At 67.1% G+C, this 57,208-nt stretch carries 50 protein-coding genes and 1 tRNA gene (2 of these 51 cut by a window edge); 32 read left to right on the top strand and 19 right to left on the bottom strand.

Features of this window, described 5'->3' with window-relative positions; all coding sequences use genetic code 11:
- From DEH84_RS10460 to DEH84_RS10450, 3 genes are all read right to left on the bottom strand, one after another.
- Positions 1-32, bottom strand: partial view of an arginyltransferase gene (locus DEH84_RS10460; protein ID WP_109036800.1) — the 5' portion only. Its footprint begins 748 nt before the window's first position; the window shows 32 of its 780 coding nt (coding positions 1-32); it begins with the start codon at positions 30-32; its stop codon lies off the left edge, out of view.
- Positions 29-763, bottom strand: coding sequence for a leucyl/phenylalanyl-tRNA--protein transferase (gene aat / locus DEH84_RS10455; protein ID WP_109036799.1), 735 nt, complete (start codon positions 761-763; stop codon positions 29-31). The genes DEH84_RS10460 and aat overlap by 4 nt, the downstream gene beginning before the upstream one ends.
- Before the next feature lie 204 nt (positions 764-967).
- Complete coding sequence (locus DEH84_RS10450) at positions 968-1,525, bottom strand: phasin family protein (RefSeq protein ID WP_109036798.1); 558 nt, start codon at positions 1,523-1,525, stop codon at positions 968-970.
- A gap of 262 nt (positions 1,526-1,787) precedes the next feature.
- On the opposite strand from DEH84_RS10450, the gene ppa reads away from it, so the two are divergent.
- Positions 1,788-2,321 carry an inorganic diphosphatase gene (gene ppa / locus DEH84_RS10445; protein WP_109036797.1) on the top strand — a complete coding sequence of 178 codons (534 nt, stop codon included), beginning with the start codon at positions 1,788-1,790 and terminating at the stop codon, positions 2,319-2,321.
- An 88-nt stretch (positions 2,322-2,409) separates the two neighbouring features.
- On the opposite strand, the gene aptA is transcribed toward ppa, so the two are convergent.
- On the bottom strand, positions 2,410-3,720 hold the full coding sequence (gene aptA / locus DEH84_RS10440; protein WP_109036796.1) for an omega-aminotransferase AptA: 1,311 nt from the start codon (positions 3,718-3,720) through the stop codon (positions 2,410-2,412).
- A gap of 319 nt (positions 3,721-4,039) precedes the next feature.
- Here aptA and aceA point away from each other — a divergent pair, with 319 nt between their 5' ends.
- The 11 genes from aceA to DEH84_RS10385 all read left to right on the top strand — a co-directional run bounded on the left by aceA (position 4,040) and on the right by DEH84_RS10385 (position 15,203).
- A complete protein-coding gene (gene aceA / locus DEH84_RS10435) occupies positions 4,040-5,356 on the top strand; it encodes an isocitrate lyase (RefSeq protein ID WP_109036795.1) in 1,317 nt (438 codons plus the stop codon).
- A 340-nt stretch (positions 5,357-5,696) separates the two neighbouring features.
- Positions 5,697-7,616: a threonine--tRNA ligase gene (thrS, locus tag DEH84_RS10430; protein ID WP_109036794.1), complete on the top strand. Its 1,920-nt coding sequence runs from the start codon at positions 5,697-5,699 to the stop codon at positions 7,614-7,616.
- Positions 7,617-7,968: 352 nt separating this feature from the next.
- Entirely contained in the window at positions 7,969-8,517 is a 549-nt protein-coding gene (gene infC, locus DEH84_RS10425; RefSeq protein ID WP_109038329.1) for a translation initiation factor IF-3, read from the top strand.
- Between the two features lie 209 nt (positions 8,518-8,726).
- On the top strand, positions 8,727-8,930 hold the full coding sequence (rpmI, locus tag DEH84_RS10420) for a 50S ribosomal protein L35 (protein WP_028601240.1): 204 nt from the start codon (positions 8,727-8,729) through the stop codon (positions 8,928-8,930).
- A gap of 62 nt (positions 8,931-8,992) precedes the next feature.
- The gene (gene rplT / locus DEH84_RS10415; protein ID WP_058089095.1) at positions 8,993-9,352 is read left to right on the top strand and encodes a 50S ribosomal protein L20; all 360 of its coding nucleotides are present in this window, start codon (positions 8,993-8,995) and stop codon (positions 9,350-9,352) included.
- A gap of 112 nt (positions 9,353-9,464) precedes the next feature.
- A complete protein-coding gene (gene pheS, locus DEH84_RS10410; RefSeq protein WP_109036793.1) occupies positions 9,465-10,514 on the top strand; it encodes a phenylalanine--tRNA ligase subunit alpha in 1,050 nt (349 codons plus the stop codon).
- Positions 10,515-10,614: 100 nt separating this feature from the next.
- Positions 10,615-11,640: an NADPH-dependent aldehyde reductase Ahr gene (gene ahr / locus DEH84_RS10405; RefSeq protein ID WP_109036792.1), complete on the top strand. Its 1,026-nt coding sequence runs from the start codon at positions 10,615-10,617 to the stop codon at positions 11,638-11,640.
- Between the two features lie 42 nt (positions 11,641-11,682).
- Positions 11,683-14,112, top strand: a complete 2,430-nt coding sequence (gene pheT, locus DEH84_RS10400) for a phenylalanine--tRNA ligase subunit beta (RefSeq protein WP_109036791.1) — start codon at positions 11,683-11,685, stop codon at positions 14,110-14,112.
- Positions 14,113-14,134: 22 nt separating this feature from the next.
- Complete coding sequence (locus DEH84_RS10395) at positions 14,135-14,494, top strand: integration host factor subunit alpha (protein WP_109036790.1); 360 nt, start codon at positions 14,135-14,137, stop codon at positions 14,492-14,494.
- A 44-nt stretch (positions 14,495-14,538) separates the two neighbouring features.
- Complete coding sequence (locus tag DEH84_RS19450) at positions 14,539-15,051, top strand: MerR family transcriptional regulator (RefSeq protein ID WP_425428950.1); 513 nt, start codon at positions 14,539-14,541, stop codon at positions 15,049-15,051.
- 75 nt (positions 15,052-15,126) lie between these two features.
- Positions 15,127-15,203: transfer RNA gene (locus DEH84_RS10385), tRNA-Pro, on the top strand.
- 91 nt (positions 15,204-15,294) lie between these two features.
- On the opposite strand, the gene DEH84_RS10380 is transcribed toward DEH84_RS10385, so the two are convergent.
- Positions 15,295-16,110 carry a MerR family transcriptional regulator gene (locus tag DEH84_RS10380; RefSeq protein WP_109036789.1) on the bottom strand — a complete coding sequence of 272 codons (816 nt, stop codon included), beginning with the start codon at positions 16,108-16,110 and terminating at the stop codon, positions 15,295-15,297.
- A gap of 137 nt (positions 16,111-16,247) precedes the next feature.
- On the opposite strand from DEH84_RS10380, the gene DEH84_RS10375 reads away from it, so the two are divergent.
- Complete coding sequence (locus tag DEH84_RS10375; RefSeq protein ID WP_109038328.1) at positions 16,248-16,835, top strand: chalcone isomerase family protein; 588 nt, start codon at positions 16,248-16,250, stop codon at positions 16,833-16,835.
- A 105-nt stretch (positions 16,836-16,940) separates the two neighbouring features.
- Here the strand turns inward: DEH84_RS10375 and ubiE are convergent, their stop codons facing one another.
- From ubiE to DEH84_RS10360, 3 genes are read right to left on the bottom strand one after another with little or no spacing between them, the layout of a single operon-like run.
- Positions 16,941-17,672, bottom strand: coding sequence for a bifunctional demethylmenaquinone methyltransferase/2-methoxy-6-polyprenyl-1,4-benzoquinol methylase UbiE (gene ubiE, locus DEH84_RS10370; RefSeq protein ID WP_109036788.1), 732 nt, complete (start codon positions 17,670-17,672; stop codon positions 16,941-16,943).
- A 9-nt stretch (positions 17,673-17,681) separates the two neighbouring features.
- Positions 17,682-18,968, bottom strand: coding sequence for a BaiN/RdsA family NAD(P)/FAD-dependent oxidoreductase (locus tag DEH84_RS10365; protein ID WP_109036787.1), 1,287 nt, complete (start codon positions 18,966-18,968; stop codon positions 17,682-17,684).
- A complete protein-coding gene (locus DEH84_RS10360; protein ID WP_109036786.1) occupies positions 18,944-20,140 on the bottom strand; it encodes a GGDEF domain-containing protein in 1,197 nt (398 codons plus the stop codon). Before DEH84_RS10360 ends, DEH84_RS10365 begins: the two co-directional genes overlap by 25 nt.
- Positions 20,141-20,377: 237 nt before the next feature.
- Here DEH84_RS10360 and DEH84_RS10355 point away from each other — a divergent pair, with 237 nt between their 5' ends.
- From DEH84_RS10355 to DEH84_RS10305, 11 genes are all read left to right on the top strand, one after another.
- A complete protein-coding gene (locus tag DEH84_RS10355; protein WP_109036785.1) occupies positions 20,378-21,190 on the top strand; it encodes a TIGR00266 family protein in 813 nt (270 codons plus the stop codon).
- A 167-nt stretch (positions 21,191-21,357) separates the two neighbouring features.
- The gene (locus DEH84_RS10350) at positions 21,358-22,332 is read left to right on the top strand and encodes a YncE family protein (RefSeq protein ID WP_179950634.1); all 975 of its coding nucleotides are present in this window, start codon (positions 21,358-21,360) and stop codon (positions 22,330-22,332) included.
- A gap of 37 nt (positions 22,333-22,369) precedes the next feature.
- Positions 22,370-23,182 (top strand): polysaccharide deacetylase family protein, encoded by an 813-nt coding sequence (locus tag DEH84_RS10345; protein ID WP_109036783.1) that lies wholly within the window; start codon positions 22,370-22,372, stop codon positions 23,180-23,182.
- Between the two features lie 55 nt (positions 23,183-23,237).
- Positions 23,238-24,227: a sterol desaturase family protein gene (locus tag DEH84_RS10340; RefSeq protein ID WP_425429011.1), complete on the top strand. Its 990-nt coding sequence runs from the start codon at positions 23,238-23,240 to the stop codon at positions 24,225-24,227.
- 71 nt (positions 24,228-24,298) lie between these two features.
- Positions 24,299-25,093, top strand: coding sequence for a competence/damage-inducible protein A (locus tag DEH84_RS10335; RefSeq protein ID WP_109036781.1), 795 nt, complete (start codon positions 24,299-24,301; stop codon positions 25,091-25,093).
- A 297-nt stretch (positions 25,094-25,390) separates the two neighbouring features.
- Positions 25,391-26,809, top strand: coding sequence for a type I glutamate--ammonia ligase (glnA, locus tag DEH84_RS10330; RefSeq protein WP_109036780.1), 1,419 nt, complete (start codon positions 25,391-25,393; stop codon positions 26,807-26,809).
- Positions 26,810-27,002: 193 nt separating this feature from the next.
- Positions 27,003-27,578: a hypothetical protein gene (locus tag DEH84_RS10325; RefSeq protein WP_245932557.1), complete on the top strand. Its 576-nt coding sequence runs from the start codon at positions 27,003-27,005 to the stop codon at positions 27,576-27,578.
- 92 nt (positions 27,579-27,670) lie between these two features.
- A complete protein-coding gene (glnL, locus tag DEH84_RS10320) occupies positions 27,671-28,693 on the top strand; it encodes a nitrogen regulation protein NR(II) (protein WP_245932772.1) in 1,023 nt (340 codons plus the stop codon).
- 49 nt (positions 28,694-28,742) lie between these two features.
- Positions 28,743-30,431: a nitrogen regulation protein NR(I) gene (ntrC, locus tag DEH84_RS10315; protein WP_109036778.1), complete on the top strand. Its 1,689-nt coding sequence runs from the start codon at positions 28,743-28,745 to the stop codon at positions 30,429-30,431.
- A gap of 54 nt (positions 30,432-30,485) precedes the next feature.
- Entirely contained in the window at positions 30,486-30,980 is a 495-nt protein-coding gene (locus DEH84_RS10310; RefSeq protein ID WP_170119674.1) for a hypothetical protein, read from the top strand.
- Positions 30,981-31,052: 72 nt separating this feature from the next.
- Complete coding sequence (locus DEH84_RS10305) at positions 31,053-31,679, top strand: hypothetical protein (protein WP_109036777.1); 627 nt, start codon at positions 31,053-31,055, stop codon at positions 31,677-31,679.
- Here DEH84_RS10305 and ftsH read toward each other — a convergent pair.
- The 4 genes from ftsH to DEH84_RS10285 are packed head-to-tail and all read right to left on the bottom strand — an operon-like array spanning position 31,624 to position 38,563.
- Positions 31,624-33,498: an ATP-dependent zinc metalloprotease FtsH gene (ftsH, locus tag DEH84_RS10300; protein ID WP_109038325.1), complete on the bottom strand. Its 1,875-nt coding sequence runs from the start codon at positions 33,496-33,498 to the stop codon at positions 31,624-31,626. The two genes, DEH84_RS10305 and ftsH, sit on opposite strands and share 56 nt — an antisense overlap.
- A 17-nt stretch (positions 33,499-33,515) precedes the next feature.
- Entirely contained in the window at positions 33,516-34,643 is a 1,128-nt protein-coding gene (locus tag DEH84_RS10295; RefSeq protein ID WP_109036776.1) for an ABC transporter permease, read from the bottom strand.
- Positions 34,640-37,417, bottom strand: coding sequence for a ribosome-associated ATPase/putative transporter RbbA (gene rbbA / locus DEH84_RS10290; RefSeq protein ID WP_109036775.1), 2,778 nt, complete (start codon positions 37,415-37,417; stop codon positions 34,640-34,642). Before rbbA ends, DEH84_RS10295 begins: the two co-directional genes overlap by 4 nt.
- A gap of 18 nt (positions 37,418-37,435) precedes the next feature.
- On the bottom strand, positions 37,436-38,563 hold the full coding sequence (locus tag DEH84_RS10285; protein ID WP_109036774.1) for an HlyD family secretion protein: 1,128 nt from the start codon (positions 38,561-38,563) through the stop codon (positions 37,436-37,438).
- A gap of 165 nt (positions 38,564-38,728) precedes the next feature.
- Between DEH84_RS10285 and DEH84_RS10280 the strand changes: the two genes are divergently transcribed.
- Positions 38,729-41,572 carry a M16 family metallopeptidase gene (locus DEH84_RS10280; protein ID WP_245932556.1) on the top strand — a complete coding sequence of 948 codons (2,844 nt, stop codon included), beginning with the start codon at positions 38,729-38,731 and terminating at the stop codon, positions 41,570-41,572.
- 76 nt (positions 41,573-41,648) lie between these two features.
- Here the strand turns inward: DEH84_RS10280 and DEH84_RS10275 are convergent, their stop codons facing one another.
- The 5 genes from DEH84_RS10275 to DEH84_RS10255 form a co-directional block, all read right to left on the bottom strand.
- Positions 41,649-41,981: an H-NS histone family protein gene (locus tag DEH84_RS10275; protein ID WP_109036772.1), complete on the bottom strand. Its 333-nt coding sequence runs from the start codon at positions 41,979-41,981 to the stop codon at positions 41,649-41,651.
- Positions 41,982-42,175: 194 nt separating this feature from the next.
- Complete coding sequence (gene mltB / locus DEH84_RS10270) at positions 42,176-43,162, bottom strand: lytic murein transglycosylase B (protein ID WP_245932555.1); 987 nt, start codon at positions 43,160-43,162, stop codon at positions 42,176-42,178.
- 272 nt (positions 43,163-43,434) lie between these two features.
- Positions 43,435-45,567 (bottom strand): transglutaminase TgpA family protein, encoded by a 2,133-nt coding sequence (locus tag DEH84_RS10265; RefSeq protein ID WP_109036771.1) that lies wholly within the window; start codon positions 45,565-45,567, stop codon positions 43,435-43,437.
- On the bottom strand, positions 45,564-46,583 hold the full coding sequence (locus tag DEH84_RS10260) for a DUF58 domain-containing protein (protein WP_109036770.1): 1,020 nt from the start codon (positions 46,581-46,583) through the stop codon (positions 45,564-45,566). Before DEH84_RS10260 ends, DEH84_RS10265 begins: the two co-directional genes overlap by 4 nt.
- The gene (locus tag DEH84_RS10255) at positions 46,580-47,503 is read right to left on the bottom strand and encodes an AAA family ATPase (protein ID WP_109038323.1); all 924 of its coding nucleotides are present in this window, start codon (positions 47,501-47,503) and stop codon (positions 46,580-46,582) included. Before DEH84_RS10255 ends, DEH84_RS10260 begins: the two co-directional genes overlap by 4 nt.
- 100 nt (positions 47,504-47,603) lie before the next feature.
- Here DEH84_RS10255 and DEH84_RS10250 point away from each other — a divergent pair, with 100 nt between their 5' ends.
- The 5 genes from DEH84_RS10250 (at position 47,604) to pbpG (ending at position 53,945) form a co-directional block, all read left to right on the top strand.
- Positions 47,604-48,542: a histone deacetylase family protein gene (locus DEH84_RS10250; protein WP_109036769.1), complete on the top strand. Its 939-nt coding sequence runs from the start codon at positions 47,604-47,606 to the stop codon at positions 48,540-48,542.
- Between the two features lie 31 nt (positions 48,543-48,573).
- A complete protein-coding gene (locus DEH84_RS10245; protein WP_342755617.1) occupies positions 48,574-49,896 on the top strand; it encodes a mechanosensitive ion channel family protein in 1,323 nt (440 codons plus the stop codon).
- A 167-nt stretch (positions 49,897-50,063) separates the two neighbouring features.
- Positions 50,064-50,819 (top strand): CDP-diacylglycerol--serine O-phosphatidyltransferase, encoded by a 756-nt coding sequence (gene pssA, locus DEH84_RS10240; protein WP_245932769.1) that lies wholly within the window; start codon positions 50,064-50,066, stop codon positions 50,817-50,819.
- 161 nt (positions 50,820-50,980) lie between these two features.
- The gene (locus DEH84_RS10235; protein WP_109036767.1) at positions 50,981-52,522 is read left to right on the top strand and encodes a 2-isopropylmalate synthase; all 1,542 of its coding nucleotides are present in this window, start codon (positions 50,981-50,983) and stop codon (positions 52,520-52,522) included.
- 361 nt (positions 52,523-52,883) lie between these two features.
- Positions 52,884-53,945: a D-alanyl-D-alanine endopeptidase gene (gene pbpG, locus DEH84_RS10230; RefSeq protein ID WP_425429010.1), complete on the top strand. Its 1,062-nt coding sequence runs from the start codon at positions 52,884-52,886 to the stop codon at positions 53,943-53,945.
- 76 nt (positions 53,946-54,021) lie between these two features.
- Here pbpG and DEH84_RS10225 read toward each other — a convergent pair whose 3' ends face one another.
- Positions 54,022-54,765, bottom strand: coding sequence for an IclR family transcriptional regulator (locus DEH84_RS10225; RefSeq protein WP_109036766.1), 744 nt, complete (start codon positions 54,763-54,765; stop codon positions 54,022-54,024).
- 123 nt (positions 54,766-54,888) lie between these two features.
- Here DEH84_RS10225 and DEH84_RS10220 point away from each other — a divergent pair, with 123 nt between their 5' ends.
- Entirely contained in the window at positions 54,889-56,058 is a 1,170-nt protein-coding gene (locus tag DEH84_RS10220; protein ID WP_109038320.1) for a TIGR03790 family protein, read from the top strand.
- A gap of 17 nt (positions 56,059-56,075) precedes the next feature.
- On the opposite strand, the gene DEH84_RS10215 is transcribed toward DEH84_RS10220, so the two are convergent.
- Complete coding sequence (locus DEH84_RS10215; RefSeq protein WP_109036765.1) at positions 56,076-56,939, bottom strand: phytoene/squalene synthase family protein; 864 nt, start codon at positions 56,937-56,939, stop codon at positions 56,076-56,078.
- Positions 56,940-57,130: 191 nt separating this feature from the next.
- On the opposite strand from DEH84_RS10215, the gene DEH84_RS10210 reads away from it, so the two are divergent.
- On the top strand, positions 57,131-57,208 hold the 5' end (the start) of the coding sequence (locus DEH84_RS10210; protein WP_109038319.1) for an efflux RND transporter periplasmic adaptor subunit. Its footprint extends 1,086 nt past the window's final position; the window shows 78 of its 1,164 coding nt (coding positions 1-78); its start codon is at positions 57,131-57,133; its stop codon lies beyond the right edge, outside the window.

Here is a 57,208-nt window from a genome sequence, read left to right as displayed (position 1 = left end):
GACGCCAGGGGCAGGTCTTTGAGATGGGTCACAGGCCGTCCAGTTCTGACCAGAGCGAATCATCATAGGCCCAGGCTTGCGGCGGCGGTTGATCGATCACGGCCTGCAAATGGGCTTCAAATGCGGGACGGGGCAAAGGCCGTGCCCCCAGTGATGCGAGGTGCGCGGTCTGCTGCTGGCAGTCGATCAGCGTGATGCCATTCGCCCGGCAGAAGCACACCAGCGCTGCCAGCGCGATCTTGGAGGCGTCACTGCGCCAGGCGAACATCGACTCGCCGTAAAACATGCGGCCGATGCTGACGCCGTACAGGCCACCAACCAACTCGCCCTCCCACCAGGTCTCGAACGAATGGACGAAGCCTCTCCGATGCCAGCCCGCGTAGGTCTGCTGGATGGCGGGCACGATCCAGGTCCCGTCCTGACCGTCTCGCGGTGTGCCTGCGCAGGCCTGGATCACCCGGTCGAATGCCGTGTCGACCCGGATGACGCTCTCGGGCGTGTCCCGGAAGCGGCGGATCGTCTTGCGCAGCGAGCGCGACAGCTTGAACTCCGCTGGCGACAAGACCATGCGCGGGTCGGTCGACCACCAGAGCACCGGCTGGCCGGGGCTGAACCACGGAAAGATGCCCCGACGGTACGCCGCTTCCAGGCGCGCAACACTCAACTCGTTGCCTGCGGCCAGCAGGCCGGGCGCGTCAGAATCCGGTCCCAGCGCGAGGCGGGTGTCCGGAAAGGGCGTGTCGGGTTCGAGCCAGGGGATCATGCCCAGATCATAAAAAAAGCCCGATGGCGTGCCATCGGGCTTAAGGTACCTTAGAAAAGGTTCGAGAGGTACCGAGGAGACAACCTTTCAGGGAGTACCGCTTGTCCAGGGCGGTCACTCTCGGACTCAGCGTACGCGACGAAGTTCACTGGCCAGGGCGGACGACCCTGCAAAGTTTTGTAAGCCAGGTGAACCATGCGGCCATCAGGCGGCCTTGCGCGGGGTCTTGCTGGCGGCGGCCTGGGTGGCCTTCACGGCGGTCGAGGTCATGGCCTGGAAGTTGGCTTCAGCGACGTCAGCGGCTTGCTTGGCGGCCTTCTGCACGGTGTCGAAGGCGTTGTTGGCGGCGGCCACGGCCGACTTCACCAGCACGACGGCGTTTTCGGTGCCGGCGGGCGCGTTCTTCACAGCGTTGTCGACCACCGAGGTGAACTTCTGCTGAGCTTCGGCAACCTGGGCTTCGGCCAGCTTGCTGACTTCGGCGCTGGTGGCCGAAGCGATGTCGTACAGGTGGCGGCCGTAGGCAGCCGCCTTTTCAGCCGAGGGCTGCAGCAGGCTGGCGTGCAGGGCGAACAGCTCCTGGGGATCCTTGGCTGCCATCACGGCCTTGGCGTGCTCGGCGGCTTCTTCCATCGAGGTCTTGGCGACCTGCAGGTTCAGTTCAACAACCTTTTCCACGCCGGCGAAAGCCTTCTGGCTCAGGTCGAACAGGGTGGCGAGGTTGGCCTTCTGGGCGGCGAGCAGTTGTTCAGCGGTCAGCATATGGATCTCCATTGAGTGGTTGAGGTGTTGCACCAAGATCAGCCTGGACTGCTTTGCTGCGTTGCAACATGAGTCGAAGTATAGGCAGCCTGGCGGCGTTTGCAAGTGTTTTTTGTGCGCTGCAGCAAGCGGTGTAATCAACTGTCAAATTCTTGACGATCCCGCTGTGTCAGATCGGCTCACCACACGGGGCTGGGTTGCGGCGGGCGCTTCGCCTACACTTGCGCGTCGCCCGAATGTCCAACCTTGTGATCAGACCATCATGAGCCTGCTGAATGTCCCCGCCGGTGCCAAGGCACCCGACGTCTTCAACGTCATCATCGAGATCCCGGCCAACGCGGATCCGATCAAGTATGAAATCGACCACGAAACCGGCGCCGTGTTCGTCGACCGTTTCATGGGCACGGCCATGCACTACCCGTGCAACTACGGCTACGTGCCCCAGACGATCGCCGCCGACGGTGACCCCGTCGACGTGCTGGTCGTGACCCCGTTCCCGCTGCAGCCCGGCGTGGTCATTCCCTGCCGTCCGCTGGGCATCCTGAAGATGGAAGACGAGGCCGGCGGTGACTCCAAGCTGGTGGCCGTGCCGACCGAGAAGATCTGCGCCATGTACAAGGGCATCCAGAAGCTGGAAGACCTGCCCGAGCTGCTGGTCCAGCAGATCAAGCACTTCTTCGAGCACTACAAGGACCTGGAGCCCGGCAAGTGGGTGAAGGTCGTGGGCTGGGATGGCATCGACGCGGCCAAGGCCGAAGTCACGACCGGCCTGGAAGCCTTCAAGAAGCAGCACTGATCGCTGTCTGCGGCGCCCCCTCGGGGGGTGCCGGGCGTAAAAAAGCCGCCTCTCCGTGCGAGGGCGGCTTTTCTTTTGCCCGCGCGCCTCAGGTCAGCTGGGACATCACGCGGCGCAGCGTGTCTGCCACCTGGGCGAGCTGGCTCTCGCTCACGATGAGCGGGGGCGCGATCGCGATGTTGTCGCCCGCGGCCCGCACCAGCACGCCGGCCTCGAAGCAGCCCAGAAAGACCTCGAAGGCACGGCGGCCAGGCGCGGCACCCGCGCGCGGCGCAAACTCGATCGCCGCCACCAGCCCGGTGTTGCGGATGTCCACCACGTGGGGCAGGTCACGCAGACCATGAACCGTTTCTTCGAGCGCACCGTGGAGCCGTGTGCCGCGCGTGAGCAGGTCTTCCTCGGCGTAGGTGTCCAGCGTGGCGAGGGCTGCGGCGCAGGCCATCGGGTGGCCGGAGTAGGTGTAGCCGTGGGGCAGTTCGATGCCCGGGCCGCTGGCTTGCATGAAGGTGTCGTGGATCTCCTGCCGCACCGCGACCGCCCCCATCGGAATCGTCCCGTTGGTGATGCCTTTGGCCATGGTGATCATGTCGGGCACCACGCCGTACTTCTGTGCGGCAAACGGGGCACCCAGCCGCCCGAAGCCCGTGATGACCTCGTCGAAGACGAGCAGGATGCCGTGCTTGTCGCAGATGGCGCGCAGACGCTCGAGGTAGCCCTTCGGCGGCAACAGCACCCCGGTGGAGCCAGCCATGGGCTCGACGATCACGGCGGCAATCGTCGACGCATCGTGCAGCGTCACCAGGCGTTCGAGGTCGTCGGCTAGTTCGGCGCCGTGCTCGGGCTGGCCGCGCGTGAAGGCGTTGCGCGTCAGGTCATGTGTGTGGCGAAGATGGTCGACGCCGGCCACGCTGCTGCCGAAGAGCTTGCGGTTGGGTCCCATGCCGCCGAGCGCGGTGCCGGCGAAGTTGACCCCGTGATAGCCCCGCTCCCGCCCGATCAGGCGGGTGCGCTGCGCCTCGCCCCGCACGCGGTGGTAGGCGAGGGCGATCTTCATCGCCGTCTCCACCGACTCCGAGCCGGAGTTCGTGAAGAAGAAGCGGTTCAGCCCGGGCGGCGTGAGGTGCTGCAGCCGGTCGGCCAGCTCGAACGCCAGCGGGTGCCCCATCTGAAACGGCGGCGCGAAGTCCATCTCGGCTGCTTGGCGGGCGATGGCCTCGACGATGCGTGGGCGGCCGTGTCCGGCGTTGACGCACCACAGACCCGCTGTGGCGTCCAGGACCTCGCGCCCCTCCGGCGTCCAGTAGTGCATGTCCTTGGCCTTCGAGAGCAGGCGAGGGGCCTGCTTGAAGTCCCGGTTTGCGGTGAACGGCATCCAGAAAGCGTCGAGGTTCGGTTGCATCGTGGCGTCCTTTGTCCAGAAGGCGTGACAGGTGGCCGCCCTGGGGCGGCCTGCTGCATCACATCCTGCCGTTTTTTCACCATCTGCGCGAGCGGCCTTGCCCGACGTGCCTCGGTCCTCCGGCCGGCCCGTGTCGTGCCATCGACCCGCTCTCTTCATCAGGTTGTTGCAAATTCGCGTCATCATGCGGCGGCGCACACGGACACACGCGTTCACAGCATCAGAGTGCTGTCTTATATAAGACATAAGTCTTTACTGGCGCACCCGATTCGCGCTAAACTGCACCTTGTATTCACGCACTTCTACCCCGGAGATCTCCATGACTCAACTCACCCGTGAACAGCAAATCGCTGCCCTGGAAAAGGACTGGGCCGAAAACCCCCGTTGGAAGCTCGTCAAGCGCGGCTACTCCGCAGCTGACGTGGTTCGCCTGCGCGGCAGCATGCAGCCCGAGTACACCCTGGCCAAGCGCGGCGCTGAAAAGCTGTGGGAAAAGGTCAACGGCGGTGCCAAGAAGGGCTACGTGAACGCTTTCGGCGCCATCACCGCCGGTCAAGCCATGCAGCAGGCCAAGGCTGGTCTGGAAGCCGTGTACCTGTCGGGCTGGCAGGTCGCCGCCGACGGCAACACCTCGGAAACCATGTACCCCGACCAGTCGCTGTACGCGTACGACTCGGTGCCCACCATGGTTCGCCGCATCAACAACACGTTCAAGCGTGCTGACGAAATCCAGTGGTCGCGTGGCATCAACCCCGGCGACGACAACTTCATCGACTACTTCCTGCCCATCGTCGCTGACGCGGAAGCCGGTTTCGGTGGCGTGCTGAACGCCTTCGAACTGATGAAGAACATGATCGCTTCGGGCGCTGCCGGCGTTCACTTCGAAGACCAGCTGGCCGCTGTGAAGAAGTGCGGTCACATGGGTGGCAAGGTGCTGGTCCCGACCCGCGAAGCCGTTGAAAAGCTGATCGCTGCGCGTTTCGCTGCCGACGTGATGGGCGTGCCCACCATCGTTCTGGCCCGTACCGACGCTGAAGCCGCCAACCTGCTGACCAGCGACTGCGACGACAACGACAAGCCGTTCGTGACCGGCGAGCGCACGCAAGAAGGCTTCTACCGCGTCAAGAACGGTCTGGAGCAAGCCATCAGCCGCGGTGTCGCCTACGCTCCGTACGCTGACCTGGTGTGGTGTGAAACCGGCGTGCCTGACATCGGCTTCGCCCGTGAGTTCGCTCAAGCCGTGCACGCCGCCTGCCCCGGCAAGCTGCTGTCGTACAACTGCTCGCCTTCCTTCAACTGGAAGAAGAACCTCAACGACTCGCAGATCGCTTCGTTCCAGGAAGAGCTGTCGGCCCTGGGCTACAAGTACCAGTTCATCACGCTGGCTGGTATCCACATCAACTGGTACAACACGTTCCAGTTCGCCCACGCTTACGCCCGCGGCGAAGGCATGAAGCACTACACCGAAATGGTGCAAGAGCCGGAATTCGCTGCTCGCGAAAAGGGCTACACCTTCGTGTCGCACCAGCAGGAAGTCGGCGCTGGCTACTTCGACGACGTGACCACCGTGATCCAGGGTGGTTCGTCTTCTGTGAAGGCCCTGACCGGCTCGACCGAAGAAGAGCAGTTCCACTGATCGGTGTAGAAGGGGCTCGCCGGCGGCGAGCGCCTTCCCCCCGTCAGGAACGACGCCAACGGCGCCCTCAGGGCGCCGTTTCCGTTGGTGCGCCCGTATAATCGAGCGTCTAGCAAGCTGCCCGCGGGGTGGCCCAACGTAAGGACCGTAGAAAGGCACGCACGGTTATGACACCGCGAACTTCGACCCCCTTTACCTCGACCGAGGTCTAGTCGGCTGGCCGCTGCTTTCGCACACCTGTACCTTTTTCCCCTGAATCCAGGAAAGCGCGGCAACCACCGCGCTTTTTTTTGCCTGCCCGGAGCTGTGGGGCGGCACGTTTCCACACAAGGACACCAAGATGATTTCGATTCAGCTGCCCGACGGCTCCAAACGCGAGTTCCCGGGCCCCGTGACCGTGGCAGAAGTGGCTGCCTCCATCGGTGCTGGCCTGGCCAAGGCCGCTCTGGCGGGCCGCGTGGGGCAGGGCGATGCCGCCCGACTTGTCGACACCTCCTACCGCATGGAGGCCGACACGCAGCTGGCCATCGTGACCGAGAAGGACGCCGATGGCCTGGACATCATTCGGCACTCGACGGCCCACCTGCTGGCCTATGCCGTCAAGGAGCTGTTCCCCGAGGCGCAGGTCACCATCGGCCCGACCATCGAGGATGGTTTCTATTACGACTTCGCTTACAAACGCCCCTTCACGCCAGAAGACCTGGCTGCCATCGAAAAGAAGATGGCAGAACTCGCCAAGAAGGACGAGAAGGTCGAGCGCAAGGTGCTCCCTCGTGACGAGGCCGTCAGCTACTTCAAGGGCCTGGGCGAGCACTACAAGGCTGAGATCATCGAAAGCATCCCGGCCGATCAGGACGTGTCGCTCTACAGCGAAGGCGGCTTCACCGACCTGTGCCGCGGGCCGCACGTGCCCAGCACCGGCAAGCTCAAGCACTTCAAGCTGATGAAGGTGGCCGGTGCCTACTGGCGTGGCGACCACCGCAACGAGCAGCTGCAGCGCGTGTACGGCACGGCCTGGACGAGCAAGGAAGACCTGCAGCAGTACCTGACCCGCCTGGAAGAGGCCGAGAAGCGCGACCACCGCAAGCTGGGTCGCGAGCTCGACCTGTTCCACATCGACGACCACGCGCCGGGCGTCGTGTTCTGGCACCCCAAGGGGTGGACGGTGTGGCAGGCGGTCGAGCAGTACATGCGCCAGGTCTACCGCGACAACGGCTACCAGGAGGTCAAGGGTCCGCAGATCATCGACAAGGCGCTGTGGGAGAAGACGGGCCACTGGGACAAGTACCGCGAGAACATGTTCACCACCGAGTCGGAAAAGCGTGACTACGCGCTCAAGCCGATGAACTGTCCCGGCCACATCCTGATCTTCAACCAGGGTATCAAAAGCTACCGCGACCTGCCGGTGCGCTACGGCGAGTTCGGCCAGTGCCACCGCAACGAGCCCACGGGTGGCCTGCACGGCATCATGCGCGTGCGCGGCTTCACGCAGGACGATGGCCACATCTTCTGCACCGAAGACCAGATCCTGGACGAGTGCGTGGCTTTCACGGCGCTGCTGCAGAAGGTCTATACGGACTTCGGCTTCACCGACATCATCTACAAGGTGGCCACGCGGCCCGAGAAGCGCATCGGCTCGGATGAAAGCTGGGACAAGGCCGAGCAGGCGCTGATGGCCTCGCTGAAGGCCACCGGCAGCGAATTCCAGATCGCCCCGGGCGATGGCGCCTTCTACGGCCCGAAGATCGAGTACACGCTGAAGGACGCACTGGGCCGCCACTGGCAGTGCGGCACGATCCAGGTCGACTTCTCGATGCCCGAGCGCCTGGGGGCCGAGTACGTGACCGAGGCGAGCGACCGCAAGCACCCGGTGATGCTGCACCGTGCGATCCTGGGTTCGCTCGAGCGTTTCATCGGCATCCTGATCGAGCAGCATGCGGGTGCATTGCCGGTGTGGCTGGCGCCGGTGCAGGCGGTGGTGCTCAACATCACCGACGCCCAGGCCGATTACGCACGCGAAGTGGCCGCCGCGCTGACCAAGGCTGGGATCCGCACCAAGCTCGATACTCGGAATGAGAAGATCACCTACAAGATCCGCGAGCACGCCATGCAGAAGACGCCGTACTTCATCGTGCTGGGTGACAAGGAGCGTGAGGCAGGCACGGTGGCGGTGCGCGCCCGGGGCAATCAGGACCTGGGCGTCATGCCGCTCCAGCAGCTGATTTCGACGATTGAACAGGCGGTCGCCGAGCGCCGTTGAGCCGTCCCGCGGGCTTAATCGGGATGGCCGCAGGGCGTTGGTTTGGTGCAACGCCCTGCGCTCATGTAAAATCTCGCGCGCAAAGGTCAGACGGCGCGATCGTCCGCTACGGTCTCGCATTGCACCCATCCACGGTGCCTTGTGTCTGGTCTTCGTGCGCGCCCGGGGCGTCACAACCTCGGCGCGATGTCGCTGATGACTTCACCCATGAAGCTCGATCCAGACATCGCCAGTCAGGCTGGAGCATGGCCGTTTCGTTGGCAAACGAACGGTCGGCCACGGTCCGCTGCGGGCGCGTGTTCACTGACCATTGGTTCGAGCGATTTCAACGCCGGGCCTGAAGGAAACCGACATCGCTAACTTCTTTGACCGCCGTACGCGCAATGATGAGCGCAAGCACCGGCTGAATCGCGAAATCACCGCCCCCGAAGTCCGTCTGAACGGACCGGAGAACGAGCCGCTGGGCATCGTCAGCATCCAGGAAGCGCTCCGCCTGTCGGCCGAGCACGACGTGGATCTGGTGGAGATCGCCGCTCAAGCCGATCCGCCGGTCTGCCGTCTGATGGATTACGGCAAGTTCAAGTACCAGGAACAGAAGAAGGCCCACGACGCCAAGCTCAAGCAGAAGGTGATCGAGGTCAAGGAAGTCAAGTTCCGCCCGGGTACCGACGAAGGCGACTATCTGATCAAGCTCCGCAACCTGCGCCGCTTCCTCGAGGACGGTGACAAGGGCAAGGTCACGCTGCGTTTCCGCGGCCGCGAGATCACGCACCAGGAACTGGGCATGCGCCTGCTGGAGCGGGTGCGCGATGACCTGACGGATTGCTCGACGGTCGAGAACATGCCCAAGCTCGAGGGCCGCCAGATGATCATGGTTCTGGCCCCGAAGAAGAAGAAGTAAGCCAGTGGGCTGAATTTCTTCTACAATGCGAGGTTTCGCCGGGGCGTGATTGCTTCGGCGGCGCGTATCAGGTCTGTCCGTGTGGTGGTCTGGTGCGCAACGGCAGTCGGTCTGGTCACCGGCGGCCGCTTCAAAGTGACTGCAGGCCATCAAGACGCGGAAGTGGTATTTCGCGGCGCCTGGCAGACACAATTCAAAAGGAGCAGAACATGCCCAAAATGAAGACCAAGAGCAGTGCGAAGAAGCGTTTTCGCGTGCGTCCGGGTGGCACCGTCAAGCGCGGTCAAGCCTTCAAGCGTCACATCCTGACCAAGAAGACCACGAAGAACAAGCGTCAGCTCCGCGGCGCTGTGAACGTGCACGAGACCAACATGGGCCACATGGCCCAGATGCTGCCTTTCGCCGGCCTGTAAGCCGCGCAAGTCAGTCGTCTCAAGGTCTCTGGTTTAGATAGTCAACGCAGAAGGAGTCATCCATGCCTCGCGTCAAACGTGGCGTTACCGCCCGCGCTCGTCACAAGAAGGTTCTCGCCCTGGCCAAGGGTTTCCGCGGCCGCCGCAAGAACGTTTACCGCATCGCCAAGCAGGCGGTCATGAAGGCAGGCCAATACGCCTACCGTGACCGCCGTGCCAAAAAGCGCGAATTCCGCCGCCTGTGGATTGCCCGTATCAACGCCGGCAGCCGCGCTCTGGGCCTGACCTACAGCAAGTTCATCGCTGGCATCAAGAAGGCGTCGATCGAGATCGACCGCAAGGTGCTGGCCGACATGGCTGTCAACGATCCGGCAGCTTTTGCCAGCATCGTTGAAAAGGCCAAGGCTCAACTGGCTGCCTGATCTTTCAGACAGCACGATGCACCGCACACAGCCCCACCGGCTCAGCCGGGCGGGCGTGCGCAAGTGACCTGAAGGCCAACGTCAAGTTGGCCTTTTTTTTCGACCCGACACGATGAACGACCCGCAAAGCGACCTCGAAGCCCTGGTGCAATCGGCCCAGGATGCCTTTGCCGCGGCCGGCACCCCCGCCGACCTGGAAAACGCCAAGGCCCGGTTCATGGGCAAGTCCGGCAGTCTGACCGACCTGCTCAAGGGCATGGGCGCGCTCAGCCCCGAAGAGAAGAAGACCCGCGGCGCCGCCATCAACCAGGCCAAGCAGCGCGTGGAAGCCTTGCTGAACGACCGCCGTCAGGCGCTGGCCGATGCCGAGCTGGCACAGCAGCTTCAGGCCGAGCGCCTGGACGTGACGCTGCCGGGCCGGCGTCGTGGCGAGGGTGGCCTGCACCCGGTGTCGCTCAGCATCGAGCGCATCGAAGGCATCTTCGGGTCGATGGGCTTTGCCGTGGCCGATGGCCCCGAGATCGAGGCCGACTGGTTCAACTTCACCGCGCTGAACACGCCGGAAGACCATCCGGCGCGCTCGATGCACGACACCTTCTACGTGGAAGGCGGTCACCTGCTGCGCACGCACACCAGCCCGATGCAGGTGCGCTACGCCGTGCAGCACGTCAAGGCGCATGCCGAAGAGCTGGCCCGTGGTGAACGCATTCCCGAGATCCGCGTCATCGCACCGGGACGCACCTATCGGGTGGACAGCGACGCCACGCACTCGCCAATGTTCCACCAGTGCGAAGGCCTGTGGATCGGCGAGTCGGTGAGCTTCACCGACCTGAAGGCGGTGTTGAGCGACTTTTTCAGCACCTTCTTCGAGACCGACGCGCTGGACATCCGTTTCCGCCCGTCGTTCTTCCCGTTCACCGAGCCGTCTGCCGAAGTGGACATCGCCTTCGCCTCCGGTCCGCTCAAGGGCCGTTGGCTGGAAGTCGGTGGGGCAGGGCAGGTGCACCCGAACGTGGTGCGCAACTTCGGCCTGGACCCTGAGCGCTACATCGGTTTTGCGTTCGGTCTGGGTCCGGACCGCCTGACCATGCTGAGATACGGCGTGAACGACCTGCGCCTGTTCTACGAAGGCGACCTGCGTTTCCTGCAGCAGTTCCAGTGACCTGTCCGGCGTCGCGTTGCCGCGATGCCGCTTCCGCTCCCGCCCGTTCCCTGGCCACCCGGCATGACCCGGCAGCCGCCTCACTGAAAGGATCGCCGACATGAGCACTTCGACCACCATCCGCGCCTGGGCCGCTCAGGAAGCCACACGCCCGGTCACGCCGTTTTCGTACGACCCGGGCCCGCTGGGCGCCGAGGAAGTCGAGATCCGCGTCGAGCACTGTGGCCTGTGCCACTCCGACCTGTCGATGATCGACAACGAGTGGGGCTTTTCGGGCTACCCGGTCGTCGGCGGCCACGAGGTGATCGGCAGTGTCGTGGCCCTGGGTGCCAATGCGAAGGGGCTGAAGCTGGGCCAGAAGGTCGGCCTGGGCTGGATGGCGCAGAGCTGCCAGACCTGCAAGCCCTGCCTGAGCGGCGAGCCGCAGATGTGCCGTGCCGGGGTGCCGACCATCGTCGGTCACCACGGCGGCTTCGCCGAGCGCGTGCGCGCGCACTGGCTGTGGGTGGCGCCGATTCCCGAGGGCGTCAACCCGGCCGATGCCGGCCCGCTGCTGTGCGGCGGCCTGACCGTGTTCTCACCGTTCCTGAACTTCGACATCAAGCCGACGCACCGCGTGGGCGTGGTGGGCATTGGCGGCCTGGGCCACCTGGCCTTGAAGTTCGCCCGCGCCTGGGGTTGCGAGGTGACGGCGTTCACCTCGAGCGAGTCCAAGCGTGACGAGGCGCTGTCGCTGGGCGCGCACAAGGTCGTGTCCAGTGTGGACGCCGCGTCGATGAAGTCGATTGCCGGCCGCCTTGACATGGTGATCGTCACCGTCAACGCGATGCTGAACTGGAAGGCGCTGATGGGCACGCTGGCGCCCAACGGCCGCCTGCACGTGGTGGGCGTGCTGCCCGCGCCGCTGGAGGTCGAGTCCTTTGCCCTGATCGGCGGGCAGCGCTCGGTGTCGGGCTCGCCCACGGGCTCGCGTCAGGACATCGACACCATGCTGGAGTTTGCCGCCCGCCACGGCATCGCCCCGCAAACCGAACATTTTCCGATGAGCCGCATCAACGATGCGCTGGACCACCTGCGCGCCGGCAAGGCCCGCTACCGCGTGGTGCTGGACGCCGACTTCGCCTGACAAGGCAGGCTCACCAAAAAAGATTCCCCAAGGATCCCTGACATGCAATTCCCTGAGTCCTGGCTGCGCAGCTTCTGCAACCCCGACCTGACCACCCAGCAACTGGCTGATCTGCTGACCATGGCCGGTCTGGAGGTCGAGGAACTGGACCCGGTCGCCCCGCCGTTCACGGGTGTGGTCGTGGGCCACGTGCTGGAAGTGGCCAAGCACCCGGATGCCGACCGCCTGAACGTCTGCAAGGTGGACGCCGGCACGGGCGCGGTGCTGCAGATCGTGTGCGGCGCGCCCAATGTGCGCCCGGGCATCAAGGTGCCGTGCGCCACGGTGGGAGCCGAGCTGCCCCCGGGCGCCGACGGCAAGGTGTTCAAGATCAAGCTGGGCAAACTGCGGGGCGTCGAAAGCCAGGGCATGCTGTGTTCGGCACGCGAGCTGGGCATCTCCGAAGAGGCCAGCGGCCTGCACATCCTGGCCGATGACGCGCCGGTGGGCGTCAACATCCGCGAGCACCTGAAGCTCGACGACACGCTGTTCACGCTGAAGCTCACGCCCAACCTGGCGCACTGCCTGAGCGTGGCCGGCATCGCCCGCGAGGTCTCGGCCCTGACTGGCGCGCCGCTGACGTTGCCGGCGATCGAGCCCGTCAAGCCTGCGATCGACGCGACCGTGCCCGTCAAGGTGGAGGCATCGGACCTGTGTGGCCGCTTTGCCGGTCGTGTGATCCGCGGCGTCAACCCGCAGGCCAAGACGCCCGACTGGATGGTCGAGCGCCTGGCGCGCTGCGGCCAGCGTTCGGTGTCGCCGCTGGTCGACATCTCGAACTACGTGATGTTCGAGCTGGGCCAGCCCTCGCACGTGTTCGATCTGGACAAGGTCAAGGGCGGCATCACCGTGCGCTGGGCGCGTGAAGGCGAAAGCCTCAAGCTGCTGAACGGCAACACCGTGGCGCTGGACGGGCAGGTGGGCGTGATCGCCGACGACGCCCAGGTCGAGTCGCTGGCCGGTGTGATGGGCGGTGATGCCACGGCCGTGGGCGACGACACCCGCAATGTCTACCTCGAGTCGGCCTTCTGGTGGCCCAAGGCGATTGCCGGCCGCGCACGCCGCTACAACTTCTCGACCGACGCGTCGCACCGCTTCGAGCGCGGCGTGGACCCGGCGCCGACCGTGGCCTACCTCGAGCGCATCACGCAGCTGATCCTCGACATCTGCGGTGGCGAGGCCGGCCCGGTGGACGACCAGATCGTGCGCCAGGCTGAACGCCAGCCGGTGACGCTGCGCCTGTCGCGCGCTCAGCGCGTGATCGGCATGCCGGTGTCACGCGAGGAGGTCGAGACCGTCTTCACCCGCCTGGGCCTGGCCTTCACCGCCAGCGCCGTCGAAGGCGACGTGCACCTGACCGTGACGCCGCCGAGCTGGCGCTTCGACATCCAGATCGAGGAAGACCTGATTGAGGAAGCCGTGCGCGTGATCGGCTTCGACAAGCTGCCCAAGCGCGCGCCCAAGGCCCCGGTGGTGTCCGAGGTGCGCCCGGAAGCGCAACGCAGCCTGTATGCCTTGCGCCGTGCCGTGGCCGCCCGTGGCTACCAGGAAGCGATCACCTTCAGCTTCGTCGAGGCCCGCTGGGAAGCCGACTTCGCCGGCAATGCCGACCCGATCAAGGTGCTGAACCCGATCGCGGCCCCGCTGGCCGTGATGCGCTCGACGCTCGTCGGCAGCCTGGTCGAGGTACTGCGCACCAACCTCGCCCGCAAGGCCGAGCGCGTCCGCCTGTTCGAGGTGGGGCGCGTGTTCCGCCGCGACGCCAGCGTGGTCGACAGCGACCAGACCGTGGGCGGGTTCAATCAGCCCGTGAAGGTGGCGGGCCTGGCCTATGGTCCGGCTGAGGCCCTGCAGTGGGGCGTGCCCAGCCGCAACGTCGATTTCTTCGACGTGAAGGGCGACGTCGAGGCGCTGCTGGCCCCGCGTCAGGCGCGCTTCGAGGCGGTCGAGCATCCGGCCTTCCACCCGGGCCGCTGCGCTCGGGTGTGGGTCGATGACCGCGACGTCGGCGTGATCGGTGAGCTGCACCCCAAGTGGCGTCAGAGCTACGACCTGCCGTTGGCGCCCGTGCTGTTCGAGCTGGATGCCGACGTACTGGCCGCGCGCGTGGTGCCGTCGTTCACCAGCGTGCCCAAGATGCAGTCGGTCTTCCGGGATCTGGCCCTGGTGGTCAAGGACGATGTGGCCCACGCCGCCCTGATCGAGGCCATCACCGCAGCGCCGACCGAAGGCCTGGTCAAGGGGGCTCGTCTGTTCGACATCTACAAGCCGAAGACCAGCGTTCAGGGGATGGCGGACGACGAACGCAGTCTCGCCGTGCGTGTGGAACTGCGCGATGATGAGCAGACGTTGACGGATGAGCGGATCGACGGCGCCATGAAGGCCGTGCTGACCGCGCTGGCGGCGTCCGTGGGCGCGCGCGTCCGCGGTTGACACCGGACGAGGGAGACCCGGGATGAACGACAAGCTCAGCGACCTGACGGTCCTGCTGCCCACCATCGAGACGCCGACGCTGACCAAGGCGGAGCTGGCCGAGTTGCTGTTCGAGCGTCTCGGCCTGAACAAGCGCGAGTCCAAGGACATGGTCGAGGCCTTTTTCGAGCTGGTGCATGGCACGCTGGTCGACGGTCAGGACGTGAAGCTGTCGGGCTTCGGCAATTTCCAGATCCGTCGCAAGGCACCCCGCCCGGGGCGCAATCCGCGTACGGGTGAGTCCATCCCCATCGCTGCGCGCAACGTGGTGACCTTCCATGCGAGCCAGAAGCTCAAAGGCATGGTCCAGGGGGATGTGCCGTCCGAAGGGGACATGGAGTAAAGTCTGTGGCCTTTGTCCGAAGGGCGAATTGAGCAATGGGAGCCATGGACCGCGTCGACAGTGTCTTGCCGCCGATTCCGGCCAAGCGCTACTTCACCATTGGTGAGGTCAGCGAGTTGTGCCTGGTCAAGCCCTATGTGCTGCGCTACTGGGAGCAGGAGTTCGTCCAGCTCAAGCCGATGAAGCGGCGCGGCAACCGCCGCTACTACCAGCATCACGAGGTGTTGCTGATCCGCCGGATTCGCGAGCTGTTGTATGAGCAGGGCTTCACCATCAGTGGGGCGCGCAACCAGTTGGCCGACATGGGGGCGTTGGCTGCCGCGCCGCTTCCCGAACCCGAGCTGCCAAGCGCGTCGGCCCGTGCGTTGGCTGGTAGCCAGGGCTGGGCATCTGCGGGTGCCGATGCGCGCGCGGCGCGGGCCCTGCAGGCCAGCCATGTGGCGGTCGCGGATGGGGGGTGGATGCCGCCCGATCTGGCTGCCTTCGACCAGCTGGACGCCGACAGCGCGCACGCCCTGCGCGAGGCGCTGCAGTCCATCCGGGACCTGCTGGGGTGAGGCCGGTGCATTGTGGGAATGTTGCAACGCAGCTTGATTTCGGTTTTCGAACCGTGACATAATCTAAGTCTTCGTCGGGGCGTAGCGCAGCCTGGTAGCGCACTTGCATGGGGTGCAAGGGGTCGCGAGTTCGAATCCCGCCGCCCCGACCAAGAACGACATGAGCCCAGCAGAGCAATCTGCTGGGCTTTCTGTCTTTTCAGGCTGCGTGAAGCGCGCTCCGGTGCCCGAAGACGCCTGGGGTCAGGGCTTGCGCTTCAGCTCTTCATTGACCGCGCGGTCGAACTCCTGCTGCAGCACCACCGGGAAGGCGGCGCTGATCGACCCGATGGCCAGCGGGCGCAGGCGCTCGAAAAGCGCCTTCAGTTCCTCCATGGCGCTGAGTTCCGGCAGGCCGCGGCGCGCAGCGCCACCTTCGCCTCGGTGTGCCTGAAGCGCCAGCCCCTTGATCTGTGCCAGGAACACCTGCTGCACGTAGGCCTGCGCGATGGCGCGGGTGTGCTCAATCAAGGCGTCCTGCAAGTCGAGCACGGTGTCCAGAGGCACCTTCAGTTCGGCAAGCTGCACGCCGATGCGTTCGAGCGCCGGGCTGAGGATCTCGAACTCGTCGGTGTCACCGACGCGCCGATACAGGCCGTTGCGGCTCAGTCGTTCGCGTTGTTCGGGCGTGGCGGTCGCGCCCCAGTTGGCCGCCATCTCGGCAATGTGCTTGCGCGCCGGCGATTCCACCGTGAAGAACGTGGTGGAGAACAGTTCGCTGATGAGTGCGTACTCCGACCACGCCCCTTCAGGCGTGTTCTCCAGCATGTCCTTGATGGCGTCGAGTCGGAAGCCTTGCTGGCGCAGATCGCGGATCAGCTCCAGCTTGCCCTGGTGCTCGCTGTCGTACAGCCCCAACCGGCCGCGAAGACGCGGCGGGGGAATGAGCCCCGCCGTCTGGTATGCGCGGATGTTGCGCACGCTCACGCCCGTGCGGGCAGAGAGCACCTCCACCGTCATGTCGACGGGGCTGCGGGCAGCAGAACGGGGGGGTTGGCGACGGGCGTCGATTTGTGACATGGGACACGATTGGTGAACCGTCCCGCATCATACTGGTGCTATGTTGCAGGTGTAATGTAACATTCGAACTGCCGTATGAATCGCGGCGGCGGGAACCCCGGTTGCCCGCGATCAACCTCAAAAAGGATCTCATCACGATGAACCGTTCCCGACTTGCCACGGCGGCCCTGGTCGCCTGCCTCACCTTCACCGCGAACTCGGCGCTGGCCGTGCGTGAGGTGGGCGCAGCCCGGTTTGAAGACACGCATGCCGTGGCTGGCCAGAACCTCGTGCTCAATGGCGCGGGCATGCGCGTGAAGATGATCATCAAGGTGTACGCGGTGGCGCTGTACCTGCCGCGCAAGGAGGCCACGACGGCGGGCGTGCTGGCTCAGGGTGGTCCCAAGCGCATCCAGATCGTGATGTTGCGCGATGTGCCAGCCGACAAGCTGGGCGAGTCGCTGGTGGACGGCATCAAGGCCAACACGACGGAGTCCGAGCGCGGGGCGCTCCAGGCTCGCATCGACGAGCTGGAGAAAGCCATGATCGCGCTGGGCGAGGCCCGCAAAGGCGCGATGATCCAGCTCGACTACCTGCCGGGCACCGGTACGCGGATCACGCTCTCGGGTCGCCCCGTCATGCGTGACGTTCCCGGCGAGGATTTCTATCGCGCACTCCTGAAGATCTGGCTGGGAGACAAGCCCGCCGACGGCGACCTGCGCGCCCGCATGCTGGGCGCCGACTGAGGTCGGTCAGGGCTGGGCGGCACGTGTGCTGCGCCCCTGAAAGCACAACGGGCGCCTTGGCGCCCGTTTGTCATGGTGTGGTGGGCAGGATGCGCCCAGGCCGCCTCAGCACTTGATGCCCATGTGCAGGGCCACCACGCCACCCGTCATGTTGTGCACATCGACGTGACCGAAGCCGGCCGTCTTCATCATGGCCTTCAGCGTGGCCTGATCCGGGTGCATGCGGATCGATTCGGCCAGATACTGGTAGCTGGCGGCGTCGCCGGCGACCATCTGGCCGAGGCGGGGCAGCACCTTGAACGAATACCAGTCGTAAGCCTTCTCCAGCGGCTTGGCCACTTTCGAGAACTCGAGCACGAGCAGGCGGCCGCCCGGCTTGAGCACGCGGCACATTTCAGCCAGCGCGAGGTCCTTGTGCGTCATGTTGCGCAGACCAAAGGCGACACTGACGATGTCGAAGGTGCCAGTGGGGAAGGGCAGCTTCTCGGCGTCGCACAGCGCGGTGGGCAGGGCCTTCCCGCTGTTGAGCAGGCGGTCGCGCCCGGTGCTCAGCATGGCTTCGTTGATGTCGGTGTGCACCACCATGCCGGTGGGCCCGACGCGCTTGGCAAAGGCCTCGGACAGATCGCCCGTGCCGCCGGCAATGTCGAGCACCTTCTGACCTTCGCGTGCGCCACTGGCCGCGATGGTGTAAGCCTTCCACAGGCGATGCAGGCCCATCGACATCAGGTCGTTCATGACGTCGTACTTGTTGGCGACGGAGTCGAACACCCCGCGAACGCGTTCTGCCTTCTGCGACTCGTCGACCTGCTGGAAACCGAAATGCGTGCTGCTCATGTGCGCATCTTAATCTGCGGCGGGGGCGGGTTCGAGCGCCCGCGCGCAGGCCATGCCGCTTGACCAGGCCCACTGGAAGTTGTAGCCGCCCAGCCAGCCCGTCACGTCGACCACTTCGCCGATGAAATGCAGCCCGGGCACCCGACGGCTTTCCAGGGTCTGCGAGCTCAGTTCACGCGTGTCCACTCCCCCGGCTGTCACCTCGGCTTTGGCGTACCCCTCGGTGCCGTTGGGAACGATGGTCCACTGGTTCGCGGCCTGGCCCAGCGCTTCGAGGTCGCGGTCACGCAGGTCGGCGAGCAGGGCGTCGGGGCGCAGGGTCGGCACGGCATGGGCCTGCGTGGCCAGCCAGGTCTGCGCCAGGCGCTGGGGGACGGCTTCACCCAGCGCGATCCCCCACGCGGTCGACAGCTGCTTGCGCGAGCCGATCTTGGCCTGCTTGAGGAGCACGGCCAGATCGCGCTGAGGCGTGAGATCGAGGGTGAGGGCTTCGTCAGGCACCCAGAAGCTGGAGATCTGCAGAATGGCCGGGCCGCTGAGACCGCGGTGGGTGAACAGCAGGTCTTCGACGAAGCTGGCGGGGGCCGCCTTGCGACGCTTGGCCTGCAGGGCCTCGGGCATGGGCGTCGAGACGGTGACCTCCAGTGAGACGCCGGCCAGTGGCACGAAGGGCGCCCACACGGCGGGGTCGAAGGTCAGGGGCACGAGCGCAGGGCGCAGGGGCACGATGCGGTGGCCCAACCGTTCGGCCAGGCGCTGCCCGAAGTCGGTTGCTCCGATCTTCGGGATGGAGAGCCCGCCGGTGGCGACGACCACGTGGTGTGCGCCGACAGGGCCGCGGTCGGTGTCGAGCTCGAAACGTGGGCGGCCCGCTGCCGCGTCGGGCGCGGGTCGCACATCGCGCACGCAGCACGGCTGCCATCGGGTGACCTGGCCGGCGTCGCACTCCTTGAGCAGCATCTGAATGATGTCGTCGGCACTGCGGTCGCAGAAGAGCTGGCCCTTGTGCTTCTCGTGCCAGGCGATGCCGTGGCGCTCGACCAGGGCCAGGAAGTCCTGCGGGGTGTAGCTGGCCAGTGCAGAGCGCGCAAAGTGCGGGTTCTCGCTCAGGAACTGGGCCGGCGTGGCTTCGCGGTTGGTGAAGTTGCAGCGCCCGCCTCCCGAGATGCGGATCTTCTCCGCGACCTTGGCGGCGTGGTCGATCACCAGCACACGCAACCCGCGTTGACCGGCCGCGCCGGCACAGAACAGCCCGGCCGCACCGGCCCCGATCACAACGACATCGAATCTCTGCATGGGCGGGATTGTCGCCCCTCGTCGTGCTGGCTTGCTTTCAGCGCCTGTTCGGCCCGGGTGAGGGCCGCCGCGAGCGTTTCACCTTCGCGCACACTCACCATGCCGAAGCTGAGGCTCAGGCCGGGCAGGCCGCGGGCTTCACGGGCCTGGGCCACGGTGCGCACCAGGCGCCGCGCCAGGTGCAGTGCATCCTGCAGCGCCATGTCCGGCAGCAGGGCCACGAACTGGTCGCCTCCGATGCGCCCGATGACATCGCGTTCGCCGAGCAGGGCGCGGGCATGCGTGGCCACCAGCTTCAGTGCTTCGTCGCCCGCCGCATGGCCGTGCAGGTCATTGAGCTGGCGCAGATGGTCGATGTCGATGCGCAGGACGACGGCGCTTTCGGGGCGCGACAGGCGCAGTGCTGCCCCGGCGATCTCATTGAAATGCCGTCGGGTGGGCACCTGGGTGAGCATGTCGATGTCGGCCAGTTCGCGCAGCTGCCGGTGGGACTCCCGCAGCTCCTGCTCGGTGCGCTCGTAGGTCAGCAGCAGGCACATGTACACCGACACCATGACGGCGACGACCAGACCCAGCAGCACGGCCGGTTGCTGGATGTGCTGCGGATCGCTCAGGGGAATGCCCCAGTTCTGCATGGCGGTGACGAGGCGCGGCGCCTGGAGCACGGCCCCGCCGATGAGGAACAGGCGCACCGCCTTCAGATAGGGGCTGAGTCGCCACCCCGGGATGGCCTGCACGTGCCACATGGCGTACAGATAGCCCGCGACGTTGAACAGGCTGAAGACCGCCACGCGGGCAGCCATGTCGCTGGCGTCACGCGCCCACACGGCGGCATAGGCGGCGGTGCCGAGCAGCGGCAGGACCGGGTCGGCCCAGCCCGGCATCGGAAAGCGGGTGCGGGCATGAAAGCGCCGCAGTCCGGCCAGCATCATCAACGGCCATTGCAGTGACAGCAGCGCCGACAGCGGCAGCATCCATGGGCTGAGATCGCGCAGTAGCAGGCAGACGGGGCTCAGCGTGGTCAGCCACTGGGCGGTGGTCCACCACCAGAAGCCGCGGTAGACGCGTTGCGTCAGCCCGACCAGGGTCATCAGCGCGGCGGCCGTGATGAGCACGAGGCAGACCACCACAGTCAGCGTGGGCAGATGCAGCTCGAACAGGGACGAATCCATGGGGTGTGGCAAGTTGGCGGTGTACGGGCCCTGGCGTCACGAAGGGCAAGGCGATCTCGGCCACAATCGGCGTCTGTTCGCGGCGGCCCGAGGCCCATCGTGCATTGTGCAAGGGCCGGTGGGCGGCACGGCCCGCAGTTTCCAGGGGCCGGCGCACGACGCACGGCCCCGGCCACGCTGACCCGGGCCCTCGCGCGAACACCGATTGACTTCACAGTGATTTAAGGAGCACCAAGCATGGCCATGGACGTGGTGGACTACGAGATCAAAGGCGCTGAAATGCAGTTCGTCGAGGTGGAACTCGACCCTGGCGAGGCGGCCATCGGTGAAGCCGGCAGCATGATGTTCATGGACGCGGGCATCGAGATGGACACGGTGTTCGGTGATGGCGCACAGCAGAGCGGCGGCTTCTTCGGCAAGCTGCTGGGGGCGGGCAAGCGCCTGATTACGGGCGAGAGCCTGTTCACCACCGTCTACACCAACCAGGGTACGGGCAAGCGCCGCGTCGCCTTTGCCGCGCCTTATCCGGGCAAGATCCTGCCGATGGACCTCCGCCAGTTGGGCGGCACCTTGATCTGCCAGAAGGATGCCTTTCTGTGCGCTGCGCGCGGCGTGTCCCTCGGGATTGCCGTGCAGCAGCGCCTGGGCACCGGTTTCTTCGGCGGCGAGGGCTTCATCATGCAGAAGCTCGAGGGCGACGGCATGGCCTTCGTGCACGCGGGCGGTACCGTGGTGCGCCGTGAACTGAAGGCGGGTGAGTCGCTGATGGTCGACACGGGGTGCGTCGTGGCCTACACGCCGGGCGTGGACTTCGACATCCAGTACGTGGGCAAGATCAAGACGGCACTGTTTGGCGGAGAAGGGCTGTTCCTGGCCCGCATGACGGGACCCGGCCATGTCTGGCTGCAGAGCCTGCCGCTGTCGCGTCTGGCCTCGCGCATCTTTGCCGCAGCGCCTCAGCGAGGCGGTGCGCGCGAGGAAGGCTCGATGCTGGGCGGCTTCGGCGCCGGCGGCCTGCTGGGCTCGGTGCTGGGCGGCGACGACGAATGATCCCCTGCAAACCCCGGCCTTGAGCTGGGGCAGGTGGCCGCCCCGGGCGGCCGCTTACACTGCGCGGCCCTATCGCAGCGACGACTTTGATGACTCCCTTCTTTCGTGCAGCCGGCCGCAGGGCCGTGCTGTTCTGTTCGATTGCGCTGGCTGCCTCGACCCTGGGCATGGCGAGCGCGGCGCCTGCGGCGGGCCCCACACCGGCCAAGCCGCGGCAGCCTGCCCCGATCTTTGCCCTGAATTCGCTCGATGCCACCATCAGCGTCATCGACCCCGTGACGTTCACCGAGGTTCAGCGCATCCCGACGGGCAAGGAGCCGCATCACCTCTATCTGTCGCCCGACGAGAAGTCGTTGCTGGTGGCGAACGCGCTGTCGAACTCGCTCACGCTGATCGACCCGCGGACGGCCGCGGTGCAGCGCGTGCTCGAAGGCATTGCCGATCCTTATCAGATCCGCTTCTCGCCCGACATGAAGTGGTTCGTGACGGCTGCCAACCGGCTCGACCATGTCGACATCTATCGGGCGGTCTTCAAGCCTGGGGGCGGGCTGGCGCTGACGCTGGCCAAACGCATCCCGACGGCCAGGACGCCGAGCCACATCGCCATCGACAGCCGCAGCACCGTGGCCTACGTGACCATGCAGGACAGCGATGAACTGATCGCGATCGACCTGGCGACCCAGGCGCCTCGCTGGAAGATTGCGGTCGGCAAGATGCCGGCGGACGTGTACATCGCGCCAGGTGACCGCCTGCTCATGATCGGACTGACTGGCGACAGCTTTGTCGAGGTCTATGACGTGGCCGGCCCGCGGCCGGTTCTGCGCAAGCGCATCCGCACCGGCGCGGGGGCGCACGCCTTCCGTGCCTGGGGCGATGGCCGCCATGTGCTGGTCAGCAACCGGGTGGCCAACACCATCAGCAAGATCGACATGCAGACCATGAGTGTGGCGGCCGACTACCCCGCACCGGGCGGGCCTGACTGCATGGACGTGCTGGCTGATGGCCGCACCATCCTGGTCACCTCACGCTGGGCGCGCAAGGTGACCTTCATCGACACGGTCGAGAAGAAGGTCGTGCGGCAGGTGCCCGTGGGTCGCTCGCCGCACGGGGTATGGACCCTGGACCATGCGCCGCGCCAGTGAACGGACGCAGCGCCCCGCTGCGGGCCCGGGTGTCCGGATGCGGGCTGGGCACGCCGTGCTTTTCTCCGCTGCGGCCCTGGCCTGCCACGCCCCGGTGGCTGCCGCCGGCCCCGAGCGGGCCCCCTGCAGCAAACCGGTCTATCTGACCATCGACACCGGGCACATGGGCGTGGCCGAGCTGATTGCCGACACGCTGGACCGCCACGGCGTCAAGGCGACGTTCTTCCTGGCCAACGAGGCCACCCAGACGGTGGGAGACCGGCCGGCCGGCGAGACGCTCGACCCGCACTGGGCGTCGTTCTGGAAGCGGCTGGCGGCACAGGGCCATGATTTTGGCTCGCACACCTGGAACCACCTCGTCTGGCGGGCTGACCGGCCGGATGGCGCCTTCACCATGCAGGCGACGGCGGGCGCACGCCGGGGTGAGCGCCAGCGGGTTGACGCCACTGCCTACTGCGCCGAACTGACCGCGCCAGCGCAGCGCTTTGCCGCCCAGACCGGCCGATCGATGCGCGCCCTGTTCCGGGCTCCCGGTGGCAAGACGTCGCCCGCCTTGCTGCGCGCGGCGGCGGCGTGCGGATGGCAGCACGTGGGCTGGTCCGACGCAGGTTTTCTGGGGGACGAGCTGCCCAGCGACCGTTACCCCAATGACGCCCTGCTGCGCCAGGCCCTGGCCCGCATCCGGTCGGGTGACATCCTGATGATGCACCTCGGCATCTGGTCGCGTCAGGACCCGTGGGCGCCTGCCGTGCTCGAGCCGCTCATCACCGGGCTGCAGGCGCGGGGGATGTGTTTTGTCACGCTGCGGGCGCATCCGGTGTACGGCCGTGTCGGCGACGCCCCGAAGTGAGCCGTTGTGTCATCGTTCCTGATCTTCTGTGCCCCTCATGCTTGACGACGTCCTGATTCGCCCGCTTGGCGAAGCCTTCGGCCTGCTCCAGCAGCAGCTGTTCGAAGGCATGGTCCAGCCACTTGCCTTTGCGCTGGGGCTGGGGAATGTGCTGGAAGATGCTTACGACGCCACGGGGTGGATGCTGGTCGGCGTGGCGCAGCTGCTGGTGATGCTGCTCGTGCTGGGGCCGCTGCAACGCTGGCGCCCCGTGGAGCGTGGCCCAGCCGGTGCGCAGGCCCGTGTCGACGTGGTCTACACGCTCATCCACCGTCTGGGGCTGTTCCGCCTCGCGCTCTTCTTTTTCGTGATGCCCGGGCTGGACGGACTGTTCGGCTTTGCCGCGGTCCACGGCCTGACCGGTGTGCAGCTCGATGCACTGATGGCCTCGTGGTGGCCTGGCGTGACGGACACCGCCTGGGCCGCCTTCGTGGCCTACCTCCTGGTGTTCGACCTGCTGGACTACTGGATCCACCGGGGCCAACACCGCGTTGAACGGTGGTGGGCCCTGCATGCTGTGCACCACAGTCAGCGCCGCATGACGATGTGGAGCGACAACCGCAACCACCTGCTCGACGACCTGCTGCGCGATGTCCTGATCGCCCTTGTTGCCCGCGCCGTGGGCGTGCCGCCGGGCCAGTTCGTGGCCGTGGTGGCCTGCACGCAGCTGATCGAAAGCCTGTCGCACGCCAACGTGCGCCTGCAGTTCGGCTGGCTGGGCGAGCGTCTGCTGGTGAGCCCACGCTTCCACCGTCAGCACCATGCCATCGGCGTGGGGCACGAGGGTGAAGCCGGCCCCGGCAGCCTGGGGGGCTGTAACTTCGCGGTCCTCTTCCCGGTGTGGGACATCGTGTTCGGCACAGCGCGCTTCGATGGCCGATTCGAAGCCACCGGCATCCGCGACCAACTGCCCGAGTACGGCGGGCGGGACTACGGCAAGGGCTTCTGGTCGCAACAGTGGCTGGGCCTGAAGCGGCTGCTCTCGCGCCGATCGGCCCAGGTCTGACCGGCGGGGCGGCAGGCCCGAGCGCCTTTCGGTATGCTGCAAGCCGTCTTCATCACCACACGGCACGCCCCATGGTCGGACTCATCATCATCGGCGACGAGATCCTCAGCGGCCGTCGCCAGGACAAGCACCTCGTCAAGGCGATCGAGCTGCTCAACGAGCGCGGGATGGCCTTGCAGTGGGTGCGCTACGTGGGCGATGACCCCGATCGCATCACCGCCGACATCCGCCACGCCCTGGACTGTGGCGACGTCGTGTTCTCGTTCGGCGGCATCGGTGCCACGCCGGACGACCACACGCGAGGCTGCGCAGCCCGGGCAGTGGGGCGGGCGCTGTGCCTGCACCCCGAGGCGCGCGAACTGATCCTGGCCCGCTCACGTGAAGTGGCCGAGCAGGAGGGGCGCACCTTCGATCCGGACGCACCGGACACCCAGCGTCGCCTGCAGATGGGTTTCTTTCCGGGAGGCGCCACGATCATCCCGAATCCGTACAACCGCATCCCGGGCTTCTCGCTGATGGCGCGCATTCACTTCCTGCCCGGCTTTCCTGTCATGGCCTGGCCGATGATGGCCTGGGTGCTGGACGAGCGCCATGCTGCGCTGCACAACCAGACACGCGTCTGCGAACGGGCTGTCATCGTGTATGGCGCCATGGAAGCTGCGCTCACGCCACTGATGGAGCAGATCGAGTCCCGGTTCGCCCCCGTGAAGGTGTTCAGCCTGCCGAGCGTCGACCACCCGGTTCACGGGCGCCACATCGAGCTGGGCGTCAAGGGTCCGATCGATGTCGTCGACGAGGCCTTCGCAAGCCTGCTGGACGGGTTGAACCAACATGGTGCATCATTGGGCCCCACTTCGGTGCGATGAGTTGTGCGTCGCGGAAATGCACTGAAATGGTGCGATCCGGTCATGCTGAGACCGCTTGCTGGACCGAGCAGCTGCCGGATGGTGAAAGGTGCAGGCATCCCAGCGCTGCTTCTGTGCGGCGAGATCGCTTTTTGTGCGCGGTTTTGCCTTGCGGCAAGACAAGGCGGCGATGGTTTCCCGGCTCTCGCGCCAGAACGAGGCATGCTTTCTGCTATTACACTGCGCGCTGTTTCTGAACGATGAAACAGAGTCAACCTCTTCTTGCAATCAAACCAAGCCTCTTGCTAGGAGCACCTGATGGCCAACAAGACCGTCGCCGACGTGATGAAGCTGGTGAAGGACAACGAAGTCAAGTTCGTTGACTTCCGCTTCACTGACACCCGTGGCAAGGAACAGCACACGACCGTGCCTGTTTCCCACTTTGACGAAGACAAGTTCACGTCGGGCCATGCCTTTGACGGTTCGTCCATCGCCGGCTGGAAGGGCATCGAAGCTTCGGACATGCTGCTGATGCCGGATCCGAACACGGCCAACATCGACCCGTTCTTCGAAGAGCCGACCCTGATCCTGACCTGCGACGTCATCGACCCGCACGACGGCAAGCCATACGAGCGCGATCCCCGCTCGCTGGCCAAGCGCGCTGAAGCCTACCTGAAGGCCTCGGGCCTGGGCGACACCGCCTACTTTGGTCCGGAACCCGAATTCTTCGTGTTCGACTCGGTCCGTTGGGCCAACGAAATGTCCGGCTCGTTCTTCAAGATCGAATCGGAAGAGGGCGCCTGGAACACCGGCACCAAGTACGAGCACGGCAACACCGGCTACCGTCCCACCGTCAAGGGCGGCTACTTCCCCGTGCCCCCGGTCGACAGCGGCCAGGACATGCGTTCGGAAATGTGCCTGATCCTGGAAAGCCTCGGCATTCCCGTTGAAGTGCACCACCACGAAGTGGCCAACGCCGGCCAGATGGAAATCGGCACGCGCTTCAGCACGCTGACCGAGCGCGCCGACTGGCTGCAGCTGCAGAAGTACGTGATCGTGAACGTGGCCCACGCCTACGGCAAGACCGCCACCTTCATGCCCAAGCCCATCGTTGGCGACAACGGTTCCGGCATGCACGTGCACCAGTCGATCTGGAAGGACGGCAAGAACCTGTTCGCAGGCGACGGCTACGCCGGCCTGAGCGAGTTCGCCCTGTACTACATCGGCGGCATCATCAAGCACGCCCGTGCCCTGAACGCCATCACCAACCCGGGTACGAACTCGTACAAGCGTCTGGTGCCTGGCTTCGAAGCCCCGGTGAAGCTGGCCTACTCGGCCAAGAACCGCTCGGCCTCGATCCGCATCCCGTACGTGTCGAACCCGAAGGGCCGCCGCATCGAAGCGCGCTTCCCGGATCCCTCGGCCAACCCGTACCTGGCTTTCGCCGCGCTGATGATGGCCGGTCTGGACGGCGTCGAGAACAAGATCCATCCGGGCGAAGCCGCCACGAAGGACCTGTACCACCTGCCGCCCGAAGAGGACGCACTGGTGCCGACCGTGTGCCACAGCCTGGACCAGGCCCTCGAGTACCTCGACAAGGACCGCGCATTCCTGACCAAGGGTGGTGTGTTCACCGACGCGTACATCGATGCCTACATCGACCTGAAGATGCAGGAAGTCACGCGTTTCCGCATGGCCACGCACCCGGTCGAGTACGACATGTACTACGCCCTCTGATTCCCGCCGGGAATGCTGGGCAGGCCCCTCGGGGCCTCACGAAAAGGGCGACGCAAGTCGCCCTTTTTTCATTGCCCGTGCTGTCTGCTGTGCCGCACTGTGGTGTTTCTGTCGTGGTGTTTTGTGCGCCTGAGGGCATACTGCCTGCCGAGGCTGCCTGCATCCAGGCGGGCCAGATCGATCGCGAGACACGATGCCTTCCATGACTGTTCTGCCGTTTTCAGTCCAGGTTCCGCCGAGGCGGCCAGCGCTGCGCCACGCAGCAACGTTGTGGCTGCTGGCCGCCCCCTTGCTGCTGGTCGCGGGCGAAGCGCAGGCTCAGGACAAGCCGGTCTACCGGTGTCCGGGCAACCTCTACACCGACGCCTTGAGCCCCAAGGAAGCCCAGTCTCGCGGCTGCAAGACGCTGGATGGGGCGCCGATCACGGTGATCCAGGGGCCTTCGTCGCAACGCACGCAGGGTGGCCAGAGCGAGCGGGCTGCCGGATCCGGCGCAGGCGCCACGGCACCCAAGGTGACCTCCGACGAGCAGCGCGCCCGGGACGCCGACCGCCGCCGCATCCTCGAAGCCGAGCTCCGCAAGGAAGAAGAAGCCCTGGCTGCCTTGCAGAAGGAGTTCAACAACGGTGAGCCCGAGCGGCGTGGCGACGAGCGCAATTACCAGAAGTACATGGACCGCGTCAGCGCCATGCGCGATGCCGTGACCCGCAAGGAGGCCGATGTGGCTGCCCTGAGGCGGGAGCTCGCCGCCCTGGGATCGGCTCGATGACTGACTCGCTGCGGGGCGTTTTGCGTGCCGAGCCCGCCCAGGCGAGGGCGCTGCTGCCCGACCACCTCGATGCGCTGGACTATCTGGCCACCATGGTGGCCGTCGTCGAGCCAGACGGTCAGTGTCTGTTTGCGAACGCTGCGTTCGAGGAGATCCTGGGGCTGTCGCGGCGCAGTGTGATGCGCGAGTCCATCTTCGACTGGTTCATCGACCCGGCCGTGCTGCAGGACATTGTCGGCGCCGTGGCCAGCAACGAGTACGCGACAAGCCGTCTGCAGGCCGAGCTCAAGCGCCACCCGAACGTGTTCGGCGAACCCCTGCCGGTGCAGTGCATCGTCACCCGGCTCGAGCACGGTGACCTGGTGCTGATCGAACTCGTTGAGATCGAGCAGCAGACGCGCCAGGAGCGCGAGGAGCGTGCGCTCGATCAGGCCCAGGCGAACAAGGAATTGATCCGCAACCTGGCGCATGAGATCAAGAACCCGCTGGGCGGCATCCGGGGTGCGGCGCAGTTGCTGCAGATGGAGCTCGAGAGCAAGTCGCTCACCGAGTACACCCAGGTCATCATCCACGAGGCCGATCGTCTTCAGGCGCTGGTGGACCGGCTGCTGGCACCGCATCGCCGCCCGCATCTCGTGGGCGACGTCAACATTCACGAGGTCTGCGAACGCGTGCGGTCGCTGATCCTGGCCGAGTTCCCGAAGGGGCTCAAGGTCTGGCGCGACTACGACACCTCGATTCCCGATTTCCGCGGCGACCGCGAGCAGTTGATCCAGGCCGTGCTCAACATCGCGCACAACGCTGCACAGGCGCTGGCCGAGCGCATCCAGGCCGGTGACGCCAAGCTGACCCTGCGCACGCGGGTGGCCCGCCGCGTCACGATCAACCGGCAGCTACACCGGCTGGCACTGGTCTTGCATATCGAGGACAACGGCCCCGGCATCCCCGATGCCATCCGTGACCGCATCTTCTACCCGCTGGTTTCTGGGCGTGAGGGCGGTTCCGGACTGGGCCTGACATTGGCTCAAACCTTCGTTCAACAGCATCAGGGCACCATCGAATGCGAGAGCGAGCCGGGGCGCACGGTTTTCAGGATTCTGATTCCGCTGCCATGACCGGTGACCGCGTCACAGTCGAGACGGGATGCCATCACCTCAGGTCAGCATGAAACCCATCTGGATCGTTGACGACGACCAATCCATCCGCTTCGTGCTCGAGAAGGCACTGGCCCGCGAGGACATGCCGGTTCGCAGCTTCACCAACCCGCGCGATGTGCTGCTGGCGCTGGATGACGACGAGCCGCAGGTGCTGGTGTCGGACATCCGCATGCCGGGTGGCTCTGGCATCGACCTGCTGAGCAAGGTCAAGGCGCGGCTGCCCGGACTGCCCGTCATCATCATGACGGCGTACTCCGATCTGGACAGTGCCGTGTCGGCCTTTCAGGGCGGTGCCTTCGAATACCTCCCCAAGCCGTTCGACCTGACCAAGGCGGTGGAGCTGATCCGGCGCGCGGTCGACGAGAGCGTGCGCGAAGAGGTGGTCGACGAGCGCGTGGCGCAGATGCCCGAGATGCTCGGCCAGGCGCCGGCCATGCAGGATGTCTTCCGGGCGATCGGGCGGCTGAGCCAGAGCAACGTCACGGTGCTGATCACCGGTGAGTCGGGTGCGGGCAAGGAGCTCGTGGCGCGGGCACTGCACAAGCACAGTCCGCGCGCCAACGGGCCGTTCGTGGCGATCAACACCGCGGCCATCCCGAAGGACTTGCTCGAATCCGAGCTGTTCGGTCACGAGCGCGGGGCCTTCACCGGCGCGCAGACCATGCGGCGCGGGCGCTTCGAGCAGGCCGACGGCGGCACCTTGTTTCTCGATGAAATCGGCGACATGCCGTTCGATCTGCAGACCCGCCTGCTGCGGGTGTTGAGCGACGGTCAGTTCTATCGCGTGGGCGGGCACCACCCGCTCAAGAGCAATGTGCGCGTGATTGCGGCCACCCACCAGAACCTGGAAGACCGGGTGCGGCACGGCGTGTTCCGGGAAGACTTGTTCCACCGCCTGAATGTGATCCGGCTGCGCCTGCCGGCGCTGCGTGAACGCCGCGAGGACATCCCGACGCTGGCGCGCTTTTTCCTGCAGAAAAGTGCGAAGGACCTGGGCGTCGAGGCCAAGCGGATCTCCGAGCAGGCCCTTGCGCGACTGGCCACCTTCGACTTCCCGGGCAACGTGCGGCAGCTGGAGAACATCTGTCACTGGCTGACGGTGATGGCGCCCGCGCAGGTGATCGAGACGAAAGACCTGCCGCCGGAGCTGCTGGATGGTCAGATTCCGGCAATGAATGGGGCTGGCGCCATGGCGGTTGCGGCTGCGCCGGTGGCGTCCCACTCGGAGGGCTGGAGCCAGGGCGCAGTCACCCCGTCGCCGGGTGGTTCGCTCGGGTCGCCGGTGGAGGGGGCTTGGGCGGCGGAGGCGCGTGTGCCGGAAGCCAGCGGCGGCAGCATGGTGCCGGTCGATCTGCCCGCGGGCCACTTTGCGCCGTCCGTGCTGGGCGGCTCTTCGAACGGGGCGGGCGTGTCCGGGGGCGTCTCGATGCCTTACGGCGAGGCCTCGGCTGCGCCGGCCAGCGCGGTGCCAGCCCCGCCAGCCGGCTGGCTCAAGGATCTCGAGCGCGAGGCCCGTGCGCGCCTGGAGTCCGGCCAGCCCGAGGTGTGGGACAGCCTGACCCGCCAGTTCGAGGCGAGCCTGATCCATACCGCCCTGGAGCTGACGCGGGGGCGCCGCATCGAGGCAGCCCAGAAGCTTGGCATCGGCCGCAACACGATCACGCGCAAGATCCAGGAACTCGGGATCGACGATTGAGTTCCAACCGGCATGGGCTGATAGAGTGACAGCCTGTTTCGGAAGGATCTTGAGATGCAATCCCTGAAGTCGACTCTGGCTGGCGCCCTCAGCGCCCTGGCCCTGATCGGTCTGTCAGCCTGTTCCACCACCAGCCCGGACGTGATCAAGCCGGGTGACGCCCAGCGCCTGTCGCAGGTCGCCGATGCCATCGTGATCAGCATTCGCCCCGTGGTGGTCGAAGGCAGCCAGAGCGGCATCGGTGGCGGCACGGGCGCCGTGATCGGTGGCATCGCCGGCGCGGGCGGCACCAGCAACCCGCGCGGCTCGGCCATGGCCGGTGTGGCGGGCGCGGTGGTGGGTGCGGTGGTGGGTAATGCCGTCGAGCGTTTTGGCACCCGCGAAGACGCCTATGAAATCATCGTGCAGCTGACGAATGGTGAGCGCCGCGCACTGGTCCAGGCGCAGGGCAATGAGGCGTTCAAACCGGGCGATGCGGTGATCCTCGTGACCACCGGCGGCAAGACCCGCGTGATGCTGAACCCGCGCAGCAACCCGGCTGGTCGCTGAGCAAGGCGGATCGGCGCGGCGCGCGGTGGCCGTGCGCGCCGCGGTGTTCATGGCCAGCCAGGCAGTCAGCACATGGACGACCGTATCCGACAGATCCTCACGCAGATCACCAAGCTGGAGGACGAACTGCACGACGCGATGAAAGAGCGCGAGCAGCAGGTGTTCTTCGAGCTCAAAGGGCGCCGCATCGAGTTCGAGTCGGCCGTGAAGGCGCGGCATCGCCAGCTGCGCATGGGGCTGCTGCGCTGGCTGGCGGGCAGCCGGCCGCAGAACTGGGTGTCGGCGCCGTTCATCTACGGCGTGTTCCCGGCGTTCGTGATCCTCGACGTGCTGGTGTCGGTCTACCATGCGGTGTGCTTCCCGCTGTACGGCATCCCGAAGGTGCGACGGGCCGACTACATCCGCTTCGACCGGCACAAGCTGGCCTACCTCAACAGCCTGGAAAAGCTCAACTGCGAGTACTGCGCCTATGCCAACGGGCTGCTGGCCTGGGTGACCGAGGTGACCGCGCGCACCGAGCAGTACTGGTGCCCGATCAAGCACGCGCGTCGCATCGTGGGCGCGCACGGGCGCTATCACCGCTTCAAGGAGTATGGTGATGCCGAGGGCTACCAGGCCCACCTGCGCAAGATGCGGCTGGAGTTCAGGCGGGAAGCGCGCGCGCAGCCTGCGCCAGTGTCGTCAGATCCGCCTCGGTGAGTGTTTCGCGGGCCAGCAGCATCGCGGCCCCTTCATCGAGCAGCGCGCGGCGGGCATCCAGCAAGGCGCGGGCGCGCTGGTAGGCCTCGTCCACCAGCTGGCGCACCGCCGCGTCGATCTGTTCGGCGGTGGCTTCGCTGTGCAGGCGCGGTGAGCCGATGCCATCGGCCGCCGGGCCCAGGAAGGCGTGGTGGGGCCGCTCGTAGGCCACCTGGCCCAGCTGAGATGACATGCCCAGGCGCATCACCATGTCCCGCGCGATCTCCGTCACCTTCTGCAGGTCGTCGGCCGCGCCGCTGGAGATGTCGCCCATCACCAGGTCTTCGGCGGCGCGCCCACCGAGCAGCACCACCATGCGATTGAGCAGTTCCCGCCGTGTCTGCAGGAAGCGGTCTTCGCTGGGGCGCTGCAGGGTGTAGCCCAGCGCGCCGATGCCGCGCGGAATGATGGAGATCTTGTGGACCGGGTCGGCGCCGGGCAGGGACAGCGCGAGCAGGGCATGCCCCATCTCGTGGTACGCCACGGTGCGGCGCTCGGGCTCGTTGAGCACGCGCTGGCGCTTCTCCAGACCGGCCACGATGCGTTCGACCGCGGCGGTGAAATCCTGCGCTTCGACCGCCTCGGCCTGGCGGCGGGTGGCCAGCAGCGCCGCTTCGTTGACCAGGTTGGCGAGGTCGGCGCCCGCGAAGCCGGGGGTGAGCGCGGCGACGGCATCGGGGTCGACATCGGGGCCGAGCTTCACCTTGCGCAGGTGCACGCGCAGGATGTCGATGCGGCCCTGGCGGTCGGGGCGGTCGACCAGCACCTGGCGATCGAAACGGCCGGCGCGCAGCAGGGCGGGGTCGAGCACTTCTGGGCGGTTGGTGGCGCCCAGGATCACGACGCCGGCACTCGGGTCGAAGCCGTCCATTTCGGCCAGCAGCTGGTCGAGCGTCTGTTCCTTTTCGTCGTGGCCGCCCAGCATGCCGGCGCCACGGGCCTTGCCGAGGGCATCGAGCTCGTCGATGAAGACGATGGCGGGCGCGGCTTCGCGGGCCTGCTCGAACAGGTCGCGCACGCGGGCGGCGCCCACGCCGACGAACATCTCGACGAACTCGGAGCCGTTGATGGAGAAGAAGGGCACGCCCGCCTCGCCGGCCATGGCGCGGGCCAGCAGCGTCTTGCCGGTGCCGGGTGGGCCGAGCAGCAGGATGCCCTTGGGCATGCGGGCGCCCAGGCGGCCGTAGGCCTGCGGGTGCTTCAGGAAATCGACGGATTCGCGCAGCTCGGCTTTGGCCTCGTCCACGCCGGCGACGTCGTCGAAGGTGACCGTGATGTCGCGCTCGGCGTGCACGCGGGCCTTGCTGCGGCCCACGCCCATCATGCCGCCCAGACCGCCGCCGCCCATCATGCGTTTGGCCAACAGGTTCCACAGCCCGAACAGCAACAGCACCGGCAGCACCCATGAAAGGAAGTCGCGCAGCCAGGTGCTTTCGATGACACCTTCCACGCGCACGCCGTGCTGGGACAGGGCTTCGGCCAGGGCCGGATCGACCCGGGTGGCCACAAAGCGCTGGCGGCCGTCGGGCAGGGGCTTCTTCAGCTCGCCTTCGATGAGGTTGCTCGACACGCGCAGGCTGGCCACTTCGCCGGCCTTCACGCGGTCCATGAGCTCGCTGTAGGGCATGGCCTGCACCTGGGTGCTGCCGACCCAGACCTCGCGCACCCACAGGGCCACGAGCAGGGCCATCACGATGTACCAGAGGTTGGGGCCGGAGAAGGGCGGGCGGGGTGTGTCGCCAGAGGGTGGCGTGGGGCGAGGAGGCGGTGAGGTGGGCATGAGGGTCTGCGCGAGGTTCAGGTCTGCATGCGGCTGACGGCCGCGCGGAAGCGCCACAGGGCGCCAGCGAAGAACACGGTGCCGATGGCGGCGATGGCGGCCAGCTGCGGCCAGACGATGGTGACGCCTGCACCGCGGTACAGAATGGCTTGCGCCAGGCTCACGAAGTGGGTGGTGGGGGCGGCGAGCATGATGTTGGCCACGATGTCGGGCATGTTCTCGCGTGGCGTCTGGCCGCCGGACAGCATCTGCAGCGGCAGCAGCACCAGGATCATCAACAGGCCCAGCTGCGGCATCGAACGGGCCACCGTGCCCAGGTAGATGCCCATGGACGTGGTGGCAAACAGGTGCAGCGCGCAGCCCACCAGGAACAGCGGCACCGAGCCCGAGATCGGCATGCCGAGGGCGCCCTGCACGATCACGTACAAGGACGCGGCCGTGGCCACCAGCACCACGAGCGCCATGGACCAGACCTTGGCCAGCATGATCTCGATCGGGCGCAGCGGCAGCACCAGCAGGTGTTCGATCGTGCCGTGCTCGCGCTCGCGGATCAGCGCGGCACCGGTCAGGATGATGGAGAGCATGGTGACGTTGCTCATCAGCTCCATCACGCCCATGAACCAGCTGTCGTTCATCGACGGGTTGAAGCGCACCCGCATCGCCAGGTCCACCGGGGGCACGGACTGGGTGCGTTCGCGCTGCAGGTATTCGTTGACCTCGCCCAGCGCGATGCTCTGGATGTAGCCCGCGCCGACAAAGGCCTGGCTCATCTGTGTGGCGTCCACATTGAGCTGGATGGCGGGGCTGCGGCCGGCCAGCACGTCGCGCTGAAAGCCGGGCGGGATGTTGAGCACGAAGGTGTAGCGGCCGGCGTCCATGCCGGCATCCATCTCGCGCAGGTCGATGTGCGCGGGCGGCATGAAGGTGGGCGGGTAGAAGGCCTCGGTGATGCGGCCGGACAGCGGGGTGCGGTCTTCATCGACCACGGCCAGCGGCGCGCGGTGCAGGCGGTCCGGGGCGCCTTTGGCGGCGGTGTAGATGGCGCCGGTGAAGGCCCACAGCACGAAGGCCAGCAGCAGGCGCTCGCGCCACAGGCTGCGCAGTTCCTTCAGCCCCAGTTGCCAGATGTGGACGAGGCTGCTCATGTGTCCTGCTTCTTGAGCAGCATCACGGTGGCGACCGTGAGCAGCGGGATGATGGCCAGCAAGGGCAGGAAGGACGGCCACAGGTCGACCAGACCGAGCGCCTTGCTGTAGGTGCCGCGGCTGATGGTGAGGAAGGGACCGGTGGGGTAGCTGTGGCCGATCCACCAGGCGAGCCCCTCCAGCGAGGACACCGGGTTGATCAGGCCGGAGAACTGCACGGCGGGCAGCATGGTGGCCAGCGAGGTGCCGAAGATGGCGGCGATCTGGCTGCCCGTGAACGAGGACATGAACAGCCCCAGCCCGGTGGCCGCGGTGACGTAGAGCAGGGCGGCGAGCGTGAGTGCAAGGAAGCTGCCCTTGAACGGCACGCCGAACACCGTCACGGCCAGGGCCGTCATCAGCAGGAAGTTGACCATGCCCGTGGCGATGTAGGGCAGCTGCTTGCCGAGCAGGAACTCCAGCCGGGTGGCCGGGGTGACGTAGAGGTTGACGATGGAGCCCATCTCCTTTTCGCGCACCACGGCCAGTGCCGCCAGCATGGCGGGGATGAAGATCAGCAGGATCGGGATCACGGCGGGCACCATGGCGACGATGCTGCGCACCTCGGGGTTGTAGCGGTAGCGCACCTCGACCTGCGCGGCCGGCGTGGTGTCCATGCCGCGCAGCCGGGCCTGTTCAGCGAGGTAGCCCGTGTGCAGCCCCTGCACATAGCCGGAGATGGTCTCGGCGCGCTGCGGCATGGCGCCGTCGATCCACACGCCGATGGCCACGGGGCGGCCGCGTGAGACATCGCGTGCAAAACCGGGCGGGATCTCGAGGGCCACGCTGATCTCGCCGTTGCGCAGGCGGCGGTCGAGGTCGGCGTCGTTCTGCAGCGGGGGCTGCTCGATGAACCACGGCGAGCCCGAAAAGTTCAGCGTGTAGTCGCGGCTGGCCGGGGTCTGGTCGCGGTCGAGCACGGCGTAGCGCAGGTCTTGCACGTCCATGCTGATGCCGTAGCCCATGATGATCATCAGCAGCACGGTGCCCAGCAGGGCCAGCGTGAGGCGGATGGGGTCGCGGCGCAGTTCGAGTGATTCGCGGTGGGCGAAGCTCATCATGCGAGCCAGGCTCCAGCCGCGGGTGCGGGGGGCGGGCGCCGGTGGCCGGGCTGGCAGTTCTGCCGCGGGCGCTTCTGACGCGGGTGCCGCGGGCGTCGCGGACGCAGCGGTTGCAGGAGGTGGCGCGTCCGCCGTGTCCGCACCGCCCTGCGCCTCCAGCAGGTAGTCGATGAAGGCGTCTTCCAGCCTGTCGCGCCCTTTGCTGGCGGTCAGCTCATCCGGCGTGCCGCTGGCCAGCACCCGCCCGGCGTGCATCAGCGAGATGCGGTCGCACCGCTGCGCCTCGTTCATGAAATGCGTGGAGATGAACAGCGTCACGCCATCCCGACGCGAGAGCTCGACCATCAGCGCCCAGAACGCATCGCGCGCCACCGGGTCCACGCCCGAGGTCGGCTCGTCCAGGATGAGCATGTCGGGCTTGTGCACCACCGCCACCGCCAGCGACAGCCGCTGTCGCCCACCCAGGGGCAGCGCAGCGGGCAGGGCATCGGCCACGTCGTGCAGGCCGAAGCGCGTCAGCATCTCGTCGATCCGCGCTTCGCGGGCGTCGGCCGGCACATGGAAGAGCCGTGCGTGCAGATCGAGGTTCTGGCGCACCGTCAGCTCGCCGTACAGCGAGAAGCCCTGCGACATGTAGCCCACGCGCCGACGCACGTTCAGGTCGTTGGCGTTCACCGGGCGGCCGAACAGCGCCGCGCGCCCCTCGGTGGCGGGCAGCAGGCCGGTGAGCATCTTCATCGTGGTGCTCTTGCCGCAACCGTTCGAGCCCAGGAAGCCGAAGATTTCGCCCTGCCGGATGCGGAAGCTCACGCGGTCGACCGCCGTGAAATCGCCGAAGCGGCAGGTCAGGTTGTCCGCTTCGATCGCGATGTCGCGGTGGTCGCCGCGCAGCGGTGGCACCGTGAGGGCGCGATGGTCACCGCGCCGGGCGTCGGGCAGCAGGGCCAGGAAGGCCTGCTCGAGCCCGGTGGTGCCCGTGCGGGCCAGGATCTCCGCCGGGGTGCCCTCGGCGAGCACGAGCCCGGCGTCCATGGCCACGAGGTGGTCGAAGCGCTCGGCTTCTTCCATGTAGGCCGTGGCCACGATCACGCTCATGCCCGGCCGCCGGCTGCGGATGTGGTCGATCAGCTCCCAGAACTGCCGGCGCGACAGCGGGTCCACGCCCGTGGTGGGCTCATCGAGCACCAGCAGATCCGGGTCGTGGATGAGGGCGCAGCACAGCCCCAGCTTCTGCTTCATCCCGCCCGAGAGCTTGCCGGCCGGCCGGTCGGCAAAGGGCGCCAGCCCGGTGGCGGCCAGCAGCTCGGCGATGCGACGTTGGCGCTCCTGCGCGCCATGCCCGAAGAGCCGACCGAAGAAGTCGACGTTCTCCTGCACCGACAGGGTGGGGTAGAGGTTGCGACCCAGTCCCTGCGGCATGTAGGCGATCTGCGGACAGCGGCTGCGGCGCACGCGCGCGCTCGCCATGTCGCCGCCCAGCACCGTCACGCGCCCCTGCTGAATGCGCCGCGCGCCGGCCAGCAAGGCCAGCAGGGTGGACTTGCCCACGCCGTCCGGGCCGATCAGGGCCACCGTGCGGCCACCGGGCAGCGCCAGGTTGATGTCGTTCAGCGCGACCGTCTTGCCGTGGCGGTAGCCGACCTGCTCGAAGCGCGCGACCACGTCGTCGTGCATGCGGGTCACGGTGTGGCCTCAGGGCTGGCTGGCCGATGATGCGGGCAGGGCCGGGGCGCGCTCGGGCGGCAGGGCCACCGCCAATCGGGCCGGCCAGGGCGTCTGACTGTCCACCCGCACATAGGCCATGCCGGGCATGCCGGTCTTCACCTGGTTGCGGTAGCGCGCCAACAGCGCCGGGTCGATGCGGGCGCGCACCTTGAAGACCAGCTTCTGGCGCTCGTCGTGCGTCTCGACCGTCTTGGGCGTGAACTGCGCGACGCTGGCCACGTACGACACCGACGCGGGGATCACATATTGCGGCGCGGCGTCGAGCACCAGCCGGGCTTCGGCGCCCAGGGCCAGGCGGCCTGCTGCGGCCTCGGGCAGGAAAAAGGTCATGTAGACGTCGCTGAGGTCGACCAGCGACAGCACCCGCGCACCGCCGCCCAGCACCTCGCCCGGTTGCGCAGCCTTGACCTGTACGCGGCCCCCGCGCGGGGCCCGCAACACCGTGTCGGCCAGATCGGCCTGCACGCGGGCCTCGGCAGCCTGGGCGGCCTCGATGGCCGAGCCGGCCTCGGCTCGCTGAGAGCGCAGCGTGGTCAGCGCCGCGCGGGCTTCGGCCACCTGTGAGCGCGCCGCACCCAGTGCGGCCCTTGCGCCTTCGTGCGCGGCCTGGGCCTGGTCCAGTTGCTGCGGCGGCAGAAAGCCCTTGGCCACCAGTTCGCGCGCGCGCTCCAGCTGTCGCGCCGCCAGCGACACCTCGGCCTGACGTTGCCCCACCACGGCTTCTGCCGTGGCAATCGCCTGCTGACGCTGCGCCTGCAAGGCCTCTGCGGTTTCCGCGGCCTGTCGGCTTTGGGCCAGTTGGGCCTGAGCGCGGCGCAGATCGGCCTGCAGCGTGTCGGTGTCCATCTCGGCCACCGCCTGGCCGGCTTCCACGTCGTCACCTTCCTGCACCAGCACCGCCTTCACGCGGCCCCCTGTGCGGGCAGCCACGTCGATCTCCGTGCCCTCGAGCCGGCCGTTGCCGCTCGCGATGCCGGCAGGCAGCGGCTCGGGTTGCAGCCCCTGCCAGGCTACAAAGCCCCCCACCACCACTGCGGCGGCAGCGCCCAAGGCAAGAATGCGAAGGCGGGAGCGAGGGGGCTGCGGACTGCTCATGGTGTTCTGGCGGGATGAGGGTTTGTCCCGTTTTTTAGCACGGTCGTGCGTCCTTGCCCATGACACCACGCAAGGTTGCCCGACCCCGTCCGGGGGAACCTTTGGCCCATCCGCGATACTCACTGACGATGGCCTCTGGTCGGCCAGACGCGTTGCGTTGACACGATGTTGCTTTCTGATCGCCTTCTGCCTGCCTCCACTGCCGGTTCGGCTGCCCGGCAGCCCGCCCCCCCGTCGGCGCCATGCCGTCGCAGCCTGACTGCCGTGGCCATGGCCGCCTGCCTGGCGCTGAGTGCACTGCAGCCGGTCGACGTGCGGGCGGCACCGGCGCGTGCCACGGCGTCCCGGACCTCGGCACCGGTGCTCGAAGCCCAGGTGGAGGGCATCTCGGCCTATCGCCTGGCCAACGGCCTGCAGGTGCTGCTGATTGCAGACGCGTCCAAACCCACCACCACGGTCAACATGACGTACCGGGTTGGATCGCGCCACGAGAACTACGGCGAAACCGGCATGGCGCACCTGCTCGAGCACATGCTGTTCAAGGGCACGCCGCGGCATCCCCAGGTCTGGAGCGAGTTCAACAAGCGGGGCTTCCGAGCCAACGGCAGCACCTGGTTCGATCGCACCAACTACTTCGCCAGCTTCTCGGCGAACGACGACAACCTGCGCTGGTACCTCGACTGGCAGGCCGATGCGATGGTCAACAGCTTCATCGCGCGCAAGGACCTCGACAGCGAGATGACGGTGGTGCGCAACGAGATGGAGATGGGGGAGAACAACCCCAGCCGCATCCTGTTCGAGAAGACGCTGGCCACCATGTACCAGTGGCACAACTACGGCAAATCCACCATCGGCGCCCGCACCGACGTCGAGGGCGTCGACATCGGCCAGCTGCAGGCGTTCTACCGGCGCCACTACCAGCCGGACAACGCCACGCTCATCATCTCGGGCAAGTTCGATCCGGCCAAGGTGCTGGGTTGGGTGCAGGCGTCATTCGGCCGCATCCCGAAGCCCACGCGCACGCTGTCCACCGACTACACGCTGGATCCGGTACAGGATGGCGAACGTGCCGTGACGCTGCGGCGCGTCGGCGGTGTGCCGCTGGTGTACGCGGGCTACCACGTCATGCCGGGCGCGCATGCCGACTATGCGGCCATCGAGTTGCTGTCCATCATCCTGGGTGACACCCCTTCCGGCCGACTGCACCGCGCCCTGACCGAGCAACAGCTGGCGGCCGGGGTGTTCGCCTTCTCCGAAGGACTGAAGGACCCCGGCTTCATGCTGCTGGGCGCGCAACTGGGCCCCGAGCAGGACGTCGCCGCCGCGCGCACCGCGCTCACGCAGGCGGTCGAGTCCTTCCGTTCGCAGCCCGTCACCGCGGAAGAGCTGGCCCGCGCCCGCGCCAAGTGGCTCAAGGCCTGGGATGCCGGCTTCTCCGATCCCCAGCACGTCGGTGTGGCCCTGTCCGAGGCGGTGGCCCAGGGCGACTGGCGGCTGTTCTTCCTCACGCGTGACCGGGTGAAGGCGATCTCGCTGGACGACGTGCAACGTGTGGCGCGCAGCGTCTTCCTGACGTCCAACCGGACGCTGGGCGAATACCACCCGACGGCCTCGCCCGAGCGGGCGCCTCAGCCTGTGGCGGTCGATGTGGCGCGCGAGTTGCGCAGCTTCAAGCCGCAGGTGGCCGAGGCCCAGGCGGAAGCCTTCGACGCCAGCCCCGCCAACATCGATGCCCGCACGCAGCGGTCCACGCTGCCCTCCGGCATGAATGTGGCGCTGCTGCCCAAGTCGACCCGGGGACAGGCCGTCAAGGCCAACCTGACGCTGCGCTTCGGTACGGCCGACACGCTGCGCGACTGGGATGTCACACCCGAGGCGCTGGCCGCCTTGCTCGACAAGGGCACCGCCGAACTGAGCCGACAGCAGTTCCAGGATCGGCTCGATGCTCTGCAGGCCGAGGTCGGTTTTGCGGCTGGCCCCGGGCAGATCCAGGTCAGCATGTCGACCCGTCGCGAGCATCTCCCCGAACTGGTGAAGCTGGTGTCGCAGGCGCTGCGTCGCCCGGCCCTGCCTGCGCCTTCGCTGGAAGAGGTGCGTCGCCAGGCGCTGGCCGCGGTGGCCGAGCAGCGCAAGGAGCCGGAAGCCCTGTTGCAGGAAGCCCTGGCGCGCCATGGCAACCCCTATCCGAAGGGCGACGTCCGGTATGCGCCGACATTTGCCGAAACCGAAAGCTGGTGGCGCGAACTGGCGCTCCAGCGTGTCCAGGAATTCCATCGGCGTTTTGTGTCAGCCAGCCACGCGCAATTTGCCGCGGTGGGCGATTTCGACGCGCAGGCGGTGTCACAGGCGCTTTCCGAGGGATTCGGGGATTGGCGCGGCGCAGAGCCGTTCGAGCGCGTGCCCGACCCGCTGGTGCCCCTTCCGGCCGCCAACCTGAAAATTGCCACGCCCGACAAGCAGAATGCCGCCATGTCCGTGCTGCTGCCCGTGCCGCTGCAGGACACCGATGCCGATTACCCGGCCTTCATGCTGGCCAATCACCTGCTCGGCTCGGGTGGCGATTCGCGGCTGTGGAACCGCATCCGCGAAAAGGATGGCCTGTCGTACAACGTCTACAGCGCGGTGCAATGGAACCCGCTGGAGCGCCATTCGGAATGGACCGCTGCCGCGATCTTCGCGCCGCAGAATCGCGACAGGGTGGAGGCGGCTTTCCGCGAGGAACTGACGCGTGCCCTGGCGCAAGGCTTCACCCAGGCCGAATTCGAGGCCGGCAAGCGCGGCTTGCTGAATTTCCGTCGCCTGGCGCGTGCGCAGGATGCGCGCCTGTCTGCCGCACTCGCATCCAACCTGTATCTCTCTCGCGGATTTGACGTGGCCGCGCGGGTGGACGCGCAACTCGAAGCCTTGACGCTCGACCAGGTGAACGCGGCATTGCGGCGTTACTTGAAACCGTCCGACCTTGTGATGGGGTGGGCCGGGGATTTCAAGGACGCTCGCCCGAAGCCCTGACGCCCGGGGTATCTCTGAACGAAAAAGCCGGCTCGAAGGCCGGCTTTTTCATTGAGGCGATGCAGCCCCAGCGGCGTCAGATCGCGAAATCTTCAAGCTTCTTGCCCGAGGCAATGGCGGCCTGAATCCACTTCGGCTGCAGGCCCCGACCCGTCCAGGTCTCGCCGGTGCTGGCATTGCGGTACTTCGGGGCCACCTTGCGGCCCGCCGTCGAGGATGTGCCATTGGCCTTGCTCGTCTTGCCGCCCAGGTCGGCCACCGTCAACTCATGCTCGGCCATCAGCGACTTGATTTGCGCAATCACACCAGAGCGTTCGGCACGACGCGCTTCCTGCAGTTGCTTTTCCAGTTCGGCGGCCTGGCGGGTCAGTTCATCACGTTTGGCGACGAGATCTTGGTACGTGCTCATGAGAGATTCCTTTGGTTTGGACGGGCGCTTTGATGGGTGCGGGGAGAGCGCTTGTGGCGTTCATTCTACCCACTCACCACCACCCGGACGATATAAGGATAACGCGACCCTCATTATCGTCTGCCCTACCTTCGGTAAATGAAGGTAATGTTCGGCGCGATCAAGCTCGCCCTGCAGCGGGCTTGCTCAGGGTTTCACCGACCTGAACTGCGCTGCGTCTCCAGACGAACGGCCTGACCGAGCTGAATGACCGCCAGGGCGTAGTAACTGGACTGGTTGTACCGCGTGACAGCGTAGAAATTGTCGGTTCCCGCCACCAGGGTGGGGGCGTCGCGGCCATTCTGCAGCAGCACCATGGCCAGTGCTCCGGGGTGCGCCTGGCCTTCCGGTGGCAGCGCGACCCCGAGTTCACCCATTTCACGTGCCGAGAAGGTCGGCTTGATATCCGGTGCCAACAGTTTGCCGAGGGCGTCCTGGTTTTGGGGGGGCTTCACATCAAAATGGCTGGCCCAGCCGGCCTTCCATCCGTGTCGGGCGAGGTAATGGCCCACACTGCCGATGGCATCAGCCGGGCTGCGCGAAAGGTCGATGCGCCCATCCCCATCGAAATCCACAGCGTACCGTCGGATCGAGCCCGGCATGAATTGAGGCAGTCCGATCGCACCGGCATAAGAACCGAGCACGGTTTCCGGTGCGGTGCCCTGTTCCTCGCAGAGTTTCAGGAACTGAGCCAGTTCGCTGCGGAAATAGGCGCTGCGATCGCTGCGTCCCTTGGGGAAATCGAGGCTGAGGGTGGCCAGCACGTCCAGCACGCGAAACTGCCCGGTCTGTCGGCCATAAATGGTTTCGACGCCCAGCACACCCGCGATGACTTCGGCAGGTACCCCGTACAGGGTCTCGGCACGCTGCAGTGTCGCTTCGTGCTGGCGCCAGAAGGCGACGCCGGCGCGGATGCGGATCGGCTCCACGAAGCGGCTGCGGTAGGCGGCCCAGTTCTTCGGCGTTCCAGCCGGGGGCGGCATCATCAGGCGGGCCACGGCGGCCCGGTAACGGGCCCCGGCCAGCGCCCGCGCGGTCCATGCCGGGTTCAGACCGTGTTCCTGTGCGATGCGCTCGGCGAGGGCGCGAGCGTCTGCGCGGTCTGCGTAACTCGTCGCGTCGCTGGGCGGTACGTCGGGCAAGGAGGCGGGTGGGGCCGGGGGCTGAGGCGCGGCCGCCGGCGCGGTGTGGGCCTGCTCGACGGGGTGATCGGTGCCCGCCCGGGCCGTTTGCGAAGCGGGGCTTGCACTCGGGATGGCGTCGGGCGCTGGGGCATGTGTGCCGCAGGCGGTGAGCGCCAGGCTCATCAGCAAGGCAGGTGCAGGTCGGGCGCGCACGGCGGAGAACAGCAGGTCAGCAGGAAAACGGGGCACTGGGAGGGCAGAGGACGAGTGACAGCGCGCAGTGTGCCTGATCAGCGTGGTGCCCCGGTCCCGCCAGGGTGCGGCGCGTTGCGACGGCTGTCACGCCATTGCCGGATCAGCCTGCGCAAGGCTCGCTGTTCGATGCGCAGTCGGGAGGGGGCCTGTGGTGCCGCGCCATAGTGCAAGGCGTCCAGCGCGCGCAGGCGTTCGGCAAGCGCGCCAGCCGCCGCCCGCTCCGTCTCGCTCGTCTGCCTGGGGCCTTGCAGGGTGGCCTCCACCAGGCGGGCCCAGGTCAGCGGTGAGGGGGCGGCCGGGCTGCCTGCAGGCGGATGCAGGCCTGCGCGCGCCAGGTGGCTCGCCAGCTGCTGCAAGGTGTGCTGCCATGCCGAGGCGCGCCGGGTCGGGTGCTGCCACAGCATCCACGCCACGCCCATGAGGCTGCCGACGGCCAGTGCCAGCCCGGCGAGCCGCAGCAGGTCGGTGCTGTCCGGCGCATCCCAGCCCGCGTTCTTCAGCAGGTCGAATTGCTTCTGGCGGTCGTAGCCTTGCACCCACATGTTCCAACGATGGCGTGCCGCGTCCATGGCGGCACGGGCCTGGCGCACCCAGTCCGGTGCCATGGTGGCCAGTGGGCCTGCCTGGCCCACCGGCGTGTTCAGCAGGCGGCGAGGGCGCTCCACGCGGTCCGGTGCCACGGCGGCGGTCGGGTCCACGCGCGTCCATCCCTGGCCGGGCAACCAGACCTCGGCCCACGCGTGTGCGTCGCGGTTGCGCACCTCGTACAGGCCATCCACCGGGTTGCGCTCGGCTCCCTGAAAGCCCGTCACCACCCGTGCCGGCACGTCCATGGCGCGCATGACCACGACGAAAGCAGCGGCGAAATGCTCGCAGAAACCAGCACGCCGACGCAGCCAGAAGGTGTCCACCGGGTCGGGCAGGCGGCCCGCAGCGTCCGGCTCGTCCACGCCCGGTGCGAGCGTATAGCTGTAGCCACCCGTGCGAATGTGACGCAGCACGGCCTGCACCCGCGCGGGCACACCCGCCTGCTGCAGTTCGGCTTGACGATGAAGGGCCTGCGCCCAGGCCACGGTCTCGTCCGCGTGGCCAGCCGGTAGCGCAAGCCAGGTGCGCAGCATCGGGTCGTCGTCATCCAGCAGGGGGCGCCAGGCAGGGCGCGCCTGTGCGGCCACGGTGATGCGGTCTTTGGGCGTGCGGCCCAGGCTCCACTCCATGCCCAGGCGGCGGGGCGGCGGCAGCGTGGCCGGTGAGGTCACGCGGGCATTCACGGTGCCCTCGAGCAGTGGCAGTGTCGGCAGGCTCAAAGCCTCCAGCGTGATGCTGTAGACCCATGCTGCGCGCGCATCGGCAGCCGGGCCCATCGCCGGACGCCAGCGCTGCGGCGCTTCGGCCGGCAGGCTGCGCCATGTCTGGCCGTCGAACAGGTCCAGCACCGGTCCGCGAAAGTACAGCGCGCGCGGCGGGGGCGGCTCGCCTTCGAAGCGCACGCGCATCGCGATGGTGTCGTCCTGCGCCAGCTCCGCCACATGGCCCAGTTCCATCTGGTCCGACAGACCGGTTCGCGCGCCCGCGTCGTTCGGCAACGACCACAAGGGCCCGAATCGCGGGAAGAAGAGGTACAGGACCACCGCCAGTGGCAGCCCCCACAGCAACGCCCGGCCTGCTTCGCCCATCGCCTCGCGGAGCGGAGGGCGGCCCAATGGCCGCTGGGCCAGCACGAGGCTGGTCAGCAGCCCGAGCAGGGCCACCGTCATCAACAGCGCATTCAGCGGGCCCTGGTCGTGCAGGAACTGCGTCAGGATCAGGAAAAAGCCCAGCGACGTGACGACAAAGGCATCGCGCCGCGCCCGCAGCTCCAGCGTCTTGAGACCCGCCAGCAGCGTGACCAGCGTGACGCCCGCGGCGCGGCCCAGCAGCGACTGGAAGGTCAGCAAGGTGGCCCCCACACTGAGTGCCAGCGCCAGCAACAACACCCAGCGCGGCGGCAGGGGCGCGTCACGCCATGCGATCCACGCGCGCCAGCCGATGGCGCCTGCGGTGCCCGCCAGGCACCACCAGGGCAGCCGCCCCACATGCGGCGCGATGGTGAGCGCCAGAACCGCCAGCAGCCACAGGGTGTCTCGGCCCTCCCGGGTGAGGCCGCTGCGCGAGGGAAGGGCACTCATGCCTGCCCCTCGCATTCGGCCAGCGCATCTAGACAGTGCCTCAGGTGAGCGGCACTGCGCCCCGCTTCCACCCGCCGATCGGGCAGCTGAAGGCCGTACTGCAGCGCCTGGCCTTCCAGCGCTTCCGCCTCATGCAGCCACGCTGCCAGGCGGCTGAGGCGCGCCTCGTGCGCCAGTCCGGCCAGCCCGGGGCTGCGGGCGTAGTCCAGCCACAGCGTGTGGCTGCGCTCGGGCAGGCGCTCGCGGCTCACCAGGGTGTCCCCGCCACTGGATTTTTTCCAGGCAATCCAGTGCATCGGATCACCGCGCTGGTAGGCCCGCAAGCCCTCCGGCGTGGCTTGCTGGTCCACCTCACGGGCCAGTCCACCGTTGTCTGCGGCGCCCGCCGTCATCTGACTCTGTACCGGCGGTGCGTGGGCGTCGATTGCCGGCCAGATCAGCACGGTGCTGGCTGGCCGCCACCATGCCCACACACGGAAGAGCCCGAGCGGGTAACGGCTTTCGATGCCGATGCGGGGCAGAGCGTGTCTTCCGCGCGCGGGCGCTGGCACATCCAGCTCGACCCACTGCGCCGCACCCGGCGCCACTTCGACCTCCAGCGCCGGCGCGTCGGCTTCGCCGTCCTGGGCCTGCAGCCTCAGGCCATGGCGTCCACGGCGTTGTGCGCCGCCGTCCAGGGTCAGCGTCAGCGTCAGTGCTTCGCCCGCATGCGTGCTGGGCGGTGGGTGCAGGGTCATCGTCATGCCCTGCAGATTGCCGTGCGTTTGATGGAGCCCGGCCAGCGCCGCGCCGGTCAACGCAAAGGCCAGCGCGTACCCCAGGTTGACCTGCTCGTTGACCGAGGCCAGCAGCAGCACCAGCGTGACCACGGCCAGCGACCAGCCAGCCCGGCTCGGCAGGATGTAGAGATTGCGGTGCGTGAGCGTGAGCCGGTCGGTGCGTGGCAGGCGCGACACCCACCAGTGCGTCCAGCGCGTGCGCATGCGCGGCAAGGGCCCGGGCGCGGCAGGCTTCATGGGAGCGGCACGGCCTCCAGCAGGGCGCGCGCCTGGGCGGTGGCACTGCGCCCCGAGCGGGGCAAGGGCGTCAGCCGGTGCGCCACGGCGGGCACCCACAGCTGCTGAATGTCTTCCGGCGAGACGTGTCCGCGACCCGACACCAGGGCCCGGGCGCGCGCCAGGCGCAGCAGCGACAAGCCGGCCCGCGGGCTGAGGCCCTGCGCACACCACTGGCCGTCGCGGGTGGCGGCCAGCAGCGCCTGCAGGTAGTCCAGCAGGCTGCCAGACACGTGGACGTCGTGCACACGCGCCTGCCATTGCTGCCATTCCGACAGGCTCATGACCGGGGGCAGGTGCTGCAACGCCTCGCGGCGGTCCTCTCCGGCCAGCAGCGCGCGCTCGGCGGCCGGCGCCGGATAGCCCAGCGACAACCGCATGGCAAACCGATCCAGCTGCGACTCGGGCAACGGGTGCGTGCCGAGTTGCTCGCCGGGGTTCTGCGTGGCAATCACGAAGAAGGGCGAGGGCAGAGCCCGGGTCACGCCGTCCACGGACACCTGGCGTTCTTCCATCGCTTCCAGCAACGCGCTCTGCGTGCGGGGGCCCGCGCGGTTGATCTCGTCGGCGAGCAGCACCTGCGAGAACACCGGCCCCGGGTGGAACACGAAGCGATCCTGTTGCCGTTCGTACACGCTCACGCCGATCAGGTCGGAGGGCAGCAGGTCGGATGTGAACTGCACCCGGGCGAACTGCAGCCCCAGCGAGCGCGCCAGCGCATGAGACAGCGTCGTCTTGCCCACGCCTGGCACGTCCTCGATCAGCAGGTGTCCCGAGGCCAGCAGACAGATGACGGCCAGCGTCACCTGTTCCCGTTTGCCGACCACGATCGTGCTAACCTGATCGACGAGGCCTGAGAGTGAAGAAGAGGACGGCGGCATGGCGGCGCCCGCGCCCGGCCGAGCAGCGGACAGTGTGTCGTTGCGGAGCATGCCCGGACCATACCCCAAAGCACGCAGGCTTGCAGACCGAGAGAGACCCATGGCAACCGGCTATTTTTCTCACCCCGACTGCCTGGCCCACGAGATGGGCACAGGCCACCCGGAGTGTCCGCAGCGCATCAGCGCCATCGAGGACCAGTTGCGTGCACAGGGCCTGGACGCCCTGCTGCAGCGAGAAGAGGTGCCCCTGGCCTCGAACAACGACCTCGCGCTGGCGCACGACCTCAACTACGTGCTGACCCTGGACGACTTCCTGCAACAGCTCGAAGCCACCGGCGACACCCGCGCGCTCGACCCCGACACCTGGGCCTGCCCGGGCACCCGTTCGGCGGCGTGGCGGGCAGCCGGTGCCGCCGTGGCCGCCACCGACGCCGTGCTCGACGGTCGCCTGAGCAACGCCTTCTGCGCCGTGCGCCCGCCAGGCCACCACGCGATGCACAACCAGACCATGGGGTTCTGCTTCTTCAACAACGTGGCGGTGGCCGTGCGGCACGCGCTCGATGTGCGCGGACTGCAGCGTGTGGCCGTGGTTGACTTCGACGTGCACCATGGCAACGGCACCGAAGACATCCTGACCGGCGATGACCGGGTGCTGATGGTCAGCTTCTTCCAGCACCCGTTCTACCCGTACAGCGGCGCCGACAGTCGGGCGGGCAACATGGTGAACGTGCCACTGCCCGCGCGCACCGATGGCGCCACCGTGCGCGACGTGGTCGACTCCTACTGGATGTACCGTCTCGAGGATTTCCGCCCCGAAATGATCTTCATCTCGGCCGGCTTCGACGGTCATCGCGAGGACGAGATGGGCGGCATGGGCCTGGTCGAGGCCGACTACGCCTGGATCACTGCCCGCATTCTGGATGTGGCACGCCGTTTCTGCGAAGGGCGGGTCGTGTCCTGCCTGGAAGGGGGCTACAACCTCAGCGCGCTGGGCCGAAGCGTGGCCGCCCACGTGCGCACCCTGATCGAAGAACGCTGACGCGCCGCCTGCCACACCTTCCGTTTTCACCGTGTTCAACACCCTGACTGTCCAGACCCTCGCCACCTCTTCCGCCAGCGCCGCCGACCATGCCGCCCACCTGTGGCGCCCCGGCGAGTTCAACCAGCTCTGGTCGCAACTGAATCAGCCGACCGCGTTGGCCGAACTGGCCGTGCTGTTCGGCTGCCTGGGCATGTCATGGTTGCTGGTGCGCCTGTGGCGTGGCCGGCAGGTCGACCCCTCCTCGGTGTGGTTCGGCCGCAAGGTGTTTGATGGCGTGCTGTTTCCTCTGCTCGCGCTGATCCTGGCCGTCGGCGTGCGCCGCATCCTGCAGGACGAGATGCCCCTGGCCGTGTTCCGCATTGCGGTACCCGTGCTCGTGTCGCTTGCGGTGATCCGCCTCACGGTCAAGGTGCTGGGCGCTGCGTTTCCCGCCTCGCAGACGGTCCGGGTGGTGGAGCGCACCGTCTCGTGGGTGGCCTGGCTCGGCATGGTGCTGTGGGTCACCGGCGTGCTGCCGCTGCTCATCGACGAGATGGACCGCCTCACGTGGAAACTCGGCGGCAGTCGGGTCAGCCTGCTGAGCCTGGTTCAGGGCGTGCTGAGCGCCATCGTGGTGCTCATCCTCTCGCTGTCATTGTCGGCTGCCATCGAGTCGAGGTTGCTCAAGGGCGCCACCGACAACCTGTCCCTGCGCAAGATTGCGTCCAATGCCATCCGGGCGGTCCTGCTCGCGTGCGGCCTGCTGGTCGCGCTGTCGGCGGCGGGCATCGATCTCACGGCCTTGTCGGTGCTGGGCGGCGCCATTGGTGTCGGCCTCGGTTTCGGCCTGCAGAAGCTGGCAGCCAACTACGTCAGCGGCTTCGTCATCCTGGCCGAGCGCAGCCTGCGCATCGGTGATCTGGTGCGCGTCGACAACTTCGAAGGCCGCATCACCGACATCAACACCCGCTACACCGTGCTGCGCGCGGCCAACGGACGCGAATCCATCGTGCCCAACGAGTTGCTGATCACCCAGCGCGTCGAGAACGCCTCGCTGGCCGACCCCGATCTGATGCTCAGCACGGTGGTGCAGGTCGGCTATGGCACCGACCTCGCCACGCTGATGCCGGACATCGTCGCCACCGTGGCGGCGATCTCTCGCGTGCTCGACACCCCGCGGCCTCAGGTGTTCCTGACCGCCTTTGCCGCCGACGGGCTCGAGCTCACGATCAACTTCTGGGTGGGCGACCCGGAGAACGGGCAGATGAACCTGCGTTCCGAGGTGAATCTGGCCCTGCTGAGCCTGTTCAACCGCCTCGGCGTGGAGATCCCGTTCCCGCAACGGGTGGTTCACGCCGCGCCGGCGGCTTGAGTTATCCTCGACAGCAACCGCGGGCCTGGCCCGTCACCCCTGTTTCCCGACCCGAAGACACCAGCGTGCAGCCTGTTTCCAGCAAAGCGCAGCAGGGCGATCCCACCGCCCACGCCAACGATCGCCACCTCGACGACGACGAGCCGCCGCGCCGTCCGCGCAAGGGCATCTACATTCTGCCCAACCTGTTCACGCTGGCCGCGCTGTTCGGCGGGTTCTACGGCATCGTCATGGCCATGAACGGCCAGTTCGAGCAGGCGGCCGTGGGCATCTTCTGTGCCATGGTGCTCGACAGCCTGGATGGTCGCGTGGCCCGCATGACGAACACGCAGAGCAGTTTCGGCGAGCAGATGGACAGCCTGTCAGACATGGTGTCCTTCGGGGCCGCACCGGCCCTGATCGCCTATGAATGGGCGCTGAAGGACCTGGGCAAGTACGGCTGGATCGCCGCCTTTGTGTACTGCTCGGGCGCCGCATTGCGGCTGGCGCGCTTCAACACCAACATCGCCGTGGTCGACAAGCGCTTCTTCCAGGGGCTGCCCAGCCCGGCCGCAGCCGCCCTGGTCATGGGCCTGATCTGGGTCGTCACCGACATGGGCGAGACCGCCTTCAGCCTGCCCGGCATGGTCTGGCTGACCTTTGCCATGACGCTGTACGCGGGCCTGACGATGGTCACCAATATCCCGTTCTACAGCTTCAAGGACGTGAACTTCCGGCGCTCGGTGCCCTTCATCGCCATTGTGGCCATTGCGCTGGGCATCTCGGTGATCACCATCCATCCGCCCATCGTGCTGTTCGGTGTGTTCATGCTGTACGGCCTGTCGGGCTATGGCGTGTACGTCTGGAAGCGCATGAAGGGCCGTCCGGTCAGCGTCATCTCGACGTCCACCGACGAGCCAGATGAAGAAGGACTGCATCGCTGAGCGACGCCGTTGCATCGGGCCTGCGTGCTATATTTTGAAACGCACCTGACACCCCACAGACCACGGCCCGCCAAGCGCTTCTTGCGGGCCGTTTCGTTTGGCGACCGTGCCTTCGCGCGCGGGGCTCGCCGTCCCCAGGTGCCCGACCCACGGAGAAGACCATGACCGACAAGCTGATCATTTTCGACACCACCCTGCGCGATGGCGAGCAATCGCCCGGCGCCTCGATGACGCGGGATGAAAAGCTGCGCATCGCACGCCAGCTCGAGCGGCTGAAGGTCGATGTGATCGAGGCCGGTTTCGCGGCGTCTTCCAACGGCGATTTCGAGGCCATCAAGTCGATCGCCGATGTCATCAAGGACTCTACCGTCTGCTCGCTGGCCCGGGCCAACGACCGCGACATCAGCCGTGCAGCCGAAGCGTTGAAGGGCGCCAATTCGTGGCGCATCCACACCTTCATCGCGACCAGCGCCCTCCACATGGAGAAGAAGCTGCGCATGTCGCCGGAGCAGGTGCTCGAGCAGGCGAAGCAGTCGGTGCGTTTTGCCCGCAACCTGACGTCGGACGTCGAGTTCTCGGCCGAAGACGGCTACCGCTCCGACCTCGATTTCCTGGCTCGCGTGTGCGAGGCGGTGATCAATGAAGGCGCGACCACCATCAACATCCCCGACACCGTCGGCTACGCCATCCCCGAGCTGTACGGCAACTTCATCCGCGACCTGCGTCAGAAGGTGCCCAACGCCGACAAGGCCATCTGGTCGGTGCACTGCCACAACGACCTGGGCATGGCCGTGGCGAATTCGCTGGCCGGCGTGAAGATCGGTGGCGCACGTCAGGTCGAATGCACGATCAACGGTCTAGGTGAACGTGCCGGCAACTGCGCGCTGGAAGAAGTCGTCATGGCCGTCAAGACGCGGCGCGACTACTTCGGCCTGGAGGTCGGCATCGAGACGCAGCAGATCATGCCGGCCTCGCGCCTGGTCTCGCAGACGACCGGTTTCGTCGTGCAGCCCAACAAGGCCGTGGTGGGCGCCAATGCGTTCGCGCATGCGTCCGGCATTCACCAGGACGGCGTGCTCAAGGCCCGCGACACCTACGAAATCATGCGCGCCGAAGACGTGGGTTGGGCTGCCAACAAGATCGTGCTGGGCAAGCTCTCGGGCCGCAATGCCTTCAAGCAGCGCCTGCAGGAACTCGGCATCGACCTCGACTCCGAGACCGAAATCAATGCCGCGTTCGCCAAGTTCAAGGAACTGGCCGACCGCAAGAGCGAGATCTTCGACGAGGACATCATCGCGCTGGTGGGTGACGAGAGCGTGACCAGCGAGCAGGAGCACTACCGCCTGATCGCGCTGGCGCAGCGCTCCGAAATGGGCGAGCGCCCGCATGCCAGCGTCGTGTTTGCCGCGGGTACGGCCGAGCACCGCAGTGAGGCCGAGGGCAATGGCCCGGTCGATGCGAGCCTCAAGGCGATCGAGGCTGTCGTGAAAAGTGGCGCTGAAATTCTCCTGTACTCGGTGAATGCCATCACCTCGGGAAGCACAGAATCGCAAGGTGAGGTGACGGTGCGCCTGCAGCACGGCGGTCGCGTTGTCAACGGGGTGGGCGCCGACCCCGACATCGTCGTGGCTTCGGCCAAGGCCTATCTGGCGGCGCTCAACAAGCTGCACAGCAAGGCCGAACGCGTGGCCGCGCAGGGGTGACAGGTCTCCACGAGGGCCTGTCTCGCCAGGCCACTTGATAAAAGGCGCGTAAGTCTTTGATCTTGCGCGTTTTTTATTTACACTTCGTGGAGACGAAAGGGCGGTAACCGTGATCTGCTTCAAATGGAACAAAAACTGGCTGACAGCAGTGCTGGTGTCGATCTTCGCCATCGGTCTCTCGACGTCTGCGCTGGCGGCTGAAAAGACGGCTCGCGGCAGCAAGACGAAGGTGAGCGCCAAGTCGGCTGCGCGCGCCAAGGCCGATGCCCCGTCCCGTTCCAGCAAGGTGGCCAAGGCGGCCGCCCGTCCGGCAGGCAAGGCCACCAGAACGGCCCGCGCCGGCAAGTCGACATCGCGCCAGGTGGCTCTGGCTGAGCCGCGCCGCAAGGGCGCGCGCGCCAGCCGCGAAGACACACGCCGCGGCACCAAGCTCGCCAAAGCGTCTGCTCCGCAGCGCACCGTGGTCGCCCGTTCCGAGCCCGTGGCTCCGGCGCGCGTGGTGCCTGTGTCCGTCCGCGCTTCGTCGCTCGTCCCGCGTGCGCTCCCGGGCGCCAGCATGGCGGCGGCGTCCGGCGCGTCGGGTGCTTCCTTCGGGCAGTTGTACGGCCTGCACCAGACGCCGGACCCGCTGGAGCTGAAGTCCAGCGTCGCGCTCGTCATGGACCAGGACACCAACGAGGTGCTGCTGGCCAAGAACTCTGAAGCCGTGCTGCCGATCGCCTCGCTCACCAAGCTGATGACCGCGCTGGTCACGGTCGAGGCGCGCTTGTCGATGGACGAGCAGGTCACCATCACGGTCGACGACATCGACACCGAGAAGAACAGCAGCTCGCGCCTTGCCGTGGGCGCCACGCTGACCCGTGGCGAGCTGCTGCACCTGGCGCTGATGGCCTCCGAGAACCGTGCGGCGCACGCGCTCGGTCGCAGCTATCCCGGCGGCCTGCGCGCTTTCGTCAGCGCCATGAACACCAAGGCGCGCCTGCTGGGCATGGGCGACACCCGCTACGTTGAGCCGACCGGGCTCAGCAGCCAGAACCAGTCGAGCGCCAAGGATCTGGCCTCGCTGGCCAAGGCCGCTTACCAGCACCCGTTGATCCGGGATCTGTCCACCTCGCGCGAGTACGCTGCCCGCGTGGGCGCGCGCACGGTGCAGTTCCACAACACCAACGGGCTGATCCGCAACCCGAGCTGGGACATTGGCCTGCAGAAGACCGGCTACATCGTCGAAGCGGGCCGTTGTCTGGTGATGCAGGCCAGCATGGCGGGTCGCAAGCTGATTCTGGTGTTCCTGGATTCGGCCGGCCGTTACTCGCGTCTGGCGGATGCCGAGCGCGTGCGCCGCTGGCTGGAACGTGCCACCACCTCGTCGGTGGGGCCGTCGCCTGAAGTCACGGCCCGTGCGCCCGGCAAGCTGACGTCCTGAGGTTTTTTCCTCGCGGGGCACAGACAAGAAAGCCTCCCGACGGGAGGCTTTTTGCTGGGCGGTCCGGCCTGTCTCGTCAGCGGTGGGTCCAGCCCAGGCTGGCCGAAATGCGGGCCGCGGTGTGCTTGAGGGCATCCTGCCAATCCTGCCCGAAGCGGGCCACCGGCGCGTTGAGCACCAGCGCGGCGCAGACCCGGCCCTGGTCGTCGTACACCGGCGCGGCGGCCAGTTGCAGCAACGGGTCCGGGCTGTCGCTGTCGAGCGCCAGACCTTGCTGACGGATGGCGGCAAGCTCCGCCTGCAGCGACTCCAGCCGCAGGCCCTGGGCCGCAGCCAGCACCTGCAGCACCGTGGTCGAATCCTGCAGCATCAACAGTTTGCCGGCCGCATGGCTTGCCAGCGGCACGCGCAGCCCCATCACGCGCGTCACCTGCACGCCCGAGCGCTCCGACACCGTACGCTCGACGCACAAAGCATCGTCATCCTGGCGAACAAACAGCGACACGGTGTGCCCGGTCTGGCGGTGCAACTCCTGCATCGGGCGCACGGCGAGTTCCCGGACGTCAAGGCGCGCGCGGACCTGGTTGCCCAGTGCCAGCAGGCGCAGTCCCAGGCGGTAGGCCCCGGGGCCCGAGCGCTCGACCATGCCCCCGACGGCGAGGTCATTGAGAATGCGGTGTGCGGTGGAAGGGTGCAGGCCCGTCTGCTCGCTGATGGACTTCAAGGAGACGGAGTCGCCCTCGTGGGCAAGGGTGTCGAGCAGGGAGAACATCCTGCTGAGCACCTGGATGGACGTGGACGCAGCACTCGATTCGCTCATGGGGTTTTCCTGTGCGGGAGGCCGTTTCGGTGAACGGGATGGCTGCTCAATCGGCGAAATAATCCTGCACTTGAGGGCATTTCCGGCCTCTGCCCCGTGACGAACCGGTATTTCATCTTGGTCATGCACTTTTCCTCGTTCTGGCGCACCTTGCCGTGTGCCGCCCTGGCCGCGTTGTGCGTGCTGACCACCTCGCCGTCCGCCGTGCGGGCCCAGGATGCCGCGGCGAGCGCCGCCTTGCGTTCCAGCCCAGCTGCTGCACCGTCACCTGTGGCTTCTCGCGCCAGCCAGCCCGCCCGGCAGTGGTTCAAGGCCCCGCGCGTCTATGGTCGACTCACCGTCCGCGAAGTCGGCCTGGTGATCAACCTGGACGACCCTTATTCGGTTCAGGTGGGGGAGTACTACGCGAAGGCCCGGAAGATCCCCGAAGATCAGATCCTGCGGGTGCGGCTCCCCGTGCGCGGTGAGCTGACGGTGGCGGAGTTCGACGCCTTCCGTCAGCAGGTCGATGCCTTCTTTGGCGAGCAGACCCAGGCGCTGGCGCTCGCCTGGCGCTTGCCGTATGCGGTGGGCTGCAACTCGCTGCCCGGTGCCCTGGCCCTGGGGTACGACGCCAAGCTGTGCAGCCAGACCTGCGCAGCCACTCGCCCGAGCCTCTACTTCGGCTCCGACACCACCCGGCCCTACACCGACTACCGGGTGCGCCTGAGCATGCTGCTCGCGTCACGCGACGTCAAAGGTGCAAAAGCCCTGATCGACCGCGGCGTGAAGGCCGACAACACGCTCGGCCTCAAAGGGGGCCCGACAGCCCACGTTCACTTCGTGACGACCTCTGACGCCATCCGCAGCCAGCGGCAGTTGCTGTTTCCGCCGGCGGGCAAGTTGCCGCAGGCGGGCGTCGAGGTCTTCCTCGACAAGACGGATGCCTTGCGCCATGCCGAGCGCGTGCTGGTGTACCTCACGGGCCGCACGCATGTCGACTGGCTCGACACCGTCGATTTCCTGCCCGGCGCGCTGGGTGATCACCTGACCTCGTTCGGTGGCGTACTGGACCGTCCGCACGGTCAGATGACCGTGCTGTCGTGGATCGACGCCGGCGTGACGGCCAGCTACGGCACCACGAGCGAGCCATGCGCGCACCTCCAGAAGTTCCCGAACCCCCAGGCCCTGGTGTTGTTCTACGCACAGGGCGCCACCGCCATCGAGGCTTACTGGAAGAGTGTGGCGTGGCCGCAGCAGGGGCTGTTTGTGGGCGAGCCGTTGGCCGCGCCGTTCTCGCGCGATGAGCCGTGAGCGGTTGGCTGGCTGACTCAGCTCAGCCAGCCCCAGCCGGCGCGCAGGGCGATCCAGCTCTTGCGCAGCGGCGTCAGCATGATGCGTTCGTGCAACACCCGATCGCCATGTGTGCGCACTTCGTCGATCAGTGCCAGATGCATGCGGGCCAGCGCCACCAGCGGACGCAGTGCCCGGCGGTCGGCGGCCGGTAGCGCCCGCACCAGGGCGAGCCCCTGCTGCAGCGCGTCAGCCGCCTGGGCATGCAGGGCCGCCAGCAACCCGGACCAGCCTGCAGGGGGCTGTGCGCCGGGCTTGGTCAGCTCGTGTGCCCGCACGGCGTGGGCCTGCAAGGTGTCGATCGGCACGTGCACCCAGCCGGCGCGGGCGTCCTGCCCGAGGCGAGCCAGTTGATGGGTCAGCCGCAAGCCGCGCCCGATCTGCCGGCCTGCCGCCCGTGTCGCGTCGGTGTCTGATGCGCCGAGTACCAGCGCCGCGCCTTCACACGCCCGGCCGGTGCTGCCGTCGATGTGTCGCAACATCGTCGCCTGATCGAGCCACCGCGTCTGTTGCAGCAGCCCGAGCAGCGCATCAATCTGTCCCAGCCAGAGGGACCAGTCCTGCAGGCCCCGGTCTTCAAGGGGCAGGGCCAGCCACGCTTTCAGCAGCGGGTGTTCGGCCTGGCCGTGTTGCGCGGCCCCGTGGACTTGCTGTTGCCACCAGCGAAGCTTGGTTTCGGCGACACCCGGATCGCTGACCGCATAAGGGATTGCGCTGACTTCGTGCCACCAGTTCAGCCATATGGCCGAGGCAGGGCGGCGGCGGACCGGAACGAGCGCGAGGGTGGCCGCCAGGCTGCTGCCCGGGCGGGGAAAGGGGGAGGAGGGCGCGATGGAAGGCATGGATCGGGGGCACAGGGTCGCGTATTGTCGCCAAAGGCTTGATTGACAGTGCCCTGTTTCCTTGCCAACATTACTGACTCGCGGGTCAGTTATTGACAGGGGTGCGGTTGCGCATCGCACTGGCCCGGCTGTTTCCCGAAGCAGCGTCGCGGCCCCGCCACCGCGCTCGCCATAACCACAACGCCAAGCACATGAGCTCTTCTCGCCGTTCCCGGCCGCGCCGTTCGCTGCGCCTGCCCTTTGTCCTTGCCGTGTCGGCGTTGTTGGCT

Source organism: Aquabacterium olei, from assembly GCF_003100395.1.
GTDB classification, from domain to species: Bacteria; Pseudomonadota; Gammaproteobacteria; order Burkholderiales; family Burkholderiaceae_C; genus Aquabacterium; species Aquabacterium olei.
The sequence above is the reverse complement of the archived record's forward strand: the minus strand, read 5'-3'. Positions and strand labels throughout refer to the sequence as shown.

Bases quoted from the DNA above. Each gene is read 5' to 3' on its own strand.
- aat (WP_109036799.1), bottom strand. From the start codon at position 763: ATGATCCCCTGGCTCGAACCCGACACGCCCTTTCCGGACACCCGCCTC.
- DEH84_RS10450 (WP_109036798.1), bottom strand. From the start codon at position 1,525: ATGCTGACCGCTGAACAACTGCTCGCCGCCCAGAAGGCCAACCTCGCC.
- ppa (WP_109036797.1), top strand. From the start codon at position 1,788: ATGAGCCTGCTGAATGTCCCCGCCGGTGCCAAGGCACCCGACGTCTTC.
- aptA (WP_109036796.1), bottom strand. From the start codon at position 3,720: ATGCAACCGAACCTCGACGCTTTCTGGATGCCGTTCACCGCAAACCGG.
- aceA (WP_109036795.1), top strand. From the start codon at position 4,040: ATGACTCAACTCACCCGTGAACAGCAAATCGCTGCCCTGGAAAAGGAC.
- thrS (WP_109036794.1), top strand. From the start codon at position 5,697: ATGATTTCGATTCAGCTGCCCGACGGCTCCAAACGCGAGTTCCCGGGC.
- rpmI (WP_028601240.1), top strand. From the start codon at position 8,727: ATGCCCAAAATGAAGACCAAGAGCAGTGCGAAGAAGCGTTTTCGCGTG.
- rplT (WP_058089095.1), top strand. From the start codon at position 8,993: ATGCCTCGCGTCAAACGTGGCGTTACCGCCCGCGCTCGTCACAAGAAG.
- pheS (WP_109036793.1), top strand. From the start codon at position 9,465: ATGAACGACCCGCAAAGCGACCTCGAAGCCCTGGTGCAATCGGCCCAG.
- ahr (WP_109036792.1), top strand. From the start codon at position 10,615: ATGAGCACTTCGACCACCATCCGCGCCTGGGCCGCTCAGGAAGCCACA.
- pheT (WP_109036791.1), top strand. From the start codon at position 11,683: ATGCAATTCCCTGAGTCCTGGCTGCGCAGCTTCTGCAACCCCGACCTG.
- DEH84_RS10395 (WP_109036790.1), top strand. From the start codon at position 14,135: ATGAACGACAAGCTCAGCGACCTGACGGTCCTGCTGCCCACCATCGAG.
- DEH84_RS19450 (WP_425428950.1), top strand. From the start codon at position 14,539: ATGGACCGCGTCGACAGTGTCTTGCCGCCGATTCCGGCCAAGCGCTAC.
- DEH84_RS10380 (WP_109036789.1), bottom strand. From the start codon at position 16,110: ATGTCACAAATCGACGCCCGTCGCCAACCCCCCCGTTCTGCTGCCCGC.
- DEH84_RS10375 (WP_109038328.1), top strand. From the start codon at position 16,248: ATGAACCGTTCCCGACTTGCCACGGCGGCCCTGGTCGCCTGCCTCACC.
- ubiE (WP_109036788.1), bottom strand. From the start codon at position 17,672: ATGAGCAGCACGCATTTCGGTTTCCAGCAGGTCGACGAGTCGCAGAAG.
- DEH84_RS10365 (WP_109036787.1), bottom strand. From the start codon at position 18,968: ATGCAGAGATTCGATGTCGTTGTGATCGGGGCCGGTGCGGCCGGGCTG.
- DEH84_RS10360 (WP_109036786.1), bottom strand. From the start codon at position 20,140: ATGGATTCGTCCCTGTTCGAGCTGCATCTGCCCACGCTGACTGTGGTG.
- DEH84_RS10355 (WP_109036785.1), top strand. From the start codon at position 20,378: ATGGCCATGGACGTGGTGGACTACGAGATCAAAGGCGCTGAAATGCAG.
- DEH84_RS10350 (WP_179950634.1), top strand. From the start codon at position 21,358: ATGGCGAGCGCGGCGCCTGCGGCGGGCCCCACACCGGCCAAGCCGCGG.
- DEH84_RS10345 (WP_109036783.1), top strand. From the start codon at position 22,370: ATGCGGGCTGGGCACGCCGTGCTTTTCTCCGCTGCGGCCCTGGCCTGC.
- DEH84_RS10335 (WP_109036781.1), top strand. From the start codon at position 24,299: ATGGTCGGACTCATCATCATCGGCGACGAGATCCTCAGCGGCCGTCGC.
- glnA (WP_109036780.1), top strand. From the start codon at position 25,391: ATGGCCAACAAGACCGTCGCCGACGTGATGAAGCTGGTGAAGGACAAC.
- DEH84_RS10325 (WP_245932557.1), top strand. From the start codon at position 27,003: ATGCCTTCCATGACTGTTCTGCCGTTTTCAGTCCAGGTTCCGCCGAGG.
- glnL (WP_245932772.1), top strand. From the start codon at position 27,671: ATGGTGGCCGTCGTCGAGCCAGACGGTCAGTGTCTGTTTGCGAACGCT.
- ntrC (WP_109036778.1), top strand. From the start codon at position 28,743: ATGAAACCCATCTGGATCGTTGACGACGACCAATCCATCCGCTTCGTG.
- DEH84_RS10310 (WP_170119674.1), top strand. From the start codon at position 30,486: ATGCAATCCCTGAAGTCGACTCTGGCTGGCGCCCTCAGCGCCCTGGCC.
- DEH84_RS10305 (WP_109036777.1), top strand. From the start codon at position 31,053: ATGGACGACCGTATCCGACAGATCCTCACGCAGATCACCAAGCTGGAG.
- ftsH (WP_109038325.1), bottom strand. From the start codon at position 33,498: ATGCCCACCTCACCGCCTCCTCGCCCCACGCCACCCTCTGGCGACACA.
- DEH84_RS10295 (WP_109036776.1), bottom strand. From the start codon at position 34,643: ATGAGCAGCCTCGTCCACATCTGGCAACTGGGGCTGAAGGAACTGCGC.
- rbbA (WP_109036775.1), bottom strand. From the start codon at position 37,417: ATGCACGACGACGTGGTCGCGCGCTTCGAGCAGGTCGGCTACCGCCAC.
- DEH84_RS10285 (WP_109036774.1), bottom strand. From the start codon at position 38,563: ATGAGCAGTCCGCAGCCCCCTCGCTCCCGCCTTCGCATTCTTGCCTTG.
- DEH84_RS10280 (WP_245932556.1), top strand. From the start codon at position 38,729: ATGTTGCTTTCTGATCGCCTTCTGCCTGCCTCCACTGCCGGTTCGGCT.
- DEH84_RS10275 (WP_109036772.1), bottom strand. From the start codon at position 41,981: ATGAGCACGTACCAAGATCTCGTCGCCAAACGTGATGAACTGACCCGC.
- DEH84_RS10265 (WP_109036771.1), bottom strand. From the start codon at position 45,567: ATGAGTGCCCTTCCCTCGCGCAGCGGCCTCACCCGGGAGGGCCGAGAC.
- DEH84_RS10260 (WP_109036770.1), bottom strand. From the start codon at position 46,583: ATGAAGCCTGCCGCGCCCGGGCCCTTGCCGCGCATGCGCACGCGCTGG.
- DEH84_RS10255 (WP_109038323.1), bottom strand. From the start codon at position 47,503: ATGCCGCCGTCCTCTTCTTCACTCTCAGGCCTCGTCGATCAGGTTAGC.
- DEH84_RS10250 (WP_109036769.1), top strand. From the start codon at position 47,604: ATGGCAACCGGCTATTTTTCTCACCCCGACTGCCTGGCCCACGAGATG.
- DEH84_RS10235 (WP_109036767.1), top strand. From the start codon at position 50,981: ATGACCGACAAGCTGATCATTTTCGACACCACCCTGCGCGATGGCGAG.
- DEH84_RS10225 (WP_109036766.1), bottom strand. From the start codon at position 54,765: ATGAGCGAATCGAGTGCTGCGTCCACGTCCATCCAGGTGCTCAGCAGG.
- DEH84_RS10220 (WP_109038320.1), top strand. From the start codon at position 54,889: ATGCACTTTTCCTCGTTCTGGCGCACCTTGCCGTGTGCCGCCCTGGCC.
- DEH84_RS10215 (WP_109036765.1), bottom strand. From the start codon at position 56,939: ATGCCTTCCATCGCGCCCTCCTCCCCCTTTCCCCGCCCGGGCAGCAGC.